This window comes from Photobacterium damselae subsp. damselae (assembly GCF_038086725.1).
Lineage (GTDB): Bacteria > Pseudomonadota > Gammaproteobacteria > Enterobacterales > Vibrionaceae > Photobacterium > Photobacterium damselae.
Map to the genome: position 1 here is coordinate 1326446 of NZ_CP146970.1, position 57671 is coordinate 1384116.

Consider the following 57671-nt stretch of genomic DNA (forward strand, 5'->3'; position numbering starts at 1 on the left):
AGATAGCCGATACCTTGATATTGCTCAGTTGTGTAAACACCCCATTTAGCCAATTCAGCATCTTTACCATCATCAAATAGTGCAGCTTGTGGCCCTACAAATTCGTTCCAAGTACCGTGTAAGTCATAAGACATGATATTGACGTAATCTAAGACATCTTGCATGCCAAAGTCTTCCATACCACGGAGTAGATAACCCGATGATGGTGAGGCAATGGTTAGCATGTAACGGCGACCATCTTCTTTGCCTGCTTTGTCCAATTCCGTTCGCAGTTGCTTCATCATGACCATATAGTTGGTCCATAGTTGATCTCGACACTTATTGGATAGTTCGAAATCAATAGGGTTACCCGAATCTTTCATTGATGTTGGGTATTCATAATCGATATCTACGCCATCAAAGCCGTATTGACGAATAAACTTAACGGCCGACTGAGCAAACTTATCAATACCATCCATATTGATACTGCACGACTCAAGATTAGTGGTCATAGGGTAGAAGTTTGTGGTTTCTGCCCAACCGCCCACTGAGATCAGAGTTTTAACATCTGGGTACTGTTTTTTGAACTTGTTTAATAAGTTAAAGTGTCCTTGATATGGCAGTGATGGATCCATTTCAGCACCCGCGACACCGTCCCAAGTCATTTTGGTTGCAGAGTCATCAACCGTTAAATTGAACTCTTTATCTATACCCACAAATGCGTAGTTTATGTGAGTCAGTTTATCCCACGGTAAATCGTGAGCTAAGTACGATGGTAAGCCATTTTTGCCCGTACGCCACGATGTGTAGTAACCGATAATACGGCGAGGATGATCATCGCCCATACACTCAGTACCATCTTCTCGGTAGATCTGTTTAATATCACAGCTTAAGTTACCTGTTCCCATCTCTTGGGCTTTAACGACTGTTTTGGTTGTGCGAGTTTGATGTCCTGCTGCATCATAAGCGATTGCTTCAATAGCATAATCACCTACAACAACAGGGGTCCACTGAACAGTAAAAGGAGCTTCTGAAATTGAGCCAACAGCTTGCCCATTGATAAAGAAATCAACGGAAACAAGATCGTTATTTGCATCGCTTGCGTTAGCACTAATGGTGATTGTTTTACCTAAAAATACCGTTTGACCAGGACGCGGATTAACCAAACTGATTTCAGGTGCCTGTGGTTCAACCGGTTTTTCTACCGCTTCAATAGTGACCGAATCGCTGTGTGAAAGCTGAGTGTCATCGATGACTTTTACTGTAAGAGTATGAATACCCGATTTTTCAGCTGTCCAGCTAAAGCTATATGGTGCTTGGGTGTTGGTTGCAACTTTTGCGTCATTAACCCATAACTCAACGTGGCGAATATCGTCATCTTTATCGCTTGCTTGAGTCGTGATGGTAATTGTTTCGCCTTGCTCGACTTTTGTACCTTGTTGTGGTGCTGTTATCGCAATGACTGGTGCTGTTGGTTCTACAGGTGGAGTTGTTTGTGCTTTAACGGTAATAACAGCACTTTGCTCAGCAATAAGACCATTTGCATCACTGACTTTTGCTGTAATTTTATGGCTACCAGTATCGGTTGCTGTCCATAATGTTTGGTATGGCGCTTGTGTTTTTTGTCCGATCTCTTGGCCGTCAACGTAGAAGGTAACTTGGGTTGCTGTCGTATTTTCAGCTGTTACGTTAGCAGCAATAGTGACTACATCACCTGTTGTAAATTCACTGCCCACAGTTGGTGAAGTTAATACGAGTTCAAGCGAAGGTTCGTTATTGCCATCATTTTCTGTGATAACAGTCATTGAGCTTTGAACAAGCGTTGTATCTAAAATGCCACTGACACCTAAGGTTAGTTGAATAGTTTCACCAGCAGGTAGTTGGCTTTTTACCCAACTTCCTTGATCGAATGACAAAGCCAGAGTATTGGCAAAAATTTCACCTTGACTGACACTGGTGAAGTTCATGGTTGGATAGCTGACTGTATTTGCAGACCATGATGGGCTAGATATGGATAAATTCGAATTAAACTGAATTTTAGCTCCACGAAGATCAATAGCTTGGTTACCTTGATTGGTTAATGTCACCTGATAGGTATTCCAGTATTGGCTCTCACTACCCACAATGCTGACTTGTCCATTGATGGCAGCTTGAGCTGATGGCAATGCTAAACCGATCGAAGCTGCTAAAAGAGTTGGGATAAATTTAATTGTTTTTTTCATTTTTTAAAAAAGTATAAATGGAACGGGAAAAATAAAGCCTGATTATAAAAGCATTGTTTTTTTATTTTAAAATTGGTGAATGTAACAAAATGTAAATCGTCAATTATTTGTTATAAGTAAATATTATTGCTATTTAGGTATTAAACTGGATAGAAAATCTGATTTAAGATGAGATGGTAGAGTAATTTTATAAGATATATATTTTTCTGCATTACGAATAAATAAACTTTATTTTCATCATGAAAAATATTACTGATACAATTTTGGTTATATGAATAAAAAAGAACAAATAGTCCTTACTGAAATATTTACTTACATTTATGTCGTCATGATTTTCCATTTGATATCAAAATATGATTTTAATGAATCAATATTGATTTAATTGTTATATTTGATTCTTTAAAAGAATTTTAATTTTATTAAAGAATATGTTGTTCGCTAATACTTTGACAGTGTAACAAAATATTTTTGCAAAACTTGATACAGAGGGTTTAAAGACTGGTTTATTAATTGGGTTTTATATATTCAATTATATTTTATAGATATATAAGTAGCAGTTATAACGAGTGAGTATGATCTTGGTGCCATTTATTTGATTATAAGATGACAACGATGGTCAAATTGTCGATAGTTACACTTAGTTACATGTAAATCTATAAAAATAATCGTGTTATACAAATAATTAAAAGCGAAAAACAACTCATATAGCTAGGTTAACTTATGAAAATTAAAACAATCACTGCCATAATTGGCTCTTTATTTGCTTCGACTGCATTAGCAAATAGTGCAGAGCAAGAATACTTTAAATCTGTATATCAAGATGCTTACCAACAGGTGAGTTCTAAACTAGAAACATTACGCCAACAAGCTAATAATCCAAATAATGTTATTGTTGAGAATAATCAGCGTTACCTTGAAGTGAATGGGATTAAATATCGATTAAATTCTGATAATTATATTCTATTTGATTTTCCTCGACCATTTACGGATGACTCTTCATTTAGAAATATATTTAATTCACTCTCTGATGATTGGGAGTTGACGTGGTATGACTTAGGTGTGGTGATGGTAAACAAGCACTTTGGTAACTATGAATATGGAAATGGGTGCTTGATGGAATACTATCCAGGAGGTACAACATTTAATAATGAGTTTACTCGCGTTGTTTTAGAGACTTCATCCTGTTCACTTAATGATTTTTCAACACAGTTAGAGTATTTTGAACATGATAAAACCATTACGGCACAAGATCTTGGTTTAGAGTCATTATCCATAACGGCAGTAGAGCGGTATAAAGACCGATTATATGTAACTCAAGATACTACTCCTGGAACCGTGTTTATTATTGATGTAAATACTAAAGCTGTACTTGGGACCATTACGGGAATTGAAACGCCGACAGGATTTGCCGATTATAAGCGTATCAATGAACTTTATATCCGTGACAATTTACTCTATGTGGCTTCTTTATCATCTAATCGTGTCGATATTTTTGATTTAGATAATCATCATCAGCATGTAACAACAATCGGTACGGGTTCTTGGTCTGGTTCAAACGGAATTTTACACGCTCAATCTGTTGTTGCAAATAATGAGTATGTTATTGTTTCTGATGCTTCTAATCGAATCTCAGTGTATCGTCAAAGTGAAGTCACCCCTGAAAATAACCTTAAGATGTCTCGTTATGGTTTTTTAAATTTTGAGGGCAAATACACACACCGTAAGGTTCAAATGCATATTTTGGAACATTACCTTCTTGTGCTAACCGCGAATAAAAACTATTACATTTATGATCTCAATAAAATCGATGATGCTGTAACATCGGGTACATATTTAGATCCTGAAATAAGAGTTGATCAGCGTATTCAAAAAATTGATAAAGAGGGCGATAAGCTGATTGTTAATTTTGCTGATCGCATTGAATGGCATTCTGTTAATGATGTTATTGCTGCTAATTTTTCATTTGATAAACCACTTCGTACCATCAAATCTCTTAATGGCTATTCGATAACGGCCTTAAATGACTTACATTTTTCTCAAGGTGAATTGGTTACAGCAAGTGCAAAAGGCCTAAGTATTGATAATCTAAAAGTCAATGATGTTGCCTTCGTTGCAGATCAAAGTGTGAAAACGAAGAATATTCACTTTGATGCTTTAATGCCTAGTTCAGTGACTGAGATACTAACTAATGACGAGCCTCATTCGGTATTAATTAACCGAGAGTTACGCTCTGTAAATATAAATTCTCTGGTTAAAACCCAACTACTGGATAATGAGACAGTACAAATTACTAACTATGCTGCCAAAGAGCTAAAAGATATTGCGGTTGAGCTGAAGCTTAATGGGATCAATAAGTGGTTTGTTTTAGGTCAATTTGATCGTCTTCCTGCTTATGCGCAAATCACACTGCCATTGTCGGTATTTGGTGAACAATTTAATAGTGTCGATGGCGATGGGTATTTTGATTTAGCCCCTCTATTTGCAAGCTCAATGAATATTACCAAAGCATTTGAAGCTCGATTTGATTCTAAAACAGATACTTTTGCTCAGATGCTAGCGCGCTTAAAACCAAGCTGGGAAATTCGATTTGCTGCAAATAGTGAAGGTAAGTGGCGTGCAATGAATGGGCTGTATGCTCGTGAATGGCTCATCATCATGACTAACTTTGCTTATATGGTGTCAAGTAACGAATTTAAGCACGTTTGGTTTAACTTTAAAGATATCATGGGCTATGACATGCATGGTACAGCGGGTGCCGTTAATGAGCCTAATGGATTTTTTACTGCGCAAGATTACGATCATTACTACCATAGCTTATTGAAGCGTCCTTATGTAAATGTGGGTATTACCGCAATGGGAGGTGGCTTAGGTGGCCAAGGGATCACTGGCGTTGATACTTGGATGTTCTATACCCATTACTATGGTACTTGGGGCATCATTGCTCATGAATTTGGCCACGGCTTTGATGGGATGACAACGTATGGCCATCATACTAGTTTTGCTAATGGTGGCAACGGGTGGCAGCCATTGATGACTATGCTGGCAAATTACCATATTCGTAAAGGTGATTTGCCGTACATGGATGACAATATCAATGGTTTCTATAAAGAAGAAAACAATGCATATCATTATAGTGGGATTGATTTAAATAAACGTAAATATCGTGCTGATACCCATATGTATTTGTTGGATAACTACTTTATGACATTTTCATCAATGCCTAAGGGCTGGGTAGAAAATGGCCCTGAATTTAATCTCGCAACGGTAAACGGCTTAAATAACCAAGAACGTATGCTAATGGCTAAATACCCGATGGGAGGCCAGTCACCATATTTGTGCCGTTTTACATTTAGTGACGGCGAACAATATTTTGGCTATGTAGACCAAGCAGATAATCAGAGTTTCTGTAATGCTGGTAGTGACATCAGCTACCGTCAAGCGAATGGTGAGCAGGTTGCATTACGTTCACAAGTGAATGCGTTTGAATGGCTATCTTTGTATAACCCAAGCTTAAAAGATCAAGCGGTTACTAATGCTGAAGGGCAATCTTTGTGTCAAATGAACTACCAAGAGTTTTATGGTACTGGATTTGTCAACGGTTCGGGTCAATGCGTCCAAAAACCTAACGTCTATTGGTCTAATGGTAATCGTTGGGTATTCAGTTCTCGTTGGTCTGAGATGAAATTCCGCTAGTTGTTCAAAGTAGTGTAATGTAAAGCCCCGTTTAGTCTCAATCTAAGCGGGGCTTTATTCTTTATCAGTAAATCTAATTATTTCTCTGTAGTATGAATCGCTTCTTTAAGATCTTCGGGGTGAAGATCTGCGACATCAAATTCATGAGAAGCTGGCATACGGAGATGGAAGTCCTTAAAGATTTCAGTTTCTAGTGTGCCTTGAGCTAAAACGAAATCACTCACATGACCACCTTGGGTACGATCATCGCTAATGAAGTGGAAGTGATAACCCGGTACGTTAATACCAATCATATAATCAGGGATCTTAAAGCCAATCATCACACCAGACACTTGCTCTAATTCAAACACAGGCTGATGTTTAACGACCTCTACCATAGGAGGATAAGGGCGATGCTGTGCTGGTACTGTACGTGTTTTCACATAAGAGAAGGTACCTGTCATACGAATCGCATTAATCGCGTTATTGGCAACAAGTCCTTCTTGTTCAAGTAGAGCTTCAAGTTCTTGCTTAGTGAGTTGGGTTAACGCTTTTGTTTCTGTTGGCTGAAAATCAACAACAGAGGCAAAAGGTGTCGTCATCGCTTTATCAACTAAGTGAACGTCACCTGTACTTGTTAGCTGATAAACTTCATCACCTAGGACAATCATTTCACCATCAAGATCATCAAAAGTACCGATACCAAAGTTACCGTGTTCAAGTAGCTGACCAATAGTAAAGTCACCTTCATAAAGACCTGCAATTAAGGCACTCATCATGGAGGTTTGATAGAAAGTTTTATTCATCGTTATTACCTTTTCTTGCTAGTTAGTCTTGATGGCATGGGTACATTTGATCTAGTAGACGAGAGTTATCGCTATAATCGATATTCACATTTACAAGAACAGGACCACTTAGGCTCATTGCTTTACGTAATACAGGTGCAATATCGTCAGCACAATTAATAGCTAGACCATGAGCACCAAAGCTCTCTGCATATTTCACAATATCAGGACCGGTAAAGCTAACAGCACTCTCACGGCCATATTTCTTAAGTTGTTGAATCTTAACCATATCATAGCTGTGGTCAGTCCATACAAAGTGAACAATATTACAGTTATGACGAACCGCTGTAGCCAGTTCCATTGAAGAGAATAAGAAACCACCATCACCAGACATAGAGATCACTTTCTCATTTGGGTGAAGCAGTGAGGCAGCAATAGCCCATGGGAGTGCTACACCAAGAGTCTGCTGACCGTTACTAAAGAGCAAACGACGAGGTTCAAAGCTATGGAAGTAACGCGCCATCCAAATGTAAATAGAGCCTACATCGCAGCATACTGTTGTGTCATCGCTTACAAAACGACGCAAATCGTGAATAAAGCGAAGAGGGTGCACACCATGAGTAGAGACTTTGTTTTCACCTAACATCATGATGCGTTGTAGATCGTGACGCAGTAATTGAATTTGTTGGTTATTTTCTAGAGATTCACGTAAATCTAATTCAACCGCTAAATCAGCAATAGAAGACGCAAGATCACCAACCACTTCACAGATAGGGTTGTAGCTAACTTCTAAATCTGCTTGTTGATAACCGATATGAACAATAGGTGTTTGTGCATCTTTGTTCCATAGAATTGGATCGTATTCGATAGGATCGTAACCTACGGTGATGATCAAATCAGCACTGTTTAGAGCAATATCACCAGGTTGGTTTTTAAATAGACCAACGCGACCTAAGAAACAATTATAAAGGTCATGAGAAATAACACCTGCTGCGGCAAAGGTATTAACAACTGCAATAGGTGTTTGTTTTAGCAGTGAACGAATTGCCTCAGTAACAAGAGGTTGGCTAGCATCCATACCCAGTAACAATACTGGATTTTTTGCTGAGTTAATTTTATCTGCGGCCTCTCGAATTGCTTGTTTATTCGCACCACCAAATAGAATTGGATTTGGATTTTGAACGTTTAATGCATCAATTCGGTTAGTCAAAATATCTTGGGGAAGGCTGACAAAACTCGCCCCTTGAGTTGGCTTTTCTGCGATACGAAATGCTTTATGAACCACATCGGGTACTGAGCCAGTATCGAGAATTTCCGCTGAAAATTTAGTGATCGGATTAAACAGTGAACGAGTATCCATCGACTGGTGTGTATTGTGTGAATACATAGACAAAGGAACAGCACCAGCAAGAGCGACAACAGGGTCACCTTCGCTGTTCGCTGTTGCTACACCTGTTACAAGATTTGATGCGCCAGGTCCTGAAGTTGCTAAACACACCCCAGCTTTACCTGTTAAACGACCTGTTGCTGCTGCCATGAACGCTGCATTTTGTTCATGATGGCAAATAATAATTTCAGGACCATTGTCACAGACTGCGTCAAATACCGCGTCTACTTTAGCGCCTGGAATACCAAAAATGTGTGGAACTTTGTGAGCATTAAGGGTTTCAACAACAAGTTCTGCACCAGAAACTGTTTTATCCGACATAAAAGCCTCGATCATTATCATTATTCATTTCGGGCTCAGGACATAATTCTTAAAAACGAAAAAATATGTGATGAGTGACACAAATTTATGATATTTGTCGTACAAATAAAAGTGGGTGATTTTGGAATCTAAAAACGCTGTTTTGATGCAACAGGTTGATATGAATGCCGTGTTAACAGAGGCGGGATTTGTGAATGAATTTATGTATAAAAATCTAGATATCATGGGTTGTTATTTATCTAGACATATTTTTGCTTACTAGGATATAAAGCTAGATAAAAAGTAAAGAACATTAAAATCTATTTTACTCACAATATGCTAGCGTTAATGATTAAAAAGAGAAACGGACAATAAATAAAAAAGGGCATATTGATTACAAAACAATATGCCCTAGGTTTGGGGGAAATTATAGCTCGATGAGTGTTGTTAGTTTACAAAGTCGAACGCATCCAGTTCTTTTAAGTATGGAATGGATGTTTGTGCTCCCATACGGGTAACTGAGATTGCACTGGCTTTATGTGCAAATAAGATAGCCTCTTCCAGATCAGCTCCTTGGCTTAGGGCGACCAATAATGCGCCATTAAACGTATCACCCGCAGCCGTTGTATCTGTGGCATTAACACGATGACCAGGGATCAGTTTTCCTTGGCTTTGTCGGTATAAATACGCACCTTGTTTACCCATGGTAATGATGACTTCTTTCACACCTTTAGCAATAAATGCTTGAGCGGCTTGTTCTGCTGTCTTTTCATCAACAACTTTAATTCCCGTTAAGATCTCTGCTTCTGTTTCGTTCGGCGTTATTAGGTCAAGTTGACTAAGCAATTGATCTGATAGTGGACGAGCGGGTGCTGGATTTAAAATCACGGTTGCATTAGCTTGTTTTGCCAATTCAACAGCACGGTCGATACCATCTTGAGGCGTTTCTAATTGCAGTAATAAATAGTCAGTGTTACGGATAACTTCGGCATGACTGTCAACCACTTCGGCGTTAAGGCGACTGTTCGCATTCGGTGAAATAGAAATACAGTTTCGGCCTTCATCATCAACCAAAATTAAGGCAATACCAGTATTTTCGTTATCACAAATATGGATGTGATCGGTATTAATTCCGTCTTCGCTAAACTTTGGCAATGTGTCATGAGCAAATCCATCGTTACCCATGCAGGCAATAAATGTAACCGGCGCACCTAATCGTGCAGCGGCAACCGCTTGGTTTGCACCTTTACCGCCGCTTGCCATAATATGACGGTGACCCATAACAGTTTCACCCATTTGTGGTAGATGGCTAGATTGAACCGTATGGTCTTGACTTGAGCTTCCTAATACAACGATTTTTTTCTGGTTCATAATTGATCTCCCCAAAGAATTAGCTGTTAGCTGCAATGATTAAAATGATGCCTAAGATGTAAGAGGCAAAAACAATAGATAGAAGTTTATTGGTGCCTTTGGGTGCTGTTGCAAATTCTCGCCAGATGAATACGCCCCAAATAACCGCGACCATAGTTGCACCTTGACCTAAACCGTATGAAACAGCATAGCCAGCAGCACCTGATGCAATAAGGCTTAATGCCATACCGATACACCAGATAACCCCACCTAAAATACCTGTTGCATGCTCTTTAATTGAACCTTTGAAGTATGCATCGCCTTGAACTGGAGAGCCTGAAATGGGCTTTTTCATTACAGCAACGTTCCAGACAAAGTTTGAAATAAAGATTCCAACGGAGAAGATGACCAGTGCAGTGTACGGTGTCATTTTACCAACAGCAGGGTTTGCAAAATCTACCGCCATAGAATCGGCAACAAAGCGGAAGAACCAGCCCATAATTACACCAGCGAGTACTGCAGTAATGACGCCTTTTAGTTTATTTCCGTTATCGCCAGTTTGAATGCGGCTGTAAGCAATTGCAGTCAGAATAATGGCAACGGTTACGCAGGCAACGCCAGCAAAGAGAATGATGGGATCGCCCTGAGGATTGCCCATGTAATTGGTTATCACGCCTAGCACAAGCGCTAAACCAACACCAATTGGAAACGCCACTGCCATACCTGCGAGATCAATTGCAGCAACTAATAAAATATTCGATAAGTTAAAAATAATACCGCCTAAAAGTGCTGAACCGATACTTTTTATATCTGCTTGCATAAGGTCGGTAATAAATGGACGTCCCTCTGTGCCACTAGAGCCTAGAGTAAAAGCAAAGACTAATGAAAACAGTAAAATACCAATAGCGTAATCCCAATAGAAAAGTTGGAATGGCCATTTTTTATTATCAACTAATTTGGTGGTGTTAGCCCATGAGCCCCAACAAATCATGGTTATAATGCACATAAAAATGGCAAAAGCATAGGAGTGGACGATAAACATAGTTATGACTCCAATTTAATATTTAATTATGAGTAGGGTAGAGAGATAACGAGCAAATATGATTACTCGTATCTAAATGTATTTAATTAAGATGTAAGTGTTATTCAATAATATATTCACGATTCATTCGATAAGTAATTAATCCTTTATCTGGCATATTTGACGCACCTTTCTTTTCAATTTTTAATGACGAAAAAGCCGTCGCATAATTAATTGCTTGTTTTAAATTCACTCCCTTTGCTAAATAGGCAGCAAGAGAACCGGTAAAAGCATCACCTGCACCACTGGTATCAATAACTGCAGATTTATAAGCTGGTGTATAATGAAACCCTAAATGGTTATATAAAATACTGCCTTTTTCTGCCATGGTAATAATTACATGGTTTACACCTTGTTGATATATGGCTTTTGCAGCATCCTTTGCAGTTGAAATATCTGTAATTTTTATTCCTGATATTTCTTCCGCCTCAATTTCATTTGGTGTAATAATATCTATAAAAGGTAATATTTGTTTTACTTCCTCACGATATGGCGCTGGGTCCAAAATCACTAAGGTTTGAGATGAATACGCTTGTTCTATAGCAAAACGTGTTGCATCAAAATTGTTCTCTAATTGAGTAAGAAACACTTTTGCTTCTCTTATGAGATCAATGTCTTGTAATATTTCTTCTGTTTTTATGGTTTCATTAGCTCCTAAGTCAATAGTAATCATATTGTTACCTGTCTGACTTGAAACTAAAACAATCGCACTTCCAGTATGGGTTAGGTTATCTTCTAGTAAAGTAAGTGATGTAATATTTGTTGATGACAAATACGATTTCGCTTTTTCAGAGAATTCATCTTGACCTACTTTTATTGTTAGATGGACCTTATCACATAAAATTGCTGCCGCTGATGCTTGGTTCGCCCCTTTTCCACCTGGGTAAAAATGGGTAGAGGTTGCTCTTTGTGTTTGTCCTATTTTAGGCAAGTTATCAACTTCAGTGACAATATCAATATTAAATGAACCAAGAACATAAACATCGGTTTCTGTATTGTTTTCTTCTGTTTTAATTGATGGCTCTTTGGGTTGATAAGAATTTTTTAAACCTTTTAACATGGTATGTAATGAGGTTTCTTTAAACTCTACATCATATTGAACATCAATTAATTTTGCTCCGCCATGAAAAAGAACACAGACTCTTTTTTCACTTAAATATTTTAAATCGCTACGAATTGTTCTGTCGGTAACCTGTAATATTGTTGCTAACTCAGAAACGTAGACTTTTTTATCTTTTGCCAATTTTAGTTTTATAAACTTTTGTCGTTCTAGTTTTTTCATGTTCCTGACCTTTATTGGCATAGTAAGGGAAATAGAGCAGGGGATATCGCGATATTCTCAAAAAAAAGTATCGTAATTCGGAAAGCTTTTTTCCGACTTTGATTGAGATCACAAAAACTGGATATGAAACTGTGAGCTAATAAAAAAGCACTGCTGGTGGAAGAGCAGTGCTTTCTAAAATATAAAGATGAGTGCAGTAGTTAAACGGTAAACATTATATGGCTAAAGAACCCGATACTGATAAAACAGCTCGCAGCACTAAATACGCACAATAATGGCGTTTTTACTGATGGGTATCGCTCTACAATCATGGCTAAACCAAGAAACGTAGGGTATAAACCAAACAGATAACGAGGCATTGCGTTTAAGCTTGATGATAACGGTAGCACTAAACAGATAAACATAAAGAGTGCTTCCGGGTATTTCTTGTTAAACACTAAGTAGAGATTTAGGGCGAAAGCTAGTAAAGAGGCAATGGCCAAATAAAGCTTAGGACCACCTGTGTTAAAACCATAGATTATCCAATGGATAGGGTTCGTCAGTTGTCGTCCCCATGCTATCTGAATATGACCAAATGCAAGAGCATCTCCAGTATGGAAGTAGAGATAGGTCATATATGAGAAAAAGCCAAAAGGAATAATCCAGATAGCGGCAATAACTTTCACGCCTTGAGTTTTGAAGCGATAGAATGTGTCTAATCCATAATGCTGAATCGCAATAATTAAGACTGGAAAGACTAAAAATACACCTAAATTTCGCGTGATAGCGGCGAGTAAACCAAATACAGCGACCCAAAGCCATTGTTGACGATAACTAAATAGGAAAACGGCAGTAACAAAAACGATAAACAAGGGCTCGGTATAACCCGCCATCGAGTAAACCGTATAAGGTGAAAAACAGAGTAACCAGATTGCGGTATATTGGGTGTTTTCACTAAACTTGAGTTGTTTTAATGTCATTACAACTAAAGGTAGGCTGATAACAAAAGCAATATTGGAAACCAGAATTAATCCCAAACGAGCATTATCGATAGGATCGTCAAAAAAGGCGAGATGAGAAAAGACCCAGCCAAGAAAAGGCTGTAATGGCATAAAAGCCCAGTTAGCAGCATTATTTTGGCTTAACCACTGAGGGAAAAGATCATAACCATCGTGGATAATGCGGTAAAACCAAACACAGTCAAAACGACAAATAGTTTGCCAGACAGGTTGTTCGGCATATTTACCAGTTACAAAACTATCGACACCCCATAAACCAAGAGCATAGAAAACAATGCGACTGACAATGGCAGCAAACAGGATAGTTAGCCAAATATTACGATTTAAACGGATATTTTCTTGAGTTGAGATACTCATTTAAAGACCCAAAATTTAGACAAAATAAAAGTAATGATAGGTACACAAAGGGTAGAAATAGCAACGGCTATCCAACCTGTAACGAAACCGCTATGAAGTAATGAGGTTAAGATTAAGTTGTTGATGAAAAAACCAATTAAGGCGACCATCAAAAACTTAAAAAATGAACCTTCTTTAGAAAACGTAAAGTGCCTGTGACCAAAGTAAGAAAATAAAAAGGCGATAGAAAACCCTGCAATATTGGCTTTGTATTCAGATGGCTCATTAATCAGCAAGAAATACAGGCGTACCACAGACAAATGAACTGCGGTCGCCAGTAGTCCAACAATAGCAAATCGATTAATTTGCCAAAAATGCTTTAAAAAAGAATCACTCATTCGGCTTTTGCTCTTTGTATTTTCCATAAACTCCTTCAATTAGGTAGATTGGACGTTGTTTTACCTCAACATAAATTCGGCTGATATAACCGCCGATAACGCCTAACGAAATTAACTGAATGCCACCAAGGAACAGTACGACCGAAATTGTTGAAGCATAGCCTGGAGTATGGATACCGAAAAATAGCGCGCTAATTAGTACGTACATTAAGAAAATAAAAGATAAGAAAGATATCCCTAAACCAATGAAGCCCCAAACGCGTAGTGGCCAAGCAGTAAAACTGAAAATACCATCAACCGCAAAATTCCACAGTTTCCAATAGTTAAACTTGGTATCACCAGCACAACGTTCAGGGCGCTGGAAATCCACCCCAATTGAGCGGAATGAAGACCATGCCAATAGACCCTTCATAAAACGGTTACGCTCTGGCAGTTGTTTTATGGCTTCAATAACACTGCGGTCGATCAGACGGAAATCGCCAACGTTCTCAGGTAAGCGTGTACCAGAAGAGAGCAGGTTAAAGAAACGATAAAAACCACCAGCGGTGAAACGCTTCATAAATGTGTCGTGAGAGCGGTCAACTCGAACACCATATACAGTATCGTACTCACCGGTTTGCCACAGACGAACAAATTCTAGAATTAGCTCAGGTGGATCTTGTAAATCTACATCCAAAATAACAGCAGCATCACCTTCAACATAGTTAAGTCCTGCAGTCATTGCCGCTTCTTTACCAAAATTTTTGGCTAGATTAACCAAGGTAATGGAATCATCTTGGCGGATCTGGTTTTCAATAACAGTGCGAGTGTTATCACTGCTACCATCATTAATAAAAACGATATCAATATGAGAGCGTATAGAAGCTAGGCGTGTATTAATTGCCCCAATAAATGTCTCGATAGATTCTTCTTCATTGTAAACAGGAACAATGAGGGAGAGACGGTAATCTTCTTTTATCATTGGTTTATTCATGTTCCGACTCTAGAGTAATTTGTTGAACAGATAATGGCTGAGAATTTAGAACCGTTAGTTGCTGAATCGCTTTAGGAGCTAAAAAAGCCGTTGCTGGAATGATGGTTGTTAGGTGGTTTGGCTGCGATATTGAGGGGTGCAGAGTTCCATGCCACTGGTTAACTGTTATATCAATAGATTGAGTCACTGGTGTCGTAATATCAATCGTTAGCTCAATAGGTTGTTCGATGGCTTGCTTTACAGTGAAGTAAAGACCACCTTGACTCTCAAGTTGGCGCGCATGATCTATGACATCTTTGCTCCAACCTTGGCGCGATAAGAATGGTAGATTTTGCTCTACTTTTAGTGTTTTCGGTATTGATAAAGACAAATCTGGATTATCAATATCCCAGTATAAATTTTGTTGTTTTATATAGTATGTCTTATACGCGATGCTGACATTAGGGGTAGCTGCTTTATAAAGAACCCATAGGTAGTAACAAGATAAGACAGCAATAAGAGCTAACAAAATAAGTCTTATTGAGTTGTTATAGCTGGATGCTTTAGGGTTCATAATATGCCTTTGCTATATTTTTTTGCGCTCAGATTGTGTTTCAAGAATGCTATAGCTTACGATTTATACGCTAGAACACAAAATGATTTGTCACACTTATGTCAGAAAATGCCAACTTATGTCCTTATTATAGGTCAAAAATCATAAGGTTAAGATAGCTATTACTGCTGTATTGCTGTTAATCAAATAAATAAAAGATAACTGTTACTAATTGGTAATAATTATTTGTTATTTCATTATCTAGTAACTACTCGTAAGAATCTTTACAATCCGTTCCAGTTTAATCATCTAGATAATTTTTGCTGTAATATCTCAACCTAGAGCTTAATAATATGTTTACTATGCTAACGTCATTACCTCCTTTTATTGCTTTATCGATTGCGATTGTATTTGAAGTGATTGCAACATCGTTTATTCCTAAAGCAGAGCAGTTTACAAAGCTTGTACCAAGTATTGTTGTTTTAGTTGGCTATGGTGTTGCTTTCTTCCTATTGTCTGTCACGGTAAAAACATTGCCAGTTGGAATCGTCTATGCGATATGGAGTGGGGCAGGGATCGTTTTAGTGGCGACTATTGGCTACTTTTTCTATGGTCAGAAACTCGATTTACCCGGCATCATAGGTATAGGTTTCATTATTGCGGGCGTATTGATTGTTAATCTCTTATCGAAAACAGTTTCTCACTAATTGAGATTTTGTTGAGCATAAAAAGAAGCCGCTTGGATGTTAGTTCATTCAAGCGGCTTTAATTTTTACTCGTATTTTTTATAGTTAAGCGGCGTGTTTCTTTCGATATTTGATTGCAAAAATTGCTGGTAAACTAAACACAATAAAGCCAATAATAAGCGCATATGCACCCGTTGTTTTACTGATACCCGCAGGAACATCAAATGAAACAATGATGGTCACAATACAACTAAACAAGCCTAATACTGCTGCCACAATCATACCAAATTTGCCACCTGGCACTCTAAATGGACGTTCAATATCTTTATGCTTGCGACGAGAAACTAAGAAGCTAATAAAGATACAGATATACATCACCATATAAAGCTGCGTCATTAGAATATTGAGTAGCCACATGCCTTGATTGACGTTTGGTACCAAAATAAAGACGAGTGATAGTAAGCTAACGATCGCCCCTTGAAGTAATAACAGTGGAACTGGCGCTTGATTTTCATTTTCTTTAGCCAAACGAATCGGCATAAACTTATCTTGCGCAGCAACATGTAGGCTCTTCGTTGGAGCAATAATCCAGTTGTTCAAACTCGCTAAGCTACCAAACACAATAGCTAGAGCAATAATAGGTAATAGATATGGCATATTAAGATCTTCAAAGAAGGTTTTAAATGCCAAAATTACCCCTTCACTTAAGCTGGAATGATTGCTTGAAACCACTGCTGCAATAGAAAGAGAACACGCTGTGAGCGATATTAGAATCAATACTGTTGAGATCAATAGAGCTTTAGGATAAGCCTTTTGTGGATTTTTAACTTCACTTGCATAGGCTGTGGTGATCTCAATCCCTGTTAGTGATAGCACTACCGCTGTAAAGCTAGCACCAACTCCACTTTGTGAGAAGTCCGGTAACCAATCAGAAGCGTGACGGAGCGAAATATGGGAAGACTCAGGGTTGGTGTATGTCCAGTAAGCCCCTAATGCAATGATCAATAGAATAGGGAAGATTAGACCAAAGGTACCAAACACATTAGTGATAATCGACGATAGACGTAAGCCATAAATATTAACAATGGTTAAGGCCCAGAAGATCACGTTGATCATGACCAGCATAAAAATATTGTTTTCTGCCAAATGAGGGAAAAATGGGTATGTGCCAGTAGCAACAATAAAAGAGATCAGTGGCGGATAATAAACAATGTTTTCAGCATATTGGTACCAGACAGTTACGAAACCGAAATTATGTCCTAATGTTTCTTTTCCCCATAAGTAAACACCACCTTGTTTAGGATATGTAGTACTTAGTTCTGCACATACAAGAGCAGTTGGAACGAAGAAACACAAGCCGGCTAATAAAAAATACGAAATAGCATGGCTACCAAAGAGTGCAGCTCCTGGGAGATTACGAATACTATCAACGGAAGTCACAGTAATCATGATCACCGAGAACACGCTTAATTTTACTGCGGATTTAGCAATATTGCCCATTCAAGGCCCTCAACGTTGACAATACGAGTGCGAATATAGCGCACCGTATATGGTATAAAGATAGAAAAAGATACGCATTGTAGAGCTTGGGTTAATTTGTGGTACATAGCCAAAAATGGCATGTATTTTATCAAAAATGGTAAAAGCTCTTAATTTCATCAATGATTGTAAGTATTGTTCAAATTATGGATTCTGCAGGCATAAATACGAGCAATAAATAAACAAAGGTCAACCGGTGAAATAAACTGTTGCCAAAATTACCACAATGTATGCCTTATTGGTATTCAATTATCCTTCATTTCGTTTCGCCACTGCCAAATTGTTAAAGATGCAAGAGTAATTAAGACTATTGCGGAACCAATCGCAACGTTCAGTGTAGGCGCTTCCCCAACAATCAACCATACAAGCAAAGGTCCAAACAACACTTCAAGTAATAAGATTAAGCTAGTTTCTGCTGCTGGTAGGTATTTCGGACCTTTTGCGATTAATAAGAAAGAGAAAGGTATAACTATGCCACCCAGTAAAAAGATGTATATGTTTTGGTGAGTATCAAGCGAGAGTGGATGTGCTCCTGCTGCAAGAGAGATGATTGAGGTCAGTACTGCTGCCTGAATCAAAAAGATCGATCCATATTGGCCTTTTGTTTTACGCAAAGTGACCAAGTAAACCGACATTGATAGCGCAGAAACTAAAGCTAAAGAATCGCCTTCAATCTCTGAGGCTGAAGGTTTAAAACCGAAAACTAGCCAGATGCCACCGACAGCAATCGCGATAGCAATTAACGTTGATTTTTGTAGTTTTTCTTTTAAGAAGAAATAGCCCAATATTGCGGTTAGCAAAGGGGCTGTATTTGTAATAACCAAAGTGCTTGCGACTTGGGTGTGATCTAAGGAAAAGACAAAGCAAATAGTTGAGGCACTAAATAAAATTGATGTAATAAGATTTAGTGGCGATAAACGAAATAGGTGCTGGCGAATAACTGAAGGATCCGTAAGCCACTGAACAATAAATAGAACCACTCCTGGTAAAAAACCGCGCCAGAAGATTAGGGTCCACTCATCACAATTGATTAATCGTACAAGTAAGGTATCAAAGCTGAGTATCATGACACCAAGAAGTGTAATGAATCGACCTTTTTGTTCATCTCTTAAGTTATGGAAGAAATTCATAAAAAATTCGCCTGCATAAATAGCAAAATTCCAAAGGGTGGAATAAGTTTAGATGACTATTTAATTAAGGTGAAAGTAACTTAATAGCAACTAAAACGATATAAATAATAATTTTGATATTTAGGTAATAATTAAATATCAGATAAATCATTGAGTTATTGTTTTAATGTTGTTAATGGGGAAGAGCAAAAAATAATCGTGCTATGACTTTATAACCATTTTATATTACAAGGTTTAAATTAGATTCGATTAATTATGCAACATTAATCAATAAAATAAAAATTACTTAAATATGATTTAAATAAAAGAGTTAAACCAAGTTAGGTTTAACTCTTACTAATAAATAAGCACAAGAATTCTTAATTATGTTTTGAATATTTTTCAATAACAATATTTGAGATAGGCAATTTTCGTTGAATTTTAACCGTGTGATCATCTTGATGCTTGCTTTCAATGATCATGAAATGGTCAATAAAATCGATACGTACAATTTGTTGGAGAACACGCTCTCCAGTGAGAGAATGGCGCGCAGCCCACATAAGATCTTCATCATTATCAATTATTGCGATGACATCGGATTGATTGCTTTGAGTGTAGTAGAGATTGTCTGATTTTATTAATTGATCACTTAGCACTCGTAATTCGAAGCATTCCATAAGAACTCCTTACCTTTCTTACTGGTGATAGGAAGAGTTTATCCTTCTGTGAGTAAAACAACATGACCGTTTTCTCATTCTGATATTGTGTTTTTTATCCTTGCATTATTTTACTCACAAAAAAGTGAGCTGCATCTGAAATTTGGTGACAATCTAGCTCTATATCTTCTGAGATCTCTCTCAAACTTCTATGACTTTTATGGAAAATTTTGTGTGAAAGATCACTTCTTAATCTTTCGTGATTTGAAGGAAAACATATAACAAAGCATATTTGGAGTAATACTCCTAAAATATAATTAAAAATGGAGTCTCATTAATTGACGTGTAATGACAAGGATATTTTATGAATAGTCTCTTTTCTTCTCTGCAGAAAATTGGTCGAGCATTTATGCTGCCTATTGCTGTATTGCCCATGGCGGGGATTTTGTTAGGTATTGGAGGTGCTTTTACTAGCGGCCCTTTGATTGAAACTTATCACTTAGCTTTTCTTGCTCCAGGTACACCTGCTAACCACATTCTTCAACTCTGTTTTAAAGCAGGTCTATTTGTATTTGAGAACTTGCCATTACTCTTTGCCGTTGGTGTTGCAATCGGTATGGCTAACAATAATAAAGAGACCGCAGCCCTATCGGCAGTAATCGGTTTTTTGTTATTTCAAACCGTTATTGGGGCACTACTTAGTTTTCAAGGAATCACTCCTGAGAGCGTTACCACTCAAGCTTTAATTGCTGCGGGTAAAAATGCCACAGAAGCCGCTGGTATTGCCTCTATGTATACACATGTTCTTGGTATATTTACGTTACAAACTGGGGTCTTTGGGGGGATTGCATGTGGTTTATTATCGGCTTTTATTACTAATAAATTCTCGAATAAACAGCTGCCTGATTACCTAGCTTTCTTTAGTGGTAATCGGCTTGTACCTGTGATGACGATGCTGTTCTTTTTTCCTCTAGCTGCAATTTTTCCTTACATTTGGCCAACGATTTTCCAAGGAATTGTTCATGCTGGTGAAGCTTTCTCTGCAATGGGGTATATCGGAACCTTCTTTTATGGTGCTGCAATGCGATTATTGAACGTATTTGGTCTTCACCATGCTATATACCCGCTATTTTGGTATACCGAATTAGGTGGCGTTCAAGAAGTGGCAGGGCAGTTAGTCTCCGGTGGGCAGAAAATCTTTTTTGCACAGTTAGCAGATCCAACAGTGACACATTTTAGTTCAGAAGCAACACGAACAATGACAGGTGGATTTCTTCCAATGATGTTTGGTTTACCTGCCGCAGCTCTAGCTATGTATCGTTGTGCTGATGATAAGAATAAACAACTAGTTAAAGGCATTTTAGTCTCTGCTGCATTAACTTCTATTCTAACCGGTATTACCGAACCATTGGAATTTACTTTCTTATTTGTTGCGCCTGCTCTTTATGTAATTCACGCTATTTTGGAAGGCATCGCATATATGTTGATGCACTTACTTGATGTTGCTGTAGGTATTACTTTCTCAAGAGGGCTCATTGATTTTACATTCTTTGGTCTATTACAAGGCACCGCAAAAACATCTTATCAATGGATTCTTATCTTAGGCCCGTTGTACTCGTTGGCTTACTATTTCATCTTTAGTTTTATGATTCGTAAGTTTAACTATTCAACCCCTGGCCGTAATCAAGCTGAAAATAAGCTTTATACTCGTAAAGACTTAGATGGGAAAAAGCAATCGACTCTAACCACTGAGATTGTTGAGAAGCTTGGTGGTGTTGATAATATCGAAACGATTGATGCTTGCATAACTCGATTAAGAATCACGGTCAAAGACCCAAATAAGGTAGCTTCTGATGATGTATGGCGCTCTTTAGATGCAAAGGGAGTTATTCGTTCAGGAAAGGGTATCCAGATAATTTATGGAACCCAAGCTGAAATTTATAAGAATCAAATTATAGAACAGTACGGCATTTAATCGATAAAAACGCTCAGCATTGTTTTGTGCTGAGCGTTTCGTTTTTCACATAAGGTTACTCATTACTGCGAGCAGTGAAACAAACTTAGCATCTCCGCTATCATAATCCGCTTTATATTTTTCAATCGCTTCTTCTGCTGTTTCGGCTTCTACTGTTACATCTAATGTCGAGAACCCCTGTTGCTTAAGTTGTTTAATTTCTTGATCAAAATAGTGATGGTAGTTATTTAATGGCACGATCAATTGACCATTTGAAATTAAGGTATAAACACCCATATCTTATCTCTCTGTTTATTCTTTATTGGAATGAAGCAAGTATGCGCTCTGGATTTATAGATTTATGTGCGCAATGTTGCATTTGTTTGATTAAATTGAAATTAGACAGAGAAATTAGAGCTTAGATTCACGCTCTAGCACCACATAAGTTGAACTGTTAGACTTAAGAATCCTAGCTGACAGATGTTTTCTGGGTATAAATATTCTTTTGTGGACTGTTCTATGTTTGTTAATACTAAAAAAATACAGCCAAGTAAAATGGGTTGTGCTGCATTGGCGGTATCTATTTCGTTACTTCTTTCTGGATGTAATGAGCCACCAAAGCTTGAGAAGATCACAGGCTTTGCTGAAGGTACAACATATCATGTGACTTACTGGGCTAAAGATGATGTTCCAGTCACGAAAGTTCAAGCTCAGTTTGATAAACGGCTAGCAGAGATAGACAAAGAATTTTCTACGTATCGTAATGACTCGTATATTTCAGAATTTAATCATTCTGCGAGCACTCAGTGGCAACCGGCATCAAAAGAATTTATTGATCTGGTCGCATTAGCAAAAACCATAAATAAAGACAGTGGTGGTTGTTACGATCCAACTATTCAACCTCTATACAAACTGTGGGGATTTCAAGGTGATAAATTACATGTACCGACCCACGAAGAGATAACGACTATTCAAGGTGATATGGGGATCAATAATATTGAAATCGATCCGACGCATCTAAAAATTCGAAAAGCCATTCCCCAAGTTCAAATTGATCTTTCTTCAATGGGAGAAGGGTTTGCTATTAGTCAACTAAGCAAAATCTTAGAAGCCGATGGCATTAATAATTATTTGGTGGAGTTTGGTGGTGACATGAAAATTAAAGGTCATAAGCCAAATGGTGTGCAGTGGCGAGTCGCAATTGAGCAACCAATTTCACTAAAAGAAGGGGTGAAGCCATATCAAGTCGTGACGATTTTTGATCAAAGTGGTGTTTCACTGAATACATCTGGTACGTATCACCATAACTTTGAGCAGGGTAAAAAAGAGTATTCTCATATTCTTGATCCAAGAACAGGTTCACCAATTACTCATAATTTAGTATCGGCTTCTGTATTTGGTAATGATCCTATCAAAGGGGATGCATGGGCAACGACAATGCTTTGCCTTGGCCCAAAACAAGGAATGGAAGCTGCAAATAAACTTAATTTACCTGTTTTCTTTATCCAAGATGAAGAGGGCAAATTTATCAGTTCAAGCAGTGATAAATTTAAAGAAACAAAAGCATTTTCAATGAATTAAGTATTTGGCGAGATAGGAGCTCATAATGGGAGCTTCTATCTATTTATTACTGAAGACTTTATTTAATAGATAATAAAAAACCTGCTCATATGAACAGGTTTTAAAATTTGGTGCGTCTGGGCAGATTCGAACTGCCGACCCCTACCATGTCAAGGTAGTACTCTAACCAACTGAGCTACAGACGCAAATTGTGACTCTAAAAGAGTGGTACGAACGAGTGGATTTGAACCACCGACCCCCACCATGTCAAGGTGGTGCTCTAACCAACTGAGCTACGCTCGTATACTTATTTAAAAAGACTTTATTCAAATCTACTTAGATAAGTATAAGTGGTGCGTCTGGGCAGATTCGAACTGCCGACCCCTACCATGTCAAGGTAGTACTCTAACCAACTGAGCTACAGACGCAAATTTTGACTCTAAAAAGAGTGGTACGAACGAGTGGATTTGAACCACCGACCCCCACCATGTCAAGGTGGTGCTCTAACCAACTGAGCTACGCTCGTACAGACATCCAGAACTAACTGAACGCCATGGATATTAGCGACTTAGTTTCCATGGCGCAAGTGTTTGAGTTCGCTTTTTTTATAATTTGAGTGCGTTTGGTTGCTCATTAATCAGATTTACGGTAGGGGTGCTGCTAATTGACTGAGAAATCAGCAAAACTTTCAGAACTGATGAGAAGAAAATGTGTTGAAAGTTTTGCCTAATCGGGTGATTTGATAAGTATTATTGTAACAGTTCATGCTCTGGTGGTAATAAGCGAGAGATCCAAAGAGCAAGCTTGTGCTTCATATGGATACTGTCTTCTTGATCAACTGCGAGCGGGGTAATTTGCTTACACTCCACCAGCATTCGATAAATAATTTCTACGCGATAATTAGCAGGAACTGACTTATCTAAATCGCCATAACCTTGCTGCTTAGCATAAGAGAAACCAAGTTCAAGTGCCTTTTTGATGAGCTTTGCCTCATTTTTCATTTTATTCATAACCTTACTCCTTAAGTTTATGTTGGGCTTTTATCTTTAGGCTGTTTACTTAGGAACGTCATTTAGTGTGGATGAAAAAAGTATGCCGCTATTCGCTTATTCTGCACTTTTTTGACTTATTTTGTTGCGAAACATGGCTCAAAATAGGTCATTGGGCTTGATTGTTGCCAACTGAAAAGTTACACCGTTTGAATAATGTTTTCCAATATTCAACATGCTCAAGAGTCGCTTGTTTGAAATTGCGATAGAGGTGGTTTGCAAAATAGTACTGGCTATAACGAGACATCTGGGGGCTGGGGGTGATTCCATGCTGTAACGAGTATTGATATAGCTCAAGTAGTAGAGGTTGTAGTTGTTGATATTGACTGCTTAATGTTGCTAAGTAACTTTGAATATCTTGCGAGTAATATTTATAAAATACATTGTTAAGATATTGTGCTTTTTGATTATTTCTACCTGACCCGCAGTAAATCGACTCTTGATGGTCTTTTAGCATATGTGTAATAGCATTGAGCCAAGCCGTACTTTGAGCTAAAGAATATAACAAACGACCAAAATATGGGTTTTTGTATAGCTTAGCCTGACTTTGCAATAGTAAATCCAGCTGATTGGAAGGAATAATTGCTTGCTGCCCTGTACTTTGACTTAAATAATTAACAAGGCGAACCGCATCTAAAAAGGAATGAAACCCGTTTTGTTGATTTGAATTAATCCATTGATAATTAATGACAAATTGTTTTCGCCACTCTTCACCAGTAAAGAGCATGTTCCATAAATATTGAGGGATTTGCTGTTGCTTTTGTTGCTCGATGCTCACAAGTTGTTGGTACAGATCTGTCTTAGTATCTAATGTCGCTAAACATGTGCGTAGCCCTTGTAAAAATAGGATCTCATATCGTAACTGACGTGTTTTGTCTTGTACTTTACCTAAAACAGAATTTCTCTCAGCAATTAAATGGAATAGCCCACACTGCCTAAGCTCATAAGCATCTAATAAACCAATCCTAATATCAGGGAGCGTTTGGTAAATATCTCTATTATCAGGATAGGGGATAATATCAAGATGGGTATTAACTGTTCGCTCATCAAATGAGGTATCAAGTACGTTTGCTAAGCGTTGCGCGTAAGTATGAAAAGGAGAGTCGGAAGACGACAGAGCATCACATCCATTTAGGATAACAATGAACAAAAAACATACAGAGAAAGATAAATACCGTAATGGGTTACACACAATAGGTTATTTCCTTTTACTAGTACTTTTCTTGAGTATATACCCAAGTAACTGCTAGAGCCTGTGATTCTGCTGGGTTGCTATTATCTGTTCTATGAAAAATAAAAAACGGGTTAAGCGAAGAGCTCAACCCGTTAGTTATTAACGTTCTTATTTTATAAGCTTGTATTAACGATTTGACATCTCAAGTTGTTGTTCACGGCTAAGGCTTTGCACCCAAAGAACACGCTTACCTAGCATAATTGCTGCCGCTGTTAGACCAATGATAAATCCGATCCAGAAACCTTGAGGTCCCATTGCTGGCACAATCCAATCTGTCATACCCAAAATATAGCCAATTGGTAAACCTAGTACCCAATAGGCGATAAAAGTTCGAGTAAAGATTGCTCGCATGTCTTTGTAACCACGAAGCGCACCAGCTGCAACAACTTGAATCGCATCAGTACATTGATAAATAGCAGCAAGAAGAAGCAGTTTACCCGCTAAGATCAGAACATCTGGATTGTGAGAATATAATCGAGTGATATCTTCACGGAAAATTACCGTTAGAACCGCGGTAGTCATTGCCATTAATAACGCCGTTGCAAAACCACAGTGACAGGCAATTTTAGCCCCATCAATATCTTTTTGACCCAACATAAAGCCAACACGAATGCTTAATGCCGCGCCTAAGCTCATAGGTAGCATATATACTAACGAGGAAAAATTAAGTGCAACTTGGTGAGAAGCAACAACAATTGATCCCAAAGGTGAGATCAACAGTGCGATTACTGCAAATAAAGAGACTTCAAAGAACATAGATGCTGCGATTGGGAACCCCATTTTAAACAGTCTAACTAATTCTTTAACTTGTGGTTTGTACCAAGTTGCAAATACGTCGATCTTCTTTAGGCGAGGATGGAGTAGAACATAAGCCAGCATGGCAAAGAACATCAACCAATAGACAATCGCCGTAGCAACACCACAACCAACACCGCCTAATTCTGGCATACCAAATTTACCGTAAACAAAGATCCAGTTTAAGGGAATATTGGCAAATAGACCGATAAAGCCAATTACCATGCCTGGAACAGTGAGTGATAAACCATCAGAAAAACTTTTTAATGCCTGAAACAATAAAAAAGCCGGTACAGCAAAGACAACAGCATGTAAGTAACCGACAGTTTTAGCTGCAAGATGCTCTTCTACATGCATATACTGAATCAACAGCCCTGAGTTATATAAAATCAGCATAATTGGAATGGTAACAAGAAGGGCAAGTACAATGCCATGCTGCACTTCAAAAGGGATTTTATGGCGGCGGCCTGAACCATTGAGTTGTGCCACAATAGGAACTAAAGCCATCAAAAGACCAACACCAAATAAGATTGATGGTAACCAGATACTTGCTGCAACGGATACTGCGGCCATATCTGTAGCGCTAACGCCACCTGCCATAACAGTATCGACAAATCCCATTGAGGTTTGTGCGACAGACGCAAATAATACAGGGATGGCGAGCTTTAATAGTTGGCCCGTTTCGCGGCGGTAATTGTGCACAGATGTTGCTCCAGATAGGGTGTAGATTGTTTGCTTTATATAAAATTGCCGCGATTATATACACATAGTGAGCCAGAGTTAAGGTGCGATTGAAATGAAAATAATATTTGAGACTCGATATTGAGCTTGCGATAATCGCTTTGATACTTAAGAGGCATTAAGGTTTGGTTCATGAGTATCATTTATAAATACTCTACAATCAGAACTGTCGAATCACTTTGGTATAAAACTAATGTTTGATCGTCTTCAGTCTAATAAGGATGGATATGTTTACCGGAATTGTACAGTCAACAGCCCCCGTTGTTGCTATCGATAAAAAACTTAATTTTCAAACTCATACTATTTTAATGCCTGAGCATTTATTAGATGGATTAGAGATTGGGGCATCCGTTGCTCATAATGGTTGTTGTTTAACTGTAACTAAGATTGAAGGTCGCCATATCTCTTTTGATTTAATGCAAGAGACGTTAAAGGTGACGAATTTAGGTCTTGTTCATGTTGGTGATGAAGTCAATATTGAACGAGCTGCTAAATTTGGTGATGAGATTGGTGGGCATTCAATGTCTGGTCACATTATCTGTACAGCAAAAGTATTGGATGTCATCGAAAGTGAAAATAACCGTCAAGTTTGGTTCTCCATGCCTGAGCATCTAATGAAATATGTATTTACAAAAGGCTATATTGGTATTGATGGGATTAGCTTAACCATTGGCGATGTTGTAGATAACAGCTTTAATGTGAACTTGATACCTGAAACGTTAACGCGAACAAATTTAAAATCTCGTCAGGTTGGGGATGTAATAAACATTGAGATCGACCCACAAACTCAAGCTGTAGTCGATACGGTTGAACGCATGATGGCGCAGAGACAGTAAGAAAATCCAATATTTGGCTTGATGATAAGATACGATATTAAATAAAACATAGATAAAAAAGGAGCGCATAACCAAGAGTTTGGATGCGCTCAAGTGTTTGCTATTCGCTATACAAGTACAGCAGGGATTATTGTTATAGTCTTCGTCGTTATCGGTTAAAAAATTTGTTCGTCATCAGCATCAACAAACAAATGGATTGTTTTGTGTTGATCATCTACTTGCATGTTGAGATGAATCGCGTGGCAACATGCAGGACAATCATCATAAAATTCTTGGCTACCTGCGCTGGCATCTAATGTTATGTGTATTTTATGGCCGCAATGTGGGCAAGATACAGCATGTTCACTATAATTCCTCATTTATCTACTCCTTAACCCTAATTTGCCCCAAGGTACCTAACATTTACTGTCTTGCATCTGTCAGTGATTGGATATCTACCATAAGTAGAATGTTTAATTCCGAATCACTGAGATGAATCCATTATTGTTGCTTTGGGTTTAGTTAAATCCTAGCGTCTTTCATTGTTTTTTGCTGTGAATTAACTAGGGAGTATGAGTCAGTTTATGCTTTTGATGGCCAGAGAGGGTATGGGTCGCAAATTAACTTTTATAAACTGGCAATAGAAAAATTAATTTGGTCAAAAAGAGCTGTAGAGGTAATTAATTGCATCTATTTTCACGATTTAATTAAGAATAAAGATAGAAGCGTCCATCTTTATTCTTATTAATAATCTTTTTGGCGTTATAAATGAGCTAATAGTTCTGGATTTACTTCGTGCAGCGAGGAAAGTTTGTAATCGGCAATAGCCCAGCGAGGATCTTGGCTAAAGGCTGCATCAGGTACAGCAATTCCTTTCATTTGAGCTGATTTAGCCGCTAATAAACCATTTACTGAGTCTTCAAATGCGACACAATGTTGAGGTTTTACGCCTAATGCATCTGCAGCATTAATATAAACTTCAGGGTGCGGTTTTCCGTAGCGTAAGTGTTCAGCTGATAACATTGCTTCAAACAACCCAGTAAGAGAGAGAGCATCAATCGTTGCTTCAATCAAATCCATTGGTGATGAAGAGGCTAGAGCGATCTTAAGGCCTGACTCTTTACAGCAAGTAATAGCTTCAACAACACCAGGAAGCATTGGCTTTTGCTCACGAACTAATGCTTTTACTCGGTCAACGATCGTCTGAGTTACTTCAGCACAGTTAGGTCCTTGCCATGGTTGTTGATTAAACCAAAATTCTACAACTTGATCGATTCGTAATCCCATTGTTTTATGAGTATCTTCAATGGAAATTTTAACCCCAAGATCCGTAAATACTTCTACTTGTGCTTGTTGCCAAAACGGCTCTGAATCAACAAGTAGTCCATCCATATCGAAAACAGCAGCTTGTAACATAATCATCCTAGAATAGTAAAATCAATCAGATATCAACTGCTGATACTATCATAGTTGGGTATTGTTTATCAGAGGATTACTTCTATATACCAAGTAATTTTAGTTACTGATTTTAGCTCAAGATAAACAACGCTATTAATCTGCTAATTTGAGTTTATTGATAATCTGTCTTGCTTTTTCTATGTAGCAATCACCAAATAGATAACTTTGGTTAAGAAGATAGTACAGTTGATAGAGCTCTTTTCGCTGCTCGTAGTTCTCATCAAGAGGGTAAATACTGTTATAACCTTGGTAAAACTCTGGCGGAAATTGTGCAAAAAGTTCAGCTGTAGCGATATCACATTCTCGATCACCCCAGTATGTTGCAGGGTCGAAAATAATGGGGCCCGAAACCGTCAAAGCGCTATTGGCATAACAGAGATCCCCATGAAGTAGTGAGGGTTTTGGCTGGTGGTTGAGTAAGCATTGAATCACATTACTGGTAATAGTATCGATATTACCAAAGGAGATGTCTTTTTCTTCACACAGTTGAAGTTGCCAAGCTATGCGCTGTTCAGCAAAGAATCGACACCATTTTCTGCGCCATTTATTGGGTTGTGGCGTAAGGCCTATATAATTATCGAAATCAAAACCGTATTCAATTTGCTCACCCCATAAATGTTGGCTAGCTAAATTCTGACCAAGCTCATACGCTGAATGTGAGTCTAAGGGCTTAGTTGGGAGGTAATTGAGAACCAGAAATGCTTTGTCTTTACATGTTCCCATATGAACAAATTGTGGAACTTGAACGCAACATGCTTCATTAAGAATACGAAGGCTCTCTGCTTCTGTTTCGAATATAACTAAATTATCCCGAGTGTTGAGTTTGAGGAAGAAACGTTCGTTGCCGTCACTGATGCAATAGCATTGATTAACCTCACTTCCTGTTAGTACCTCTTTTTCGGTGATCTTAAATGAATAACCTAATTGTTCAGAAAGCTGGTTTGAAATCCCCTGCCACATAGCATCCTCCACACTGAAAACAGTAGTTGTGCAACTGACTATCAATAGCTTAGACCATTTCATAAAGAAATTAACGTGAAGTTGTTAGAAGTTTGAATATTTTGTGGTGAAAAATGCATTAGTTCAGTGGTGGGCTGAAAGATATATAAAAAGATATAAATAGCAGTAAGACAATATCGGGTATATCAGGTGCTAAAAAATGTCATTAATGGCAATGTATTATGGCTATGTAAAACAACTCCTTTGTTTTTACTTTTCGCATCTTCTACCAACTCTAACTTTTTTAGGGTTGGTCTTTTTCATAAATTATGAAGAGATCCTCAAAAGCGCCTTAACTAAATATGCTTAGATGTGATAGTATCAGCAACCTTAATTAGACGTTGTTGGAAGCTCATTTTGATTTGTACCAAAATGTGACCCAATGAGGTTTAGTAAGTCTCTACTTAAATATTCAACGTATTTAAACATTTTTAAATCAAGTGCTACTTGGTATGTGGCACCACTGGAAAGGACATTTTTCATGCCTGTAATTACTCTTCCTGACGGCAGTCAACGTCAATTCGAGAATCCTGTATCAACTATGGATGTCGCTCTATCTATCGGTCCTGGTCTTGCGAAAGCAACGATCGCTGGTCGTGTTGATGGTGTTCGTGTTGATGCTTGTGATCTTATCGAAAACGATGCAAGTCTAGAAATCATCACAGCTAAAGATGAAGTTGATGGTTTAGAGATCGTTCGTCACTCATGTGCTCACCTTTTAGGTCATGCGATTAAGCAGTTGTACCCAGAAGCGAAAATGGCTATCGGTCCAACAATCGATAACGGTTTTTACTACGATATCGACCTTGAGCAGTCTCTAACTCAAGAAGATCTTGAAGTTATTGAGAAGCGCATGCTTGAACTTGCTAAGACCAAGTATCAGGTAGTTAAGAAAAAAGTAAGCTGGCAAGAAGCGCGTGATACATTTGAATCTCGCGGTGAAACTTACAAAATTGAAATTCTTGATGAAAATGTAGCTCGTGACGATCGTCCTGGTCTATACCATCATGAAGAATACATCGACATGTGTCGTGGTCCTCACGTACCACACATGGGCTTCTGTCAAAACTTCAAGCTATTAAGTGTTGCTGGTGCATACTGGCGTGGTAATAGCGAAAACAAGATGCTTCAGCGTATCTACGGTACTGCATTCCACGATAAGAAGGCGCTAAAAGCTCACCTAACTCGTCTAGAAGAAGCTGCAAAGCGTGACCACCGTAAAATTGGTAAGCAACTTGATCTGTTCCATATGCAGCAAGAAGCCCCAGGTATGGTGTTCTGGCATCACAACGGTTGGACTATCTTCCGTGAGCTAGAAGTATTTGTTCGTGAAAAACTAAACCAATACGATTACCAAGAAGTAAAAGGTCCTCTAATGATGGACCGTGTACTATGGGAACGTTCTGGTCACTGGGACAAGTACGCAGATGCAATGTTCACAACAAGTTCTGAGAACCGTGAATACGCAATTAAGCCAATGAACTGCCCAGGTCACGTACAGATCTTTAACCAAGGTCTGAAATCTTACCGTGATCTACCATTACGTATGGCTGAGTTTGGTTCATGTCATCGTAACGAGCCATCAGGTTCACTTCATGGCATCATGCGTGTACGTGGCTTTACTCAAGATGATGCGCACATTTTCTGTACAGAATCTCAAGTGCAACAAGAAGTTACATCTTGCATCGAAATGGTGTATGATACGTACAAGACATTCGGCTTTGAGAACATTGTTGTTAAATTATCTACTCGTCCAGAAAAACGCGTAGGTTCTGATGCAATGTGGGATAAAGCAGAAGCTGACTTAGTTACCGCGCTTGAATCAATGGATATTCCATTTGAAATTCAAGAAGGTGAGGGTGCGTTCTACGGTCCTAAGATCGAGTTCACTCTTCACGACTGCCTTGATCGCGCATGGCAGTGTGGTACAGTTCAGTTAGACTTTGCTCTACCAGAGCGTTTAGGCGCTACTTACGTAGGTGAAGATAACGAACGCCACACACCGGTTATGATTCACCGTGCAATTCTTGGTTCATTAGAGCGTTTCATCGGTATTCTTATCGAAGATTATGCAGGTTTCTTCCCAACTTGGTTGGCGCCTCAACAAGCTGTTGTGATGAACATTACTGACTCTCAGTCAGAATATGTACAAGAAATTGTAGAAAAATTGAAAAAATGTGGAATTAGAGTCAATGCGGACTTGAGAAATGAGAAGATTGGCTTTAAAATCCGCGAACATACTTTGAAGCGAGTACCTTACATGCTTGTATGCGGCGACCAAGAGGTTGAAGCAGGTGAAGTTGCAGTACGTACTCGCAAGGGTAAAGATTTGGGTAAATTTAAGATTGATGACCTTGTTGCTTACATGCAGCAAGAAATTAGCAGTCGTAAGCTCAATATTGTGGAGGAATAAGGTATTAAAGGCGGAAAAAGAACCCAAGCACCAGTTAAGCAAAATGCACATCGCCTTAATGGTGAAATTCGTGGTCTTCGCGAAGTTCGTTTAACTGGTCTAGACGGCGAGTCAATCGGTGTCGTTTCTATTGAAGAAGCGTTGAATGCTGCTCACGAAGCTGGTGTGGACTTAGTCGAAATCAGCCCTAATGCCGAGCCACCAGTTTGTCGTGTGATGGACTATGGCAAGTACCTGTTCGAAAAGAGCAAGGCTGCTAAAGAGCAAAAGAAAAAGCAGAAACAAATCCAGATCAAGGAAGTTAAATTCCGACCTGGTACAGACGAAGGCGATTATCAGGTAAAACTGCGCAACCTGAGTCGCTTTTTAGAAGAGGGCAATAAAGGCAAAGTAACGCTACGTTTCCGTGGTCGTGAAATGGCTCATCAGAGCATCGGTATTGAACTTCTTAATCGTATTAAGGATGACCTAATCGACCTAGCGGTTGTTGAAAGTTTCCCTAGTCGAGTAGAAGGTCGTCAGATGACGATGATGCTTGCCCCTAAGAAGAAGTAAGTAATTACGGCATTCAAGTAGCAAAAGCGCTGCTTACCGCAGCGCTTTTTGTTCGCCCATATTACTGTGTTATTAACTATCAACAATGCGGAGTCTCATCATGCCTAAGATGAAATCCAACAAAGGTGCTGCTAAGCGTTTCAAGAAAACTGGCGGTGGCTTTAAGTACAAGCACGCAACTAAGCGTCACATCCTAACTAAACGTACTACTAAGAACAAGCGTCAGCTTCGTCCAAATGCAATCCTTCCTAAGTGTGAAGTGGCTGCAGTTGTTCGTATGCTTCCATACGCTTAATCGTTTTTAGTTTTATTTTTTAATTTAGTCTAGGAGTCTCCTATGCCTCGCGTAAAACGTGGTGTACAAGCGCGTGCACGTCACAAGAAAGTTCTTAAACAAGCTAAAGGTTACTACGGTGCACGTTCACGTGTTTATCGCGTAGCTTTCCAAGCAGTTACTAAAGCTGGTCAATACGCTTACCGTGACCGTCGTCAGAAGAAACGTACTTTCCGTCAACTATGGATTGCACGTATCAACGCTGCTGCACGTCAGAATGGTATGTCTTACAGCCGTTTCATCAACGGTCTTAAGAAAGCGTCTATCGAAATCGATCGTAAGATCCTTGCTGATATCGCTGTATTCGACAAAGCAACTTTCACAGTGCTAGTTGAGAAAGCAAAAGCTGCTCTGTAATTTTACAGTTTAGTTTTTCAGGAAAGGGAAGCTTCGGCTTCCCTTTTTCGTATCTGTCATTTCATGTTCTGTATTTTTACTATCCCCACTACCTTATCTTCATCTTCTATATACCCCAAACAGCACTAACAGTAACTCTTGAGTTGCTTATCAGTTATGTCCTTGCCTGTAAGTTAAGATCTTTTCACTGAATCTCACACCTTGATCTACTTAGGTATCATTCTTGGGTATCACTATAGTTTTTGTATAAACGAAGCGAGGATCGTTATGGAATATTTTTGCGAAAGGCAGTAACAGAAGATAGAGACAAAAGATGAAGACATAGAAAAGCCGATTGGGTGAACAATCGGCTACCTGTGACGCTACTTTTTAGTTTTCACTAATAAGATCGGACAAGATTTTCGTAACGATTAATATAACAGGAAGTAGTTGATAATAATGAGGAAATGTCCACAAAACGGCATTTTATTATAATTCAGTGTAACTTGGCTTATTTTCTAAACTATTTGTGTGTTTATCAAAGTATACATACTGATTCCATATTAACTACTCATTATGAATATTGATAACGAATACTCTGTTTCATAAGTTCTTTTCCCTTCAATTAGAGAAAATGCTCTAAATTTCCTTTTCTTCGCAACTAATAAAAACAGCATCTTACGCCTACCTTCTATAACGAAAAATATATCCAGATCGCATTTCTGATTTTTAAGTCATGCCTGAAAAGTGAAAAAACAAAAATTATCTGTGGGTTAACTATACTTTTGAGGTAAGTGATCATTAATGGAAGTGAAGCAATGGATACTAATGATGTGCAAGATGAAGAGCGCGGAAAATATGAGTGGATGTCGTTCATATTTATAGCTGTGTTTTTATTCCCTATTTTGACAGTTGGTTTAGTTAGCGCATATGGCTTTATTGTGTGGGCTCTGCAAGTGTTTGTCTTAGGTCCTCCTGGGCATGGTTAATGTTGCCTTGCTCATAGAATGAAGAGCTGAGTTAAACATCAGGGAGGCGAGAATGAAAACACTTAAGAAAATATGGCAAACACTATGGCGACCAGCGACAAAAATCAGTCTTGGTGTCTTAACTCTGGGAGGATTTATTGCTGGAGTTATGTTCTGGGGTGGTTTTAATACGGGGCTTGAAATGACGAATACAGAAAAGTTCTGTATCAGTTGTCATGATATGCGAGATACCGTTTATCCAGAGTTACAACAAACCGTTCATTGGTCAAATAATGCTGGGGTTAGAGCAACGTGTCCTGATTGTCATGTGCCTCATAATTGGACCGATAAAATTGCACGTAAGATGCAGGCCAGCAAAGAAGTTTTTGGTCATCTGTTTGGTACTATTGATACCAAGGAGAAATTTGAAGCCAAAAGAATGGAGCTTGCTCAACATGAATGGGAACGGTTTTCTGCCAATGGTTCTAAAGAGTGTAAACATTGCCATAAGTACGAGAGTATGAAATGGGATGAAATGTCTCCTCGAGCTCAAGTTCAAATGAAGCAAGCAGCAGCACGAGATCAAAGTTGTTTAGATTGCCATAAAGGGATTGCCCATCAATTACCGCAAAATATGGAATCTTCCGGCGGAATGGTTTCCGAACTTATTGCCCAATCTCACAGTACCAGTTTCTCTGATGGTAGTGCTTATTATAGTGTCCGTTTTCTTCCATTATATTCAGATGAAAGTTTAACGACTGAAGCTGGACAATTAGAACCTGCTTCAGAAGTCAAAGTGGTGAAGGTAACGGATAAAGCCGTAGAAGTCGAAATCCATGGTTGGCGTAAAACAAAAGGCTTTGGTCGTGTGATTGAACAAGACTTTGGCTTAAACATTCCCGTTGCAGCCCTGAGCAAAGATGCGGCGCAAAATGATCAAGTGGTTCAAAAAGGGGATGAGAAAGAAGATGACCTAACTGGACTTAAATGGCAGCAAGTCACTATTACGCTATGGATGCAAAAAGATAATTTATTACCTGATGTCCAACCGATATGGTCAGCCGCAAAATCTGCTTATGACACCAACTGTAGTGTCTGTCATACCCAGCCAACAGAGAATCACTTTGATGCCAATACTTGGCCAGGAATGTTTAACGGTATGCTCGCTTTTGTCAATTTAGACAGTGATAGTGAAGCCATTGTATTGAAATATCTACAAAATCACTCATCAACATTCTCTAAATCACAGCATTAGAACGGAGAGGATCGTTTATGTCTTTAACTCGACGTAAATTTTTGCAAGGGGTCGCAACCACCAGTGCTGTGACTGTGATAGGACCAAGCTTATTAACGCAGTTGGCACATGCAACAGTACAAGATGGTGCACCAGCACAGGAGCCAGGCACTTGGAAAGTATCAGGGTCTCACTGGGGGGCATTTCGGGCGCGTATTTATAATGGACAGGTAATGGAGATCAAACCATTAGAGCAAGACAAACATCCCACGGATATGCTCAATGGGATTATTGGTTTGATTTACAGTCCAAGTCGAATTCGTTATCCATTAGTGCGTTTAGATTGGTTACGTAAGAATAAATACAGCGGTGAAACTCGCGGTAATAATCGTTTTGTGCGAGTTACATGGGATGAAGCACTTGATCTGTTTTTCCAAGAGTTACATCGGGTTCAAAAAGATTATGGCCCGTGGGCGCTTCATGCAGGGCAAACAGGCTGGCGTGAAACAGGACAATTTCACAGTTGCACCTCACATATGCAGCGAGCGGTTGGTATGTATGGCAACTTTATTAAAAAAGTGGGGGATTACTCAACAGGTGCAGGACAAACTATCCTACCTTATGTAATCGGTTCTACCGAAGTATATGCTCAAGCGACGACTTGGCCTCATATATTAGAGCATTGCGATACACTGATTTGGTGGTCGAACGATCCGATGAAAAACAGTCAAGTAGGTTGGCAGTGTGAGACCCATGATTGTTACGATTACTACGCACAATTAAAAGAAAAAATAGCGAAAAAAGAGATCAAAGTGATCTCGGTTGATCCGGTTATTTCGCAAACTCAAAATTATTTAGGCTGTGAACATCAGTATGTGAACCCTCAAACTGATGTTGCCTTTATGTTAGCGCTTGCCTATACCCTCTATGATGAAAAGCTTTACGACAAAAGTTTTATGGAGACCTATACCTTAGGCTTTGAAGACTTTCTGCCGTATTTGCTCGGTAAAGGAGAAGATGAAACAGCGAAAACCCCGGAATGGGCAGAACCGATTTGTGGCATAAAAGCCGATGAGATCCAAAAATTTGCCCGCATGCTCGCAAAAGGTCGCACTATGATGATCTTTGGTTGGTCGATTCAGCGTCAGCTACATGGCGAGCAACCTTATTGGATGGCAGTCGTTTTGGCTTCAATGTTGGGTAAAATAGGCCTCCCTGGTGGTGGTATTTCATTCTCGCATCAATACAGTGGAGTTGGTACGCCATACAGTAATGCAGCCGGACCTGGTGGTTTTCCTCGTAATGTAGATGAAGGCCAAGTACCAGTTTGGAACAATACCGATTTCAAAGGTTATAGCTCAATCATTCCTGTTGCTCGTTGGATTGATGCCATCATGGAGCCGGGTAAAAAAATTCAATATAACGGCAGTCAGGTTGTCTTGCCTGATATTAAAATGATGGTCTTTAGTGGTTGTAACCCATGGAATCACCATCAAGACCGTAACCGAATGAAGGAGGCATTTAGAAAGCTGCAAACGGTCGTCAATATTGATTATACATGGACGCCAACTTGCCGATTTTCTGATATCGTTTTGCCCGCTTGTACTCAGTTTGAACGTAACGATATTGACCAGTTTGGTACTTATTCAACAGCGGGTGTTCTTGCAATGCATAAACTGGTTGATCCGCTTTTTCAATCAAAAACAGATTTCCAAATTTTTACCGAGTTGTGTGAACGATTTGGTAAAAGCAAAGAATATACTCGCGGTATGACGGAAATGGAATGGGTAAAACAACTCTACAACGACTGCCGTGCGGCTAACAAAGATAAGTACCCAATGCCAGAATTTAATGAGTTTTGGCAACAAGGACTCGCTCCGTTTAAGACCGATCAATCTATGGTTAGCCACGCGGCCTTCCGAGAAGATCCTGAAATTAATCCATTGGGAACGCCATCAGGGTTTATTGAAATATACAGCCGAAAAATCGCTCGTTATAAATACCCATATTGTCAGGGGCACCCGATGTGGTTTGAGAAAAATGAGCGTTCTCATGGTGGGCCAAAATCCGATAAATATCCTCTTTGGCTTCAGTCTTGTCATCCGCCAAAACGACTTCATTCACAGATGTGTGATTCGGAAAAATTCCGTGAAACTTATGTTGTTAAAGGTCGGGAGCCAGTACATTTAAACCCAGATGATGCCAAAGCTCGTGGTATTAAAGATGGTGACATTGTCAGAGTTTTTAATGACCGAGGGCAGTTACTTGCTGGAGCTAAAGTTTCTGGGGATTATCCACCAGGGGTGATTCGTATTACCGAAGGGGCTTGGTTTGGTCCGATTAATAACGATATTGGTGCCCTTGATACTTATGGCGATCCTAATACATTAACTCAAGATATTGGGACTTCAGAACTTGCTCAGGCAACCAGTGCCAATACTGTAGTGGTGCAAGTTGAGAAGTTTAAAGGTGAGGTGCCTCCTGTTACTTCATTTAGTGGGCCGATATATGTAAGTTAAATAGATTAGAAATATCTGTCTATTTATCATAATCTTAAAGCGTGGCTTCGGCTGCGCTTTATTTTTTGATAATAGATAGGGTAATACCGATGGATCGATCTGAATATCCTGAGCAAGATGAGTTGTCTGGTGTAAAAAAAAGGGCGGTGCCGAACTACCAAGATCCTGAGGTTTGTTTTACTGCCGCAGGAAAAGAGCTGGGTATTACACAACTGGTAGCCTCTTTTTATCATTTTATTGATACTTGCCCTGAAGCAAAGAACATTAGAGCAATGCACCCAGATGATCTGACCATCACCAAAGAAAAGTTAACGACCTTTTTGATTGGTTGGCTAGGTGGGCCTCAAGAGTACATGGAAAAATACGGTTCAATGAATTTACCTGGAGCACATCGACATCTTGCTATTGGTATTGAGGAAAAACAAGCTTGGCTTAATTGTATGCAAAAAGCGTTAGATGAGCAGAACTACGATGAATTGTTTAAACGACATGTTATGGTACAGCTCTCTTTCCCCGCAGAGATGTGCCGTAATCAATCATAAATGACCTAACTTAATGGTATTTTAGAAGATGATTGTTTCCTAATGGGAATAGGTTCTCTTCGCATATTTCCTTTTGTAACTCAGACATTACTCGCTACTATGGCTGCTCTACTAAAGTGGTGGATTATCACCATCTGATGAAAGTGTAATAGATAGCGAGTGAATAAATGGATTTATCTTTAGATGTTTTGGTTTTATTGTTCTGTGTTGCAGGCTTGGCCGGATTTATTGACGCTATAGCTGGCGGTGGTGGGCTACTTACCGTTCCTGCATTACTGGCTGCTGGGGTTCCACCAACACAGGCTCTCGCGACAAATAAATTACAGAGTTCGTTCGGTAGCTTTTCGGCCTCACTTTATTTTGTTCGGCAAGGTTTAGTGAGTCTTAAAGCTATGCGCGTGGCTATCGTTTGTACTTTCACCGGCGCCGCCATTGGTGCCGAAGCTGTACAACAAATTGATGCTAGCATTCTAACCAGTTTAATTCCTATTTTACTTATTTGTATCTCGCTCTACTTTATTTTAGCGCCTCAGGCCAAATTAGAGTCTGGTGAACCGCGTATATCCGATAATCTCTTTGCGTTAACGGTTGGTTTTTCAATTGGTTTTTATGATGGATTTTTTGGTCCAGGTACAGGTTCTCTGTTTACCGTTTGTTTTGTTGCGATTGCTCGTTGCGGCTTAATTGAAGCGACGGCTAGAACCAAAGTTCTTAATTTCACCTCAAATATTGCGGCATTAACCTTTTTTATTATCGCAGGATTGCCTATTTGGGAGCTTGGTTTAGTCATGGCTGCGGGTGGTTTTCTTGGTGCTCGAATGGGAGCCAAGGTAGTTGTCACCAAGGGACAGAAATTGATCCGTCCAATGGTAGTGACTATTTCAATGTTGATGGCGTTAAAGCTACTTTGGGAACAGCATCCGCAATGGTTTCAATTAGGGTTTTAACTCTTAATGATTTAAGGCTGTTCGCACGATATAGCAAATGAATAGGTCGGGTAAGCTCATCAAGAAATGCAAAATGGTGGCAATACATTGTTGGTATATTTAATGTGCTAACGATAGATTGAGGAACAAGAGCTGGGGCAACTCCCGCTAAAGCTAATTGAGCGCTGGCAGTGTATGAATCCATCTCCATCAACGGAATAATGTTTGCCTTCTGGAGTAACCCTGCTTGATAGGCATTAGCGGGATTTTTTAGGTCATTAACAATAAGATTCAACGGTGGAGCGAGTAGTGCTTCTTTACTGACGATACTAAAGGGCTCATCGAGCAAATGAATGGTCTCTAAACCGTGATGAGGCGGTAGATGGCCAGCACAAAAACCTATGATAGCTTCACCCGACTGGATGTGTTCGACGATTACTGGTGTGTGGTGCGTTGTAATCGAGATATAAGGATCTTGCTCTATATAGGAACCAATAATGGGTGCTAAATAACCAGCAACTAAAGTTTCCGAGCAATCAAGAGAAATATAGGTTTGATCGGTTAACTCTTGCTGTTCATAAATAAGCCCTCGAATCTCATTAAAGCTTGGGCCTACGTTTGCAATCAGCAATTCGGCATCTGGGGTGAGCTTAATATGGCGACCTTTGGGCTCAATCAGTTTTTTCCCTAATTTTGCTTCCAGTTTTGCAATTCGTTTACTGACTGCCGATTGACTAATATATAAACGACTGCCAGTTCTGCTCATGGTTTTTTCCTGAGCGAGCATTAATAACGTCTCAATTCCTTCGAGTAACATCTTTTGGCCTAATACTAAAAAGCCAGCATGATGTACTGGCTTAACACGGGTACTAACGTCATAAAATATGTCGTTGGTCTATTCTTCTGAGCTATCGTGTTTGGTGATGCTACCTACTTCCAGTAGAGGTGCAACATCTAAATGTTCAGCATTCATCATAGATGAAATTCGTTGTACAGAGGAGAGAAGCAGTGACTGCTCCCAATCTTCTAACGTTTGGAATTGAGAAATAAAGCTATCTTGTAGTGGCATAGGTGCTTTTTCAAGTAATGCTTTACCTTTCTCTGTTAGGTGGGCATGCACTTTACGTTTATCCAATTGACTGCGTTGACGAACAACCAACTCTCGACTTTCTAAGCGGTCAAGAATCGTTGTTGCTGTTGCTTGGCTCATATTGGTGTTATTCGACAGCTGACGAATTGTAATTTCTGTACCGGAATCACGGATTGCGCGCATTAACACAAGTTGTGGACCCGTTAGACCTGCATTTTTATTTAGCTTACGTGAGTGTAGATCTATCGCTCGAATAATCTGTCGTAAGGCAATAAGTACTTCTTCGTGCTTTTCCATGAAACTCTCCAAAATCAACCTTGGAAAACTACCTCAAATGACAACAACTTAAAAGCCTTTTTCACGTTATAACTGTAAATTATACCCAAGTGACTTCAAGGTGCAGGATTCAGAGCGTTGTCACTGATTCAAGTTCAAGATAAACAATGCAGTGTAATAGCTCGCTATTTCCAAATTGTTTGACGATGAAATTGTGTCTGTGACACGCTCCCAAAGGGCGAGTTAATTTGCTTCACATACTGCGTTAACGATTTTTAATTTAGAGCTACTAGATCTTTAAATCGTTGTCTTGCCTGTAAACCAAATTATTCTCGCTGAACCTCGCATCTTGAAGTTACTTGGGTATATATCAAACTTGTCTCAAGATGTTTGTCCCTATGACAATGATTGGGTTAATAGGTCCAATCATGATGAAATAATTGAGTCGTTTTAGATTAATTAAGATTATGAGTCAAAGTGTAAAAAAAGTGAGACAAATAAGATAATTTCTCAATTCCAAAAGGGAAGCGATTTCAATTTGGATTATAATTAATTGTGTAAATTCAATAGATTATTGCTTTGTGATAATGAAAAGTCAGAATACTAGAACATTTATCATAAATAAATACCGTTCAAATTTTCTTAGAGCTGAAATTAATTTGCCATACTGAAATGATCAGCAATAGGAGAAAATGATGAAGACTTTCTCGACTCTATCACTGTGCATCGTTTGTACTCTTGGGTATTCATGCCAGATTCATGCCTACCATTTGGATATTGAGCCTTTTCCGTTAGAACAAAAAAATGCAATGGATAATGCAATGCATATTGAAATTGCTCAACTCTATGACCCCTCCAGTGAGGTAGGTAGCACTCAATTAGATCACTACTTTAATCCTAAATATCAAGCAGCATTAGATTGGGTTAAAGATATTCCAAGTATTCAATCAGTTATCTCATATCCAGATAAGCTGGCAGAAATCTATTACACCAATGGATATCAACCATATTGGTCTAGTAAAGAGGCCGTTGATGCATTATTAGCCAATCTGAAAGTATTTGAAATAGCTAAAATAAGTCCTGATTTAACAGAACGTTACATCAAAATAATGCAACTTAAAAATACTCAGGATTGGAAACAAATTGATCTTCTTGCAACCGATACGATGCTCGCATTATTAAGCTTTTATCAGTATTCCAAGCATGAGCAGCGAGAGTGGCTATTTGGTGGCAAAATGAGATGGCCTTTACCGTTACCAAGTCATCATAAAGTTGAGTCATTTTTAACCGCATCAGAAACAGCACAGATAGTAAAGTATATCTCTTCTCTTCAAGGTAATAACGAGCAGTACACCAGTAATATCAAAGCATTAGAGAAGCTTACTCAGCTTAGTCATAAACGTTGGCCTATCTTTCATGTTGCCAATAAGGTCTCTTTAGGTAACCCATTACCCAATGCAAAAAACTTAATTACTATTCTTGAGATGTTAGGAGATCTACCGAGTTATCAAGCCGAACAAATGCTAACAGAGAACCTGGATTATTTATCTCCAACTTTAATTGAAGCGGTGAAATCGTTTCAACAACGCCATGGTTTAAGTCCCGATGGAGTAATTGGTCCAAATACCCTGTATTGGTTGTCAAAATCGCCACAAGAGCGCTTAAGAGTCGTTGCACTAAACACTTTAAGATTATCGTTATGGCCCGATGAACAGCCTAATCAAATAGTCGTTAATATCCCCGCTTATGAACTGACAGCAAGGCTTAATAATCAATCGGTTATGACAAGCAAAGTGATTGTTGGTCGACCATCTAGAAATACCCCGATGATGGATTCCACTATAACGTCTGTGGTATTCAATCCCTATTGGAATGTGCCGACTTCAATCATGAGAAAGGACATTTTGCCAAAAGTGAAACGTAACCCAAGTTATCTGACTCGTAATCGATATGAGATTCTATCCAGTTGGTCAAATCCTGCCCGAATATCAGTTAATGCCATTAATTGGCGAGGGGTTAACCCTAAAACATTTCCTTATCGCCTGCGCCAAAAACCGGGAAATAAAAATGCATTAGGTCGTTTTAAATTTAATATCCCTAATGATTATGCCATCTATCTTCATGATACTTCTTCAAAACGTCTCTTTAATAAATCAGATCGAGCGCTCAGTTCTGGTTGTGTTCGAGTTGAATATGCAAAAGGTTTGGCACAGCTGTTGCTTGAGTATTCAGGAGTCAGTGATAAAAGGTTTATACAATATTCATCAAGGACGAGAACAAAAACAGTGGTATTGAAAAATAAGATACCCGTACATTTAATTTATCAGACTGCTTGGGCAGAGGGGAATGGTTTAATTTATTACCGAGATGATATTTATCACTATGACAAAATGGGGGGTGCATCTCAAAATGGGAAACTTTACATAACTGCTTACAATTATTAAATCTCTTTATTCTCAACAATTAGCAGTCATTTGTATATTTACACGGCGTTTTATTTGAGTTTTGGGGTTTGACGGATTATTAAGCCGTAGTTATTGTGTTTTTCATTAATGAGGTGGTTTGACCTGAAGTCTTTAATGTAATTCATTTGGTTTATTAAAATGTCAGATATTCATATTTCGCGCCGTCAGCTATTGATCGCTGGTGGACTGGCGCTAGGTGCATGTGCGTTGCCTGGGACGGCAATTGCAACACCATTCAAAGCAAAAGATCCAAGAACTATTTCATTATGTAATATTCACACAGGTGAGAATCTAGAAACGGAATATTATAATGGGCATGGTTATGTTTATAGTGAATTAAAAAGAATGAATCATTTGTGTCGTGATTTTCGTCAGAATGAAGCGACTCGAATGGATAAACGCTTATTTGATACTATCGCACATATTCAAGATGTACTAGGTCATAAAGGCCAAGCTCAAATTATTTCAGGGTATCGTTCTCCAGCAACAAATAAGATGTTAGCTCGTCGTAGTGGTGGGGTGGCAAAAAAAAGCTATCATATGACAGGGCAAGCAATTGATTTTAATTTAGAGGGTATTCCATTATCTAAAGTACGACGAGTTGCAATGGAATTAAATATTGGTGGCGTCGGTTATTATCCAAAAAGTGGGTTTGTTCATATAGATACAGGTCCTGTTCGTCAGTGGCGTGGATAATCCATTATTAATACCTATTACAATTGATGATATATAAACAAATGAATAAGTTATTTATATGACAATTAATCGATATGGATACGTTAATTTTTTATATAACTAATTAAAAGTTACTTTACGTTCAAATATTTGCCCAGGATTTCTCTGGGCTTTTTTTTATGCCTAATTTTAGATAATAAATATAATACAAATATAAGGGAACTTTATATAAGTGACTTAGCCGTATTTAAATTAAGAGTGTTGTTATTAATGTAATGATAAGAAAAATAGCATATACCCAAGTAGCTATAAGGTGCGAGGTTCAGCAAGAATAATTTGGTATAAGGTGTTTGTTCGCTTTTCACAAGAGAAGCATTTTCTTTTTTATGGAACCATGGCATGCTTTTACAGAGTTAAATCTAGGAAACATGACGCTATGAGTCTTCAATATCGAATCGTACCCGTAACACCTTTTCAACAAAACTGCTCGATTGTTTGGTGTGATAAGACAAATCAAGCCGCTATTATCGATCCAGGCGGTGATATCAATGTCATCAAACAGCACGTTCAAGAGTTGGGTCTAACTGTCACTAAACTCCTACTTACCCATGGTCATTTGGATCATGTTGGTGGCACAGAACCTTTAGCACAAGAGTTGAACGTTCCTGTTATTGGCCCTCAAAAAGAAGATATTTTCTGGTTACAAGGGTTACCCCGTCAAAGCGAAATGTTTGGTTTCCCAATGACTGAATCGTTCGATCCTACTCAATGGCTAGAAGATGGCGATACAGTAACCGTTGGTGAGGAAGTCCTCTCTGTTCTACATACACCAGGACACACGCCAGGCCATGTTGTTTTCTTTAGTGATTCTGCGAAAGTGGCTTTTGTTGGCGATGTATTGTTTAATGGTGGCATTGGCAGAACCGATTTCCCTCGTGGTGACTATCAAACTTTGATCAATTCAATCAAAGGAAAGCTCTGGCCGTTAGGAAATGATGTGACATTTATTCCAGGCCATGGACCGTCTTCAACGTTTGGACGAGAAAGAGCAAGTAACCCATTTGTTGCCGACGAAATGCCTTTGTACTGATCAATAAGGCATAAATAGATATCGGTACTCAAAACCACTTTGTTATTTTAAGTAATAAAGTGGTTTTTTCGTTTTAACTTCTAAGAGTAAGAACCAAGTTATAGACTTTATCTTATTCTCTGACATTTTGAGAGGCCGTTATGATCAAGGTTGTACTTATTGATGATCATATGATTGTTCGTTCTGGGTTTTCACAATTGCTATCTTTAGAAGATGATATTGAAGTTGTTGGTGAATTTGGATCCGCTGCAGAAGCTAGAGTTGGCCTCCCAGGAACAGAGGCAAATGTGTGTATTTTAGATATTTCTATGCCTGATGAGAGTGGTTTATCTCTGCTTAAAGATATTCCTTCTGGCATCGCTTGTATTATGTTGAGTGTTCATGACTCTGTTGCAGTGATAGAGCAGGCATTATCTTGTGGCGCTGTTGGTTATTTAAGTAAACGTTGTAGTCCGGATGAATTAATTGATGCAGTTCGTTCGGTTGCTACAGGAAAACAATATTTTTCACCTGATATTGAAATCAATTTGGTGCAACAAGAAGATAACGAACAAGCTTCTGTCCATTTAACTAAACGTGAGCGAGAAATTGGATTGCTTTTAGCTAAAGGGTTAGACGTTAAAACCGTTGCGGCTGAATTAGGGCTCAGTCATAAAACAGTTCATGTCCATCGTGCTAATGCTATGGAAAAACTCGGAGTAAAAAATAATGTTGAGCTGTCCCAGTATTTCCATGGTGATCTGGTGTAATGCGCAACTACATTGTGACATCCATTTGTAGCTTTTTTCTGGTGTTATGCACTTGGTTCTGTTTGTGGATCATTTCATCTTACTTCATCATGGAGGCGGAGTTAGCCATTCTCTTTTTCCCCTTTGCTTTTCGTTTGGGGATGGTGCTGCATACACCCAAAAAATATTGGTTTGTACTCTATGGCGCTGAGTGGTTTTTAACCATATCGTTGGCTATTTTGTTAGCTCAGCCTCAATGGATATCTGTTCTTATCAGCAGTATCGCATCGCTACCTATTGTTTGGTATGCCGATAAATTTTATTTAAGTAAAGAGGCGCCATCAGCAACTCAGTGGTATCAATTAAGTATCCTCGGGGCAGTTATCGGCATAACGTCATTATTGAATATGCTGATTGTCAGCCATCAAGGGGTATCAAGTGGTCTGGTGTTCTTAGTTTCAATCACTGGCGGCTTAATGATTGTGCCAAGCTGTTATTTGATTTGGAACTATCTGTTTAAACAATCATGGTCTCCATTAACGGCGAATGTCGTCGCTTATCCTGTTGCCCTTCGTGCAAGACATGTCATTGTCTATGCGGTCGTGTTTTTGCTGAGTATTTTGGCTCAGTTGCTTTTACCTGAAGAACTAAAGCGCTTTGCACCATTTTGTTTAGCTATTCCTATTATTCTGCTGGCGTTTCGTTATGGTTGGCAAGGTGCTCTACTTGGTACCTTACTCAATAGTATTGCGTTAATTGCCGTGAGAAGTGGCGTCACCAATATTGAAATCACCGACCTGATGTTATCTCTTTCAGCTCAAACCTTGACGGGGATTTTGCTGGGTATTGGTGTTCAACGACAACGTGAACTGAATTTGTATTTACGCCATGAGTTAGAGCGAAATCAGAGTTTGTCTCGTCAATTAGTTAAGGCCGAAGAGTCAGTTCGTAAAAATATCGCTCGTGAGTTGCACGATGAGATTGGACAAAATATCACGGCCATTAGAATGCAAGCGGGTATTTTGAAGCGAGTTGAAACATCGCCAATGGGTGAAAAATGTGCCTCTATGATTGAAGGCTTGTCTTTAAATGTGTATGACACAACAAAAGGCCTACTCACACAATTGCGGCCAAAGACCTTAGACGATCTTGGCTTGAAGGCTGCGATTGAACAACTCATTTTTGAACTGCGTAGCCACCAGATGAGTGTGGAGTTGAATTGGTTTCCAGAACAATCTGAAACTATCACATTTAATGATGAAACCAATGTTACTTTGTATCGAATATGCCAAGAAGCATTAAACAATATCGCTAAATACGCCCAAGCGACCAAGGTTGTATTAAATTTCCATTTTGATGAGCAAATTGAGTTATCTATTTCGGACAATGGTATTGGCTTTAAACAAGAAGACACGCTAAAAGGTTTTGGTCTTCGCGGTATGCGAGAGCGAGTCCAAGCTTTAGGAGGGGAGTTTTCCATTACGTCTACCCCTAAATATTCTGAGCAAATTAAAAGTGGAACCCAACTGCATGTCCGTTTGCCACAAATCTAATTCTTGAGAAGCGCTATGTTTGGATTTTTACGATCTCATTACCCATCAACCATGATAGAAGACAAAACAGAAATTGATCAGAAGTATCATTATTGGCGCTTCCACATCATGGTCTCTATGTATATCGGTTATGCTGGATTTTATTTTTCGCGCAAAACATTTAATTACGCGATGCCAGCGATGATGGCTGACCTTGGGCTCGATAAAGCTGATATTGGCCTTATAGGAACACTCTTTTATATTACCTACGGATGCTCAAAGTTTTTCTCTGGCATTATCTCAGACCGATCGAATCCTCGTTATTTTATGGGGCTTGGACTGATCGCAACAGGCATTATTAATATCGTTTTTGGCCTTTCGAGCTCGTTGTATATGCTAGCCATATTGTGGGTGCTTAATGCGTGGTTCCAAGGGTGGGGGTGGCCATCGTGTTCAAAATTATTGACGACTTGGTACTCTCGTTCTGAGCGCGGATTTTGGTGGGCTCTGTGGAATACCGCTCATAACGTTGGTGGTGCGTTAATCCCTTTAGTTGTTGGTTATTTAACTCTGCATTTTGGTTGGCGGTACGGCTTTATGCTGCCGGGTATTATTGCGGTAGTGATTGGCCTTTTCATCTGCTGGCGATTACGTGATAAGCCTGTAACCTTAGGTCTTCCTTCCGTTGGCCGATGGCGAAAAGATCACTTAGAAATTGCTCAGGAGAATGAAGGTTTAGGCTTGAGCAGTCGCGATATATTGCATAAATATGTGATTAAAAATAAATATATCTGGTTGTTGGCATTCAGTTATGTCTTAGTTTATATCGTTCGAACGGGTATTAATGACTGGGGTAATCTCTATTTAACAGAGCAGTTTCACTACAGTTTGATTTCAGCTAATGGCGCGATCTCTCTGTTTGAAATTGGGGGATTTGTGGGTTCTTTAGTCGCAGGGTGGGGATCGGATAAACTATTTGGCGGAAACCGCGGCCCGATGAATCTGATTTTTGCCATCGGAATTTTTCTTTCTGTAGCCGCTCTTTGGTTGATGCCGTTTAAAAGTTATGTTCTGCAATCGGCATGTTTTTTTGCTATCGGTTTCTTTATTTTTGGTCCTCAGATGCTTATAGGAATGGCTGCTGCCGAGTGTTCGCACAAAAATTCTGCAGGTGCAGCCACAGGTTTTGTTGGCTTATTTGCTTATATGGGAGCTGCGCTATCTGGTTATCCATTGGCTATAGTCGTTGAACATTATCATTGGACAGGATTCTTTACTGTACTTGCAGCAGTGTCTGCTGTTATAGGTTTGTTGCTATTACCATTTTTAAAAGCACAATCTGTAGCGATTACTCAAAAGATAATTTGACAAAAATGTTAAATTTAACGTTTTTGACGTGATCTCTTCTTTATATGCTAAGAATCACATTTTTTTGACGCTTTTGGGTCGTTTTTTACTGATTTATCAAGTTTTAACTATAATTTATTTTATTCAGAAGGTTTTTATTCAGTGAAAAATGAAATATTTGGTGAATAAGTGATAAATGGTTGTTATCTGTTTATTTTCTTCTATGGATACGATACAAAATAGTAACAATATGGATGTTATGGTTTTGTAGAAAAATGGATATTCAATCAGTAACGGGTATTTACCTAAAACAATTACGATCGCGAGCTTTACTTACTAAAGAAGAAGAAATTGAATTAAGTATTAAAGTTCAGGTAGGCGATCAAAAAGCACGTGCAAAGCTTATTGAAAGCAATTTACGTTTAGTCGTCAGCATTGCTAAAAAGATGCAGCATCGAGGTTTAGATCTTGATGATTTAATCAATGAAGGAAATATTGGTTTGATCACCGCTGTCGAAAAATTTAATCCGGACTACGGTTATCGCTTTTCTACTTATGCAACGTGGTGGATTAAGCAGGCAATGGATCGTGCTATTCATAATCACTCTCGTGAAGTACGCTTACCTGTTCATATCTCAAAAGAACTATGCACTATTTATTCAACATTTAAAGAAATGTCGACCAAATCAGAGCAAGTTACGATTGATCAAGTTTCAGCTTTAACAGGCAGTCCCAAAGAAGAAATTGAAAAAATATTGAAGTATGAACGACGTTATTCTTCACTAGATGACCAGTTTGAGGAAGGTGCCAAATTTTCTGAGATTATTCCTGATAATAGTAAATTAGATCACACAGAACTGTTAAATGAAGAAGATCAAGCAGAAGTATTGGCGATATTATTATCTGAGTTAAAACCGCGCGATCGTGAAATTATCGCTCGTCGATTTGGCTTATTTGGTTATGAACCGCATACTCTTCAAGAAGTGGCTACTGCTGTAAACTTAACGCGTGAGCGTGTTCGTCAGTTACAGATTATAGCTCAGCAGCGACTGGCAACAAAAATGAGAGACCGAAATATTACGCTAGAGAGTATGTTGGTAGAGGAAGCGATAGCTTTTGCTTAAGCTGCGGCCATATAACGTCTTATTAAGCCAATAAATTCATCGATAGGGCGATCGACCAGATCGTCAGAAATGAAAAAGTCATACCCTAAATACTCGCGATTGTAACGCATTCTATTGGCAAGCGTCGCGAGTAATCCTGTTAATTCTTTACCATCCTCCATGATGTACACACTATCATCAAATAAGATATCTTCCAGTTCGTGTTGCGGAGATTGAATTTGTTTATAGGCAATAAGCAGAAGATCCCGTTGTTCTGTCATAATTTTACTCGCAGTTCTTAAACAAATACTGTTAAGAAATTGGTCGTAATTTTTCAATCTAATTCCTATCCAAGGGATCTTATGATGCCACCCTTGAGTTTCGATTGTGGCGATACCTACAGCCTGCACATTGTTCCATTGAATCAACCAACCTCCTGTATGGCTATGAAATTGCATATGCATAAAGGTTAATGAAAAAATAACAGAGGGAGAGCGTGTGAGGCTATAGAGTGCAATGAGAGTAAAAATAGCTAAAAAGATCAGAGCAATAAGGCTGATGTTTATTCCTGGAACAAAGTATATCAAGGCACTAAATGCAATAATTAATGCAACCGCAATGATCGTCATGTGTGAATATGAAGAAAGCTTCGGTGAACAGATATAAGTTGTTCTCATCTATATGCCTCTTTTCATTGTCTTACGTATATTAATAATTTTGGAAGAACAATAGACGTTTGGCAAAGAGTTGCTTCAATTTGTAATGGTTAATATTTGCTCAGTATTGTGCCTTGGTATGTATATCAACAAAGTAAAAATCTGAGAAATATGCATCAATATTTAAGATAAGTTGCCTTTTTTTGCTCTATATTTGAGCAGTTACTAGCATTCCCCTGACATACTTGATATAAAACGCGCCTTGATTTTACCCGCTGGTTCAGTGGTGACTGAAAGTAGTGCAACGGAGTAGGAAATTTAATGAGAATCTCTCACAAACGTAAAGTTCAGCTTAAACTGCAAAAACGCATCCAAGCAACGGTAGTAGCAGATACAGTATCTGTAAAAGAAGCGCCAAAAGCCGATGTGAAAAAAGCAGCGCCAGCGGCAAAAACTGTAGAGAAAAAAGATTCTGCGAAAGTTGAAGTAGCAAAGTCTGAAGTCGTAACATCAGTAAACTTAACGCCAAAGCAGCAACAAGTTTTGGATATTGTGAAAGCAAATACTGATGGTATCAACCCTAAAGGTATTGGTCTTGAAGCTGGTCAAGAGGACAGTAAAGCCGCATCTTGGGCAACTGGCGCACTAAAGAAGCTAGTTGAAGAAAACCTTGTTGAGCGCATCCAGCTGTCAGGAAATAAAGTGCTATACAAAGCCGCTTAATTTTCTGTTCACCCGCTTCCATATCTAGGGGCGGGTATCTCTCTTATCTTTTTCTTCGCTTATCTCTAAGCAATTCAATTCATATCACTTTGATTCTTTCGACTATTATCTTATTTTGTTTAGGAAAATCTCTCTGTTTTCGACTATAAATTATAGATAGTTAACAAAAAGATGAGCTCATTTATGGGGGCTACCGAATGACAATGGTAAGTGCAAGAGAGTTTGCTGATTGGTTAAGGCATCGATTTTCCGAAGAAGAGGTCGGGGTCAGCTTAACGCGTGAAGACATTAATATGTTAACGGGTAGGCAAAATTTCACACTAGGTTTTATTAACGATATCCACTACGAATTAATGCGTCATGGCATGGCCTTTGTGACGGATACTCATCGAGAAAAATTCTATTTAGTGCCAATATCAGATAGGCCATGGAAAGAGCATTTAGAGCGACAGTTTGAAAGAGAGTTGTTTTGTAATGTGTTGCCGTTAGATAAATCAGGATAGACGCTACTTAAAAGTAAACGACTATCCTCATTATTATAATTAACTACCGCTATAAAACAGCCGCAATACCTTGACACAATGGCATCATATTCGCCTTTGTCATTCCTGCCACACTAATACGGCCTGAACCAACAATATAAATACCAAACTCATCTTTTAAGCGCTGCACTTGCTCTTTGTTAAGGCCAGAGAAAGAGAACATGCCGTTTTGTTGTTCAATAAAACTAAAGTCGCGGTCAATGCCAAGAGACTTTAATGTGTCAACAAATAGAGTACGCATTTCTTGAATACGATCTCTCATCTCTGCCACTTCTTGTTCCCATTCAGCACGTAATTCTGGGTCATTTAGAATCACCGTTACAATAGCAGCACCATGGGCTGGTGGATTCGAATAAATAACGCGTGCAATAGATTTAACTTGGCTAAAAGCGACTTCTGCTTCTTGGGCATTTTTCGCAACAAGCGTAAAGGCACCAACTCGTTCGTTATACAGACCAAAGTTCTTAGAGAAAGAGCTCGCAATGAGTAGTTCATCCAATTGCTCGGCAAAAAGACGAAGGCCTTGAGCATCTTCTTCTACACCTGAAGCAAAGCCTTGGTAGGCAAAATCAAACATAGGTAGCAATTGCTTCTCTTTGCAAAGATCGGCCAGTTGTTGCCACTGTTCTGCTGTTGGATCAATACCGGTTGGGTTATGGCAGCAGCCGTGGAATAGAACGATATCACCTGCTTTCGCTTGGTTTAAGTCTGCAAGGGTTGCAGGAAAATCAATATCTTTCGTTTCAGGGTTATAGTATGTGTATGTTTTGATTTCTAAACCTGCAGCACCAAATACACCATGATGATTAGCCCATGTCGGATTACTGATCCATACTGTTACATCACCTAATTGGCGTTTAATAAACTCAGCACCCACTCGAAGTGCGCCAGTACCACCAGGAGCTTGAGCCGTTTTAGTTCGTTTATCTGCAATAAGCTTTGCATCTGCTCCAAACAGCAATTGTTGTACAGCTAGACCGTATTCTGGAGTACCAGGAATGCTGAGGTAAGATTTGGTGGTTTCTTTGTCTAGAAGGATAGCTTCTGCTTTCTTAACGGTAGCAAGAACAGGTGTTTGGCCTTGTTCATTTTTATAAATACCTACGCCAAGATTAATTTTCTCAACACGAGGGTCATTTTTGAATTCTTCAGTTAAACCAAGAATAGGATCAGCTGGTGCTGCAGAAATTTTTTCAAACATCAGTATCTTCCATGCAAAAAGTAAAAAGGTCGTTTTCCTTTATACCTCTATACATGGAAGATTGACAAGATTTTGCAACAAATTATCTTGATAAATATTTCTTATTGGTCTTTTTTGTGATTATTTTGTAACGACACACTCTCTTATCTTCGACTTTTCTCGATAAATTTCTCAATTCGTGCTTGAGCATCGGGTTGTTGAATAAGCTGAAAGATTAAATCATTTTCCTGTTTGATGGTTTCTTCAAGGTTATGATATTGAATATCTTTTAACATTCTCTTGGAGTGAGTTATCGCATTGATAGAGAGGTGCTGCAATTGTCCTGCAATCTCATAGCTGTGTTTGATCGGTTTAGCTGATATTGCATTAACAAATCCAAGCTCATGTGCTTCATTTGCAGTCATTTTTTCACTAAATAGTAACATCGCTCGCGCTTTTCTGGTACCGACGAGCTTTTCTAGCACCGTACTGGCCCCAAATTCAGGGCAAAGACCTAATGCGGTAAAAGGGGTTTGAAAATAGCTGTGCGAACTTGCGACAACATAATCACAATATTGCAGTAGAGTTGTTCCAATCCCGATTGCTGGCCCTGTGACAGCGGCAATAATGGGTTTAGAGCAATTGATAAAATTAAACATAAAGCTTTCGATATCAAGGCGATGTTTTTGAATCTCTTGCTCTGAGCAGTGCCCAATCGTTTGAAAGTCAAACATATCATTACCACTACAAAAGAAATCACTACTTGAAGTTAAAATAATAATCTTAACTTCTGGGTTGTTCGTTAGCTCTATAAAGTGTCTACCTAGTTCTTGATACATATTGAGCGTGAGTGCGTTATAGGTTTGCGGCCTATCTAGGGTTAATTGTGCAATTCCATTGTCTATTGATAATTGAATATCCATATTTATTGCCTCATAAAAAACAGAGCAGCAGCATTGTAGAGATTTTAGGTTGTCTATAAGTGTAGATGGATTTATTTGGTTAGATAGAGGATATGAAGGATTTGAGGTATAGAGCACATGGTTTGGGGAGTTTAAATAATAAAAAAGCGCGCTTATAAAAAAGCACGCTTTGGAAGATAGGAAAGTTGCTGATAATTACGCTAGTACTAAGCTTGCAATCATTGCAGATAGGATACTAACTAATGTTGAACCGTACAGTAGACGAAGACCGAAACGAGCCACCATATTACCTTTTTCTTCGTTTACCCCTTTAACCGCACCAGCGATGATACCGATAGAGCTAAAGTTTGCAAAAGAAACTAGGAAGATAGAGATAGTACCAATTGTGTGGGCTGATAATTGAGAAGCCACTTTTTGTAGCGACATCATGGCCACAAACTCGTTAGACACTAACTTAGTTGCCATAATACTACCTGCTTGTAGTGCTTCGTGGGCCGGAATACCTAAGATCCAAGCAACAGGGTAGAATAGGTAACCAATCATATCTTGGAAACTAATACCAAAGGCATGGCTACATAGTTGGTTAATCATAGTGATGATAGCAATAAAGCCAATTAGCATCGCTGCTACAATTACTGCTACTTTAAAACCTGTTAGGATGTATTCACCTAACATTTCAAAGAAAGTAAGTTTTTTCTCTTCTTCTTCATCAACTACCATCATGTCATCAAAGTCAATTTCGGCTTCGTGATCGTATGGGTTAATAACCGAAAGAATGATGAAGGTACTGAACATGTTAAGAATCAGTGCTGCAACAACGTATTTAGGCTCAATTAATTTCATATATGAACCAACAATGGACATAGATACAGTCGACATCGCTGTTGCTGCTAACGTATACATACGGCGCTCAGACATTTTACCTAAGATATCTTTATAGGTAATAAAGTTTTCTGATTGACCAACCATTAATGCGCTGATTGCGTTAAAAGATTCCAGTTTACCCATGCCGTTAATCTTAGAAAGGATAAAACCGATAAAACGGATAACAACTGGAAGGATTTTTGTATGTTGTAAGATACCAATTAAAGCAGAGATAAAAACAATAGGCATCAACACTTGAAGGAAGAAATCAAATTGACTGTCGTTGATTAGGCCACCAAAGACGAAATTCGTACCTTCTGCTGCATAACTCATTAAGTGGTCAAAGCCATCTGCTAATGTAGTAACAAACCCTGTGCCGACGGATGAGTTTAAAAGGAAATAAGCTAGACCAATTTCAATGACTAATAATTGGACAATATAACGAAGTTTAATACTCTTTCGATCTTTACTTGCTAATAAGGCTAGTGCGGCAACCACAACTAAGCCAAGGACAAAATGTAAGTAGTGCATTGAAAATTGCTCTCATTAAGCGATATGTATCATGTTATGACTGCATGTTGAGTTATTGGCGCACAGAATAAAGTGATTGCTATCGCAAAATCAAATCAAATTATCGTTATAAAACATTGTTTTAATCTTTTCTGTTGAGAGATTTGCCGCTAAAGGAATGCATTTTATTATGAAAATTTACGCAATAGATATTATTGAGATTTAATATTCTTAATTATAAATGAATGTGATTTCATAGTTATTGAGGGGAAAACAAGCACCTTGTAAATCTAAGATGCTTGTTTTTTAGGCAGAGATACTAAAATAGTGCAGGCTTGTGAATCAGATATCCTTGAAGATAATCAATATTTAATTGTTCTAATATCTCTCTTTCTTCAAGTGTTTCCACACATTCAGCGACAACTTTAATATTACGCATTGATGAAATCTTACATACATTTTCAATAATGAGTTGTTTCATTAAATCTTGATCGCAAAAACGGACTAATGAGCCGTCAACTTTTACAATATCGATAGGTAAGTTAAATAACTTTTCATAAGTTGCATGCCCTTTGCCAAAATCATCAAGGGCAATTTTTACGCCTATGGACTTTAGTAGATTAAGATTATCAACTAACGCTGTAACATCTTCAATTTCTCCTGTTTCAACTAATTCAATACAGATTTTATCAGGTGAAATTTCTAAAACTTCCAATTGGTTTATGAAATAATTGATGGATCTTGTTGAGCATAAAAAGTCAGGTGAAAAATTAATTGATGCATATTGATAGTCAGATTCTGGCAGCTCTTTTATATGATTAAGGGCCTTTCTGCTAACTTTTTGTTCTAAAGCTTCAAGGCGGTTTAAACGCTTGGCAAAGGTAAATACGCGTTCAGGGTTTAAAAAGTTTTTGTTAAAATTAAAACGTGATAATACCTCAAAGCAGCGTTCTTCTCCTTGAGTAGAGCAATAATTTTGATAAGCAATATTGATCTGCTTGTCATCGATATAGCTTAGAAATGAGATATAATCATTAATCTCATTATTGTCACAGTTGATAAGCTTTTGTTCCGATAAGGGATCTGCCAATTTTGAATTAATATGTAAATGATTAATCACAACTTTTAGGCGAGTATAGTTTTCACAGCGCATATAAAATACTTTACCCAGTTTGTAATTAATATTGTGCTGTTCCAAAGTATCATTCACTATGTCACTAAATGATTTTAGCTTTGATAGCGCTCGACTATTATCATCTAATAAAATGACCAAAGATGATAAGTCGTAAAGAAGATAAGCAGATTCATAAAGACTTGTCTTTTCTTTAAGCAATTTTGCTATCATAATGATAATTGTTTCTCGCTTTTTTATCGGAAACTTAAATAAGCTTTGAAGATCAATCGCTGCAATTAAAAAATCTGTTTTGTTTTGACTGTCTGATTCTAGCTTTTGATACGTACCGAGAGAACTGCAAGTATCAACGAAAACATGTTTTTTATGATCTTTAATTTCTTTTTTCAAGCTGACTTTAAAATCAAGTATGATAAAAACAATGATTGCCATCATATAGAAAATAGTTAATTTATTGTTTATAAAGTTAATATCGTTACTATTAATATAACAACTGCTTAATAGTATAAAATAACTTATATTTATTAATATAATTTGACAAATAACAGGTATCACAACCACAGCTACAATTAATAGTGGCATTAATAAGATATAAGCCATATAGCTAATAGGTTGTAATACACCCAAAAGCATAACAAGGATGATAAAGCCAATTAATATTGTTTTTATTAATAAATTTTTCTTTATTTCAGAAATATCATCAATTATATATTCTTTTAGAGTTTTATTATTATAAATAAGTAAGAATAAGGTTCCGACTAAAGGTGACAATAATAAAATGCTGATTGAATCTGCAAGGAATAAATTTAGTGTAAAATCAAAACGGAAAGAGTCCGGTGTAAATATTATTAACGTTAAAGATGATAGTGCTGGAAATAGGAAAACAAAGAATCCGAAAATCAACTTTGTCGAGTGATTATGGTATCTAACCCATTTAATAAATGATAGTGATAGAATTAATGTAATTGTTAATATTAATGTATAAACATAAGCTGCACCGCTATCAATATATTTAAAGAAAGTATAGTAACAAAGTAAACTAGCAAAAGTTCCCATTATCGCCGAACTACCAAGTAGGTACACTAATGCAACCATAACACCTGATGGTAGAGAAAATT

Annotated in this window: 50 protein-coding genes and 4 tRNA genes (2 of these 54 running past the window's edge); 23 read left to right on the plus strand and 31 right to left on the minus strand. The window is 38.4% G+C overall.

Going from position 1 to position 57671, the window contains the following annotated elements:
• Positions 1-2201 carry the 5' portion of a glycosyl hydrolase family 18 protein gene (locus tag WAX86_RS05965; RefSeq protein ID WP_341489269.1) on the minus strand. It extends 1318 nt beyond the left edge of the window, so 2201 of the gene's 3519 nt are visible here — the first part of the coding sequence; it begins with the start codon at positions 2199-2201; the stop codon falls past the left edge of the window.
• A gap of 720 nt (positions 2202-2921) precedes the next feature.
• Between WAX86_RS05965 and WAX86_RS05970 the strand changes: the two genes are divergently transcribed.
• Positions 2922-5894: a hypothetical protein gene (locus WAX86_RS05970; RefSeq protein ID WP_341489270.1), complete on the plus strand. Its 2973-nt coding sequence runs from the start codon at positions 2922-2924 to the stop codon at positions 5892-5894.
• 77 nt (positions 5895-5971) lie between these two features.
• Here WAX86_RS05970 and budA read toward each other — a convergent pair whose 3' ends face one another.
• The 9 genes from budA to WAX86_RS06015 all read right to left on the minus strand — a co-directional run bounded on the left by budA (position 5972) and on the right by WAX86_RS06015 (position 15316).
• On the minus strand, positions 5972-6679 hold the full coding sequence (gene budA / locus WAX86_RS05975; protein ID WP_224756710.1) for an acetolactate decarboxylase: 708 nt from the start codon (positions 6677-6679) through the stop codon (positions 5972-5974).
• Between the two features lie 22 nt (positions 6680-6701).
• Positions 6702-8366: an acetolactate synthase AlsS gene (gene alsS / locus WAX86_RS05980; protein WP_065172400.1), complete on the minus strand. Its 1665-nt coding sequence runs from the start codon at positions 8364-8366 to the stop codon at positions 6702-6704.
• A gap of 426 nt (positions 8367-8792) precedes the next feature.
• Positions 8793-9716, minus strand: coding sequence for a ribokinase (gene rbsK, locus WAX86_RS05985; RefSeq protein ID WP_341489271.1), 924 nt, complete (start codon positions 9714-9716; stop codon positions 8793-8795).
• Positions 9717-9735: 19 nt separating this feature from the next.
• Positions 9736-10737, minus strand: a complete 1002-nt coding sequence (locus WAX86_RS05990; RefSeq protein ID WP_065172337.1) for a GRP family sugar transporter — start codon at positions 10735-10737, stop codon at positions 9736-9738.
• 100 nt (positions 10738-10837) lie between these two features.
• Positions 10838-12058 (minus strand): PfkB family carbohydrate kinase, encoded by a 1221-nt coding sequence (locus WAX86_RS05995; protein WP_341489272.1) that lies wholly within the window; start codon positions 12056-12058, stop codon positions 10838-10840.
• A gap of 200 nt (positions 12059-12258) precedes the next feature.
• On the minus strand, positions 12259-13413 hold the full coding sequence (locus WAX86_RS06000; RefSeq protein ID WP_112163065.1) for a hypothetical protein: 1155 nt from the start codon (positions 13411-13413) through the stop codon (positions 12259-12261).
• Entirely contained in the window at positions 13410-13790 is a 381-nt protein-coding gene (locus tag WAX86_RS06005; protein ID WP_036764060.1) for a GtrA family protein, read from the minus strand. Before WAX86_RS06005 ends, WAX86_RS06000 begins: the two co-directional genes overlap by 4 nt.
• Complete coding sequence (locus tag WAX86_RS06010; protein WP_065172340.1) at positions 13783-14763, minus strand: glycosyltransferase family 2 protein; 981 nt, start codon at positions 14761-14763, stop codon at positions 13783-13785. The genes WAX86_RS06005 and WAX86_RS06010 overlap by 8 nt, the downstream gene beginning before the upstream one ends.
• On the minus strand, positions 14756-15316 hold the full coding sequence (locus tag WAX86_RS06015) for a riboflavin synthase subunit alpha (protein WP_109375127.1): 561 nt from the start codon (positions 15314-15316) through the stop codon (positions 14756-14758). The genes WAX86_RS06010 and WAX86_RS06015 overlap by 8 nt, the downstream gene beginning before the upstream one ends.
• 332 nt (positions 15317-15648) lie before the next feature.
• On the opposite strand from WAX86_RS06015, the gene WAX86_RS06020 reads away from it, so the two are divergent.
• Positions 15649-16002, plus strand: a complete 354-nt coding sequence (locus tag WAX86_RS06020) for a multidrug efflux SMR transporter (protein ID WP_065172342.1) — start codon at positions 15649-15651, stop codon at positions 16000-16002.
• A gap of 84 nt (positions 16003-16086) precedes the next feature.
• On the opposite strand, the gene WAX86_RS06025 is transcribed toward WAX86_RS06020, so the two are convergent.
• The 3 genes from WAX86_RS06025 to WAX86_RS06035 all read right to left on the minus strand — a co-directional run bounded on the left by WAX86_RS06025 (position 16087) and on the right by WAX86_RS06035 (position 19306).
• Positions 16087-17481, minus strand: a complete 1395-nt coding sequence (locus WAX86_RS06025) for an APC family permease (RefSeq protein ID WP_065172343.1) — start codon at positions 17479-17481, stop codon at positions 16087-16089.
• Positions 17482-17765: 284 nt separating this feature from the next.
• Positions 17766-18650 carry a DMT family transporter gene (locus tag WAX86_RS06030; protein WP_237033586.1) on the minus strand — a complete coding sequence of 295 codons (885 nt, stop codon included), beginning with the start codon at positions 18648-18650 and terminating at the stop codon, positions 17766-17768.
• 359 nt (positions 18651-19009) lie between these two features.
• Positions 19010-19306 (minus strand): hypothetical protein, encoded by a 297-nt coding sequence (locus WAX86_RS06035; protein ID WP_065172345.1) that lies wholly within the window; start codon positions 19304-19306, stop codon positions 19010-19012.
• Between the two features lie 343 nt (positions 19307-19649).
• Here WAX86_RS06035 and WAX86_RS06040 point away from each other — a divergent pair, with 343 nt between their 5' ends.
• Positions 19650-21260, plus strand: coding sequence for a PTS transporter subunit EIIC (locus WAX86_RS06040; RefSeq protein ID WP_065172346.1), 1611 nt, complete (start codon positions 19650-19652; stop codon positions 21258-21260).
• Positions 21261-21305: 45 nt separating this feature from the next.
• On the opposite strand, the gene WAX86_RS06045 is transcribed toward WAX86_RS06040, so the two are convergent.
• The gene (locus WAX86_RS06045; protein ID WP_065172347.1) at positions 21306-21536 is read right to left on the minus strand and encodes a hypothetical protein; all 231 of its coding nucleotides are present in this window, start codon (positions 21534-21536) and stop codon (positions 21306-21308) included.
• A 222-nt stretch (positions 21537-21758) separates the two neighbouring features.
• On the opposite strand from WAX86_RS06045, the gene WAX86_RS06050 reads away from it, so the two are divergent.
• Positions 21759-22820 (plus strand): FAD:protein FMN transferase, encoded by a 1062-nt coding sequence (locus WAX86_RS06050; RefSeq protein ID WP_188008111.1) that lies wholly within the window; start codon positions 21759-21761, stop codon positions 22818-22820.
• Positions 22821-22928: 108 nt separating this feature from the next.
• Here the strand turns inward: WAX86_RS06050 and WAX86_RS06055 are convergent.
• From WAX86_RS06055 to WAX86_RS06085, 7 genes are all read right to left on the minus strand, one after another.
• Positions 22929-23005, minus strand: a tRNA-Val gene (locus tag WAX86_RS06055).
• Between the two features lie 20 nt (positions 23006-23025).
• Positions 23026-23102 (minus strand) — tRNA-Val (locus WAX86_RS06060).
• Positions 23103-23150: 48 nt separating this feature from the next.
• A tRNA-Val gene (locus tag WAX86_RS06065) sits at positions 23151-23227 on the minus strand.
• Positions 23228-23248: 21 nt separating this feature from the next.
• A tRNA-Val gene (locus tag WAX86_RS06070) sits at positions 23249-23325 on the minus strand.
• Positions 23326-23548: 223 nt separating this feature from the next.
• On the minus strand, positions 23549-23809 hold the full coding sequence (locus WAX86_RS06075; RefSeq protein ID WP_044175862.1) for a DUF5062 family protein: 261 nt from the start codon (positions 23807-23809) through the stop codon (positions 23549-23551).
• A gap of 148 nt (positions 23810-23957) precedes the next feature.
• Positions 23958-25040 carry a DUF3080 family protein gene (locus tag WAX86_RS06080; RefSeq protein ID WP_341489273.1) on the minus strand — a complete coding sequence of 361 codons (1083 nt, stop codon included), beginning with the start codon at positions 25038-25040 and terminating at the stop codon, positions 23958-23960.
• Between the two features lie 168 nt (positions 25041-25208).
• Positions 25209-26579: an MATE family efflux transporter gene (locus WAX86_RS06085; protein ID WP_005299905.1), complete on the minus strand. Its 1371-nt coding sequence runs from the start codon at positions 26577-26579 to the stop codon at positions 25209-25211.
• 266 nt (positions 26580-26845) lie between these two features.
• On the opposite strand from WAX86_RS06085, the gene WAX86_RS06090 reads away from it, so the two are divergent.
• On the plus strand, positions 26846-27454 hold the full coding sequence (locus WAX86_RS06090) for a riboflavin synthase (RefSeq protein ID WP_005299903.1): 609 nt from the start codon (positions 26846-26848) through the stop codon (positions 27452-27454).
• A 155-nt stretch (positions 27455-27609) separates the two neighbouring features.
• On the opposite strand, the gene WAX86_RS06095 is transcribed toward WAX86_RS06090, so the two are convergent.
• The 3 genes from WAX86_RS06095 to WAX86_RS06105 all read right to left on the minus strand — a co-directional run bounded on the left by WAX86_RS06095 (position 27610) and on the right by WAX86_RS06105 (position 29851).
• Entirely contained in the window at positions 27610-27813 is a 204-nt protein-coding gene (locus tag WAX86_RS06095; protein WP_036764050.1) for a CPXCG motif-containing cysteine-rich protein, read from the minus strand.
• A gap of 382 nt (positions 27814-28195) precedes the next feature.
• Positions 28196-28849 carry a hexitol phosphatase HxpB gene (gene hxpB, locus WAX86_RS06100; protein WP_341489274.1) on the minus strand — a complete coding sequence of 218 codons (654 nt, stop codon included), beginning with the start codon at positions 28847-28849 and terminating at the stop codon, positions 28196-28198.
• Between the two features lie 135 nt (positions 28850-28984).
• Entirely contained in the window at positions 28985-29851 is an 867-nt protein-coding gene (locus tag WAX86_RS06105) for a fructosamine kinase family protein (RefSeq protein ID WP_065172352.1), read from the minus strand.
• A 520-nt stretch (positions 29852-30371) separates the two neighbouring features.
• Between WAX86_RS06105 and thrS the strand changes: the two genes are divergently transcribed.
• The 9 genes from thrS (at position 30372) to WAX86_RS06150 (ending at position 39738) form a co-directional block, all read left to right on the plus strand.
• The gene (gene thrS, locus WAX86_RS06110; RefSeq protein ID WP_005299894.1) at positions 30372-32303 is read left to right on the plus strand and encodes a threonine--tRNA ligase; all 1932 of its coding nucleotides are present in this window, start codon (positions 30372-30374) and stop codon (positions 32301-32303) included.
• A 3-nt stretch (positions 32304-32306) separates the two neighbouring features.
• Positions 32307-32858, plus strand: coding sequence for a translation initiation factor IF-3 (gene infC / locus WAX86_RS06115; protein ID WP_065172353.1), 552 nt, complete (start codon positions 32307-32309; stop codon positions 32856-32858).
• Positions 32859-32958: 100 nt separating this feature from the next.
• On the plus strand, positions 32959-33153 hold the full coding sequence (rpmI, locus tag WAX86_RS06120) for a 50S ribosomal protein L35 (protein WP_005299888.1): 195 nt from the start codon (positions 32959-32961) through the stop codon (positions 33151-33153).
• Between the two features lie 42 nt (positions 33154-33195).
• Positions 33196-33549: a 50S ribosomal protein L20 gene (gene rplT / locus WAX86_RS06125; protein ID WP_005299885.1), complete on the plus strand. Its 354-nt coding sequence runs from the start codon at positions 33196-33198 to the stop codon at positions 33547-33549.
• Positions 33550-34346: 797 nt separating this feature from the next.
• Positions 34347-34517: a periplasmic nitrate reductase, NapE protein gene (locus WAX86_RS06130; protein WP_068945863.1), complete on the plus strand. Its 171-nt coding sequence runs from the start codon at positions 34347-34349 to the stop codon at positions 34515-34517.
• A gap of 52 nt (positions 34518-34569) precedes the next feature.
• Entirely contained in the window at positions 34570-35751 is a 1182-nt protein-coding gene (gene torC, locus WAX86_RS06135) for a pentaheme c-type cytochrome TorC (RefSeq protein ID WP_005299883.1), read from the plus strand.
• A gap of 17 nt (positions 35752-35768) precedes the next feature.
• Positions 35769-38249 carry a trimethylamine-N-oxide reductase TorA gene (gene torA, locus WAX86_RS06140; RefSeq protein ID WP_341489275.1) on the plus strand — a complete coding sequence of 827 codons (2481 nt, stop codon included), beginning with the start codon at positions 35769-35771 and terminating at the stop codon, positions 38247-38249.
• 89 nt (positions 38250-38338) lie between these two features.
• Positions 38339-38791 (plus strand): group II truncated hemoglobin, encoded by a 453-nt coding sequence (locus tag WAX86_RS06145; RefSeq protein WP_341489276.1) that lies wholly within the window; start codon positions 38339-38341, stop codon positions 38789-38791.
• Positions 38792-38958: 167 nt separating this feature from the next.
• Positions 38959-39738: a TSUP family transporter gene (locus tag WAX86_RS06150; RefSeq protein ID WP_044175849.1), complete on the plus strand. Its 780-nt coding sequence runs from the start codon at positions 38959-38961 to the stop codon at positions 39736-39738.
• On the opposite strand, the gene WAX86_RS06155 is transcribed toward WAX86_RS06150, so the two are convergent.
• Both WAX86_RS06155 and WAX86_RS06160 read right to left on the minus strand, forming a co-directional pair.
• Entirely contained in the window at positions 39668-40534 is an 867-nt protein-coding gene (locus WAX86_RS06155; RefSeq protein ID WP_341489277.1) for a LysR family transcriptional regulator, read from the minus strand. The genes WAX86_RS06150 and WAX86_RS06155 overlap by 71 nt on opposite strands.
• 78 nt (positions 40535-40612) lie before the next feature.
• The gene (locus tag WAX86_RS06160) at positions 40613-41104 is read right to left on the minus strand and encodes a MarR family winged helix-turn-helix transcriptional regulator (RefSeq protein WP_005299874.1); all 492 of its coding nucleotides are present in this window, start codon (positions 41102-41104) and stop codon (positions 40613-40615) included.
• Between the two features lie 671 nt (positions 41105-41775).
• On the opposite strand from WAX86_RS06160, the gene WAX86_RS06165 reads away from it, so the two are divergent.
• From WAX86_RS06165 to WAX86_RS06195, 7 genes are all read left to right on the plus strand, one after another.
• Positions 41776-43527 carry a L,D-transpeptidase family protein gene (locus WAX86_RS06165; RefSeq protein ID WP_341489278.1) on the plus strand — a complete coding sequence of 584 codons (1752 nt, stop codon included), beginning with the start codon at positions 41776-41778 and terminating at the stop codon, positions 43525-43527.
• A 159-nt stretch (positions 43528-43686) separates the two neighbouring features.
• Positions 43687-44244 (plus strand): YcbK family protein, encoded by a 558-nt coding sequence (locus WAX86_RS06170; protein ID WP_065172358.1) that lies wholly within the window; start codon positions 43687-43689, stop codon positions 44242-44244.
• 415 nt (positions 44245-44659) lie between these two features.
• Positions 44660-45313, plus strand: coding sequence for an MBL fold metallo-hydrolase (locus WAX86_RS06175; RefSeq protein WP_005299864.1), 654 nt, complete (start codon positions 44660-44662; stop codon positions 45311-45313).
• 140 nt (positions 45314-45453) lie between these two features.
• Positions 45454-46062, plus strand: a complete 609-nt coding sequence (gene uhpA, locus WAX86_RS06180; RefSeq protein ID WP_065172359.1) for a transcriptional regulator UhpA — start codon at positions 45454-45456, stop codon at positions 46060-46062.
• Positions 46062-47594, plus strand: a complete 1533-nt coding sequence (gene uhpB, locus WAX86_RS06185; RefSeq protein WP_065172360.1) for a signal transduction histidine-protein kinase/phosphatase UhpB — start codon at positions 46062-46064, stop codon at positions 47592-47594. The genes uhpA and uhpB overlap by 1 nt, the downstream gene beginning before the upstream one ends.
• A gap of 15 nt (positions 47595-47609) precedes the next feature.
• Positions 47610-48941 (plus strand): MFS transporter, encoded by a 1332-nt coding sequence (locus WAX86_RS06190; RefSeq protein ID WP_065172361.1) that lies wholly within the window; start codon positions 47610-47612, stop codon positions 48939-48941.
• Between the two features lie 254 nt (positions 48942-49195).
• Positions 49196-50044, plus strand: a complete 849-nt coding sequence (locus tag WAX86_RS06195) for a sigma-70 family RNA polymerase sigma factor (RefSeq protein ID WP_341489279.1) — start codon at positions 49196-49198, stop codon at positions 50042-50044.
• Here the strand turns inward: WAX86_RS06195 and WAX86_RS06200 are convergent.
• Positions 50041-50700, minus strand: coding sequence for a DUF2982 domain-containing protein (locus WAX86_RS06200; protein WP_341489280.1), 660 nt, complete (start codon positions 50698-50700; stop codon positions 50041-50043). The genes WAX86_RS06195 and WAX86_RS06200 overlap by 4 nt on opposite strands.
• Positions 50701-51000: 300 nt before the next feature.
• Here WAX86_RS06200 and WAX86_RS06205 point away from each other — a divergent pair, with 300 nt between their 5' ends.
• The gene (locus WAX86_RS06205; RefSeq protein ID WP_044175837.1) at positions 51001-51402 is read left to right on the plus strand and encodes a hypothetical protein; all 402 of its coding nucleotides are present in this window, start codon (positions 51001-51003) and stop codon (positions 51400-51402) included.
• A gap of 197 nt (positions 51403-51599) precedes the next feature.
• Complete coding sequence (locus WAX86_RS06210) at positions 51600-51905, plus strand: hypothetical protein (protein WP_036764044.1); 306 nt, start codon at positions 51600-51602, stop codon at positions 51903-51905.
• A 49-nt stretch (positions 51906-51954) separates the two neighbouring features.
• On the opposite strand, the gene WAX86_RS06215 is transcribed toward WAX86_RS06210, so the two are convergent.
• The 4 genes from WAX86_RS06215 to WAX86_RS06230 form a co-directional block, all read right to left on the minus strand.
• The gene (locus tag WAX86_RS06215) at positions 51955-53145 is read right to left on the minus strand and encodes an amino acid aminotransferase (RefSeq protein WP_112163052.1); all 1191 of its coding nucleotides are present in this window, start codon (positions 53143-53145) and stop codon (positions 51955-51957) included.
• A 143-nt stretch (positions 53146-53288) separates the two neighbouring features.
• Positions 53289-54047: an enoyl-CoA hydratase/isomerase family protein gene (locus WAX86_RS06220; RefSeq protein ID WP_148109271.1), complete on the minus strand. Its 759-nt coding sequence runs from the start codon at positions 54045-54047 to the stop codon at positions 53289-53291.
• Between the two features lie 195 nt (positions 54048-54242).
• Positions 54243-55442 carry a NupC/NupG family nucleoside CNT transporter gene (locus WAX86_RS06225; RefSeq protein ID WP_065172365.1) on the minus strand — a complete coding sequence of 400 codons (1200 nt, stop codon included), beginning with the start codon at positions 55440-55442 and terminating at the stop codon, positions 54243-54245.
• A gap of 298 nt (positions 55443-55740) precedes the next feature.
• A protein-coding gene (locus tag WAX86_RS06230; protein WP_341489281.1) for an EAL domain-containing protein crosses the window boundary here: on the minus strand, positions 55741-57671 show its 3' portion. It continues 136 nt past the right edge of the window; only the last 1931 of its 2067 coding nucleotides appear in the window; its start codon lies beyond the right edge, outside the window — the gene reads right to left on this strand; it ends in the stop codon at positions 55741-55743.

What these genes read in the sequence shown, in the direction of transcription:
- budA (WP_224756710.1), bottom strand. Translation starts at nt 6,679, where the DNA reads ATGAATAAAACTTTCTATCAAACCTCCATGATGAGTGCCTTAATTGCA.
- WAX86_RS06020 (WP_065172342.1), top strand. Translation starts at nt 15,649, where the DNA reads ATGTTTACTATGCTAACGTCATTACCTCCTTTTATTGCTTTATCGATT.
- WAX86_RS06215 (WP_112163052.1), bottom strand. Translation starts at nt 53,145, where the DNA reads ATGTTTGAAAAAATTTCTGCAGCACCAGCTGATCCTATTCTTGGTTTA.
- WAX86_RS06000 (WP_112163065.1), bottom strand. Translation starts at nt 13,413, where the DNA reads ATGAGTATCTCAACTCAAGAAAATATCCGTTTAAATCGTAATATTTGG.
- thrS (WP_005299894.1), top strand. Translation starts at nt 30,372, where the DNA reads ATGCCTGTAATTACTCTTCCTGACGGCAGTCAACGTCAATTCGAGAAT.
- WAX86_RS06160 (WP_005299874.1), bottom strand. Translation starts at nt 41,104, where the DNA reads ATGGAAAAGCACGAAGAAGTACTTATTGCCTTACGACAGATTATTCGA.
- WAX86_RS06075 (WP_044175862.1), bottom strand. Translation starts at nt 23,809, where the DNA reads ATGAATAAAATGAAAAATGAGGCAAAGCTCATCAAAAAGGCACTTGAA.
- WAX86_RS06175 (WP_005299864.1), top strand. Translation starts at nt 44,660, where the DNA reads ATGAGTCTTCAATATCGAATCGTACCCGTAACACCTTTTCAACAAAAC.
- alsS (WP_065172400.1), bottom strand. Translation starts at nt 8,366, where the DNA reads ATGTCGGATAAAACAGTTTCTGGTGCAGAACTTGTTGTTGAAACCCTT.
- rpmI (WP_005299888.1), top strand. Translation starts at nt 32,959, where the DNA reads ATGCCTAAGATGAAATCCAACAAAGGTGCTGCTAAGCGTTTCAAGAAA.
- WAX86_RS06150 (WP_044175849.1), top strand. Translation starts at nt 38,959, where the DNA reads ATGGATTTATCTTTAGATGTTTTGGTTTTATTGTTCTGTGTTGCAGGC.
- WAX86_RS06095 (WP_036764050.1), bottom strand. Translation starts at nt 27,813, where the DNA reads ATGAGGAATTATAGTGAACATGCTGTATCTTGCCCACATTGCGGCCAT.
- torA (WP_341489275.1), top strand. Translation starts at nt 35,769, where the DNA reads ATGTCTTTAACTCGACGTAAATTTTTGCAAGGGGTCGCAACCACCAGT.
- WAX86_RS06200 (WP_341489280.1), bottom strand. Translation starts at nt 50,700, where the DNA reads ATGAGAACAACTTATATCTGTTCACCGAAGCTTTCTTCATATTCACAC.
- WAX86_RS05970 (WP_341489270.1), top strand. Translation starts at nt 2,922, where the DNA reads ATGAAAATTAAAACAATCACTGCCATAATTGGCTCTTTATTTGCTTCG.
- WAX86_RS06015 (WP_109375127.1), bottom strand. Translation starts at nt 15,316, where the DNA reads ATGAACCCTAAAGCATCCAGCTATAACAACTCAATAAGACTTATTTTG.
- WAX86_RS06130 (WP_068945863.1), top strand. Translation starts at nt 34,347, where the DNA reads ATGGATACTAATGATGTGCAAGATGAAGAGCGCGGAAAATATGAGTGG.
- rplT (WP_005299885.1), top strand. Translation starts at nt 33,196, where the DNA reads ATGCCTCGCGTAAAACGTGGTGTACAAGCGCGTGCACGTCACAAGAAA.
- WAX86_RS06105 (WP_065172352.1), bottom strand. Translation starts at nt 29,851, where the DNA reads ATGTGGCAGGGGATTTCAAACCAGCTTTCTGAACAATTAGGTTATTCA.
- WAX86_RS06170 (WP_065172358.1), top strand. Translation starts at nt 43,687, where the DNA reads ATGTCAGATATTCATATTTCGCGCCGTCAGCTATTGATCGCTGGTGGA.
- WAX86_RS06145 (WP_341489276.1), top strand. Translation starts at nt 38,339, where the DNA reads ATGGATCGATCTGAATATCCTGAGCAAGATGAGTTGTCTGGTGTAAAA.
- WAX86_RS06040 (WP_065172346.1), top strand. Translation starts at nt 19,650, where the DNA reads ATGAATAGTCTCTTTTCTTCTCTGCAGAAAATTGGTCGAGCATTTATG.
- WAX86_RS06090 (WP_005299903.1), top strand. Translation starts at nt 26,846, where the DNA reads ATGTTTACCGGAATTGTACAGTCAACAGCCCCCGTTGTTGCTATCGAT.
- WAX86_RS05995 (WP_341489272.1), bottom strand. Translation starts at nt 12,058, where the DNA reads ATGAAAAAACTAGAACGACAAAAGTTTATAAAACTAAAATTGGCAAAA.
- torC (WP_005299883.1), top strand. Translation starts at nt 34,570, where the DNA reads ATGAAAACACTTAAGAAAATATGGCAAACACTATGGCGACCAGCGACA.
- WAX86_RS06005 (WP_036764060.1), bottom strand. Translation starts at nt 13,790, where the DNA reads ATGAGTGATTCTTTTTTAAAGCATTTTTGGCAAATTAATCGATTTGCT.
- rbsK (WP_341489271.1), bottom strand. Translation starts at nt 9,716, where the DNA reads ATGAACCAGAAAAAAATCGTTGTATTAGGAAGCTCAAGTCAAGACCAT.
- hxpB (WP_341489274.1), bottom strand. Translation starts at nt 28,849, where the DNA reads ATGTTACAAGCTGCTGTTTTCGATATGGATGGACTACTTGTTGATTCA.
- WAX86_RS06025 (WP_065172343.1), bottom strand. Translation starts at nt 17,481, where the DNA reads ATGGGCAATATTGCTAAATCCGCAGTAAAATTAAGCGTGTTCTCGGTG.
- WAX86_RS06045 (WP_065172347.1), bottom strand. Translation starts at nt 21,536, where the DNA reads ATGGGTGTTTATACCTTAATTTCAAATGGTCAATTGATCGTGCCATTA.
- uhpB (WP_065172360.1), top strand. Translation starts at nt 46,062, where the DNA reads ATGCGCAACTACATTGTGACATCCATTTGTAGCTTTTTTCTGGTGTTA.
- WAX86_RS06155 (WP_341489277.1), bottom strand. Translation starts at nt 40,534, where the DNA reads ATGTTACTCGAAGGAATTGAGACGTTATTAATGCTCGCTCAGGAAAAA.
- WAX86_RS06030 (WP_237033586.1), bottom strand. Translation starts at nt 18,650, where the DNA reads ATGAATTTCTTCCATAACTTAAGAGATGAACAAAAAGGTCGATTCATT.
- WAX86_RS06035 (WP_065172345.1), bottom strand. Translation starts at nt 19,306, where the DNA reads ATGGAATGCTTCGAATTACGAGTGCTAAGTGATCAATTAATAAAATCA.
- WAX86_RS06220 (WP_148109271.1), bottom strand. Translation starts at nt 54,047, where the DNA reads ATGGATATTCAATTATCAATAGACAATGGAATTGCACAATTAACCCTA.
- WAX86_RS06165 (WP_341489278.1), top strand. Translation starts at nt 41,776, where the DNA reads ATGATGAAGACTTTCTCGACTCTATCACTGTGCATCGTTTGTACTCTT.
- WAX86_RS06225 (WP_065172365.1), bottom strand. Translation starts at nt 55,442, where the DNA reads ATGCACTACTTACATTTTGTCCTTGGCTTAGTTGTGGTTGCCGCACTA.
- WAX86_RS06210 (WP_036764044.1), top strand. Translation starts at nt 51,600, where the DNA reads ATGACAATGGTAAGTGCAAGAGAGTTTGCTGATTGGTTAAGGCATCGA.
- uhpA (WP_065172359.1), top strand. Translation starts at nt 45,454, where the DNA reads ATGATCAAGGTTGTACTTATTGATGATCATATGATTGTTCGTTCTGGG.
- WAX86_RS06050 (WP_188008111.1), top strand. Translation starts at nt 21,759, where the DNA reads ATGTTTGTTAATACTAAAAAAATACAGCCAAGTAAAATGGGTTGTGCT.
- WAX86_RS06010 (WP_065172340.1), bottom strand. Translation starts at nt 14,763, where the DNA reads ATGAATAAACCAATGATAAAAGAAGATTACCGTCTCTCCCTCATTGTT.
- WAX86_RS06195 (WP_341489279.1), top strand. Translation starts at nt 49,196, where the DNA reads ATGGATATTCAATCAGTAACGGGTATTTACCTAAAACAATTACGATCG.
- WAX86_RS06205 (WP_044175837.1), top strand. Translation starts at nt 51,001, where the DNA reads ATGAGAATCTCTCACAAACGTAAAGTTCAGCTTAAACTGCAAAAACGC.
- WAX86_RS05990 (WP_065172337.1), bottom strand. Translation starts at nt 10,737, where the DNA reads ATGTTTATCGTCCACTCCTATGCTTTTGCCATTTTTATGTGCATTATA.
- WAX86_RS06190 (WP_065172361.1), top strand. Translation starts at nt 47,610, where the DNA reads ATGTTTGGATTTTTACGATCTCATTACCCATCAACCATGATAGAAGAC.